The organism is Acidisoma sp. S159, assembly GCF_009766125.1.
Taxonomy (GTDB): domain Bacteria; phylum Pseudomonadota; class Alphaproteobacteria; order Acetobacterales; family Acetobacteraceae; genus Acidisoma.
The window spans coordinates 626,388-682,050 of sequence record NZ_LMUG01000032.1 but is presented as its reverse complement, the minus strand read 5'-3'; the positions used below and the strand labels follow the sequence as shown (position 1 = coordinate 682,050).

53 protein-coding genes and 3 tRNA genes (2 of these 56 only partly in view) are annotated in these 55,663 nt (G+C 65.9%); 31 read left to right on the top strand and 25 right to left on the bottom strand.

What is annotated here, in order from left to right; genetic code table 11:
- The 4 genes in view from GSQ92_RS11025 to GSQ92_RS11010 are tightly spaced (at most 34 nt apart) and all read left to right on the top strand, a layout consistent with a single transcriptional unit that may run on beyond the window.
- A protein-coding gene (locus tag GSQ92_RS11025) for a transketolase family protein (RefSeq protein ID WP_158805216.1) crosses the window boundary here: on the top strand, nt 1-903 show its 3' portion. It extends 99 nt beyond the left edge of the window; 903 of the gene's 1,002 nt are visible here — the last part of the coding sequence; its start codon lies beyond the left edge, outside the window; it ends in the stop codon at nt 901-903.
- 5 nt (nt 904-908) lie between these two features.
- A complete protein-coding gene (locus tag GSQ92_RS11020) occupies nt 909-2,414 on the top strand; it encodes an ATP-binding cassette domain-containing protein (RefSeq protein ID WP_158805217.1) in 1,506 nt (501 codons plus the stop codon).
- Nucleotides 2,411-3,352: an ABC transporter permease gene (locus GSQ92_RS11015; RefSeq protein ID WP_158805218.1), complete on the top strand. Its 942-nt coding sequence runs from the start codon at nt 2,411-2,413 to the stop codon at nt 3,350-3,352. The genes GSQ92_RS11020 and GSQ92_RS11015 overlap by 4 nt, the downstream gene beginning before the upstream one ends.
- A 34-nt stretch (nt 3,353-3,386) precedes the next feature.
- Nucleotides 3,387-4,385 carry a substrate-binding domain-containing protein gene (locus tag GSQ92_RS11010; protein WP_158805219.1) on the top strand — a complete coding sequence of 333 codons (999 nt, stop codon included), beginning with the start codon at nt 3,387-3,389 and terminating at the stop codon, nt 4,383-4,385.
- Nucleotides 4,386-4,813: 428 nt separating this feature from the next.
- Here GSQ92_RS11010 and GSQ92_RS11000 read toward each other — a convergent pair.
- The 5 genes from GSQ92_RS11000 to GSQ92_RS10980 all read right to left on the bottom strand — a co-directional run bounded on the left by GSQ92_RS11000 (nt 4,814) and on the right by GSQ92_RS10980 (nt 7,016).
- A tRNA-Arg gene (locus GSQ92_RS11000) sits at nt 4,814-4,890 on the bottom strand.
- Nucleotides 4,891-4,902: 12 nt separating this feature from the next.
- A complete protein-coding gene (locus GSQ92_RS10995; RefSeq protein WP_158805221.1) occupies nt 4,903-5,208 on the bottom strand; it encodes an ETC complex I subunit in 306 nt (101 codons plus the stop codon).
- Nucleotides 5,209-5,245: 37 nt separating this feature from the next.
- Nucleotides 5,246-5,322: transfer RNA gene (locus tag GSQ92_RS10990), tRNA-Pro, on the bottom strand.
- 51 nt (nt 5,323-5,373) lie between these two features.
- A complete protein-coding gene (locus tag GSQ92_RS10985; RefSeq protein WP_254065856.1) occupies nt 5,374-5,874 on the bottom strand; it encodes a DUF192 domain-containing protein in 501 nt (166 codons plus the stop codon).
- On the bottom strand, nt 5,871-7,016 hold the full coding sequence (locus tag GSQ92_RS10980; protein WP_174246723.1) for an acetoin utilization protein AcuC: 1,146 nt from the start codon (nt 7,014-7,016) through the stop codon (nt 5,871-5,873). Before GSQ92_RS10980 ends, GSQ92_RS10985 begins: the two co-directional genes overlap by 4 nt.
- Before the next feature lie 325 nt (nt 7,017-7,341).
- Between GSQ92_RS10980 and alaS the strand changes: the two genes are divergently transcribed.
- Nucleotides 7,342-9,984 carry an alanine--tRNA ligase gene (alaS, locus tag GSQ92_RS10975; protein ID WP_158805222.1) on the top strand — a complete coding sequence of 881 codons (2,643 nt, stop codon included), beginning with the start codon at nt 7,342-7,344 and terminating at the stop codon, nt 9,982-9,984.
- 164 nt (nt 9,985-10,148) lie between these two features.
- On the opposite strand, the gene GSQ92_RS10970 is transcribed toward alaS, so the two are convergent.
- From GSQ92_RS10970 to GSQ92_RS10930, 9 genes are all read right to left on the bottom strand, one after another.
- A complete protein-coding gene (locus tag GSQ92_RS10970) occupies nt 10,149-10,448 on the bottom strand; it encodes a putative quinol monooxygenase (RefSeq protein ID WP_158805223.1) in 300 nt (99 codons plus the stop codon).
- Nucleotides 10,449-10,479: 31 nt separating this feature from the next.
- Entirely contained in the window at nt 10,480-11,364 is an 885-nt protein-coding gene (aguB, locus tag GSQ92_RS10965) for an N-carbamoylputrescine amidase (protein ID WP_158805224.1), read from the bottom strand.
- Nucleotides 11,357-12,235, bottom strand: coding sequence for a DUF3445 domain-containing protein (locus GSQ92_RS10960; protein ID WP_254065857.1), 879 nt, complete (start codon nt 12,233-12,235; stop codon nt 11,357-11,359). Before GSQ92_RS10960 ends, aguB begins: the two co-directional genes overlap by 8 nt.
- Complete coding sequence (locus GSQ92_RS10955) at nt 12,228-13,235, bottom strand: ABC transporter ATP-binding protein (protein ID WP_158805225.1); 1,008 nt, start codon at nt 13,233-13,235, stop codon at nt 12,228-12,230. The genes GSQ92_RS10960 and GSQ92_RS10955 overlap by 8 nt, the downstream gene beginning before the upstream one ends.
- Entirely contained in the window at nt 13,232-14,272 is a 1,041-nt protein-coding gene (locus tag GSQ92_RS10950; protein ID WP_159013439.1) for an ABC transporter ATP-binding protein, read from the bottom strand. The genes GSQ92_RS10955 and GSQ92_RS10950 overlap by 4 nt, the downstream gene beginning before the upstream one ends.
- Nucleotides 14,262-15,236 (bottom strand): ABC transporter permease, encoded by a 975-nt coding sequence (locus GSQ92_RS10945; RefSeq protein ID WP_158805227.1) that lies wholly within the window; start codon nt 15,234-15,236, stop codon nt 14,262-14,264. Before GSQ92_RS10945 ends, GSQ92_RS10950 begins: the two co-directional genes overlap by 11 nt.
- A gap of 184 nt (nt 15,237-15,420) precedes the next feature.
- On the bottom strand, nt 15,421-16,479 hold the full coding sequence (locus GSQ92_RS10940) for an ABC transporter permease (protein ID WP_158805228.1): 1,059 nt from the start codon (nt 16,477-16,479) through the stop codon (nt 15,421-15,423).
- Nucleotides 16,480-16,484: 5 nt separating this feature from the next.
- Nucleotides 16,485-18,173, bottom strand: a complete 1,689-nt coding sequence (locus GSQ92_RS10935; protein ID WP_158805229.1) for an ABC transporter substrate-binding protein — start codon at nt 18,171-18,173, stop codon at nt 16,485-16,487.
- Between the two features lie 26 nt (nt 18,174-18,199).
- Nucleotides 18,200-19,087 (bottom strand): proline iminopeptidase-family hydrolase, encoded by an 888-nt coding sequence (locus GSQ92_RS10930; protein ID WP_158805230.1) that lies wholly within the window; start codon nt 19,085-19,087, stop codon nt 18,200-18,202.
- A 205-nt stretch (nt 19,088-19,292) separates the two neighbouring features.
- On the opposite strand from GSQ92_RS10930, the gene GSQ92_RS10925 reads away from it, so the two are divergent.
- From GSQ92_RS10925 to GSQ92_RS30905, 13 genes are all read left to right on the top strand, one after another.
- Complete coding sequence (locus tag GSQ92_RS10925; protein WP_158805231.1) at nt 19,293-20,240, top strand: aldo/keto reductase; 948 nt, start codon at nt 19,293-19,295, stop codon at nt 20,238-20,240.
- A 166-nt stretch (nt 20,241-20,406) separates the two neighbouring features.
- The gene (gene ffh / locus GSQ92_RS10920) at nt 20,407-21,810 is read left to right on the top strand and encodes a signal recognition particle protein (protein WP_158805232.1); all 1,404 of its coding nucleotides are present in this window, start codon (nt 20,407-20,409) and stop codon (nt 21,808-21,810) included.
- Between the two features lie 61 nt (nt 21,811-21,871).
- On the top strand, nt 21,872-22,207 hold the full coding sequence (rpsP, locus tag GSQ92_RS10915) for a 30S ribosomal protein S16 (RefSeq protein ID WP_158805233.1): 336 nt from the start codon (nt 21,872-21,874) through the stop codon (nt 22,205-22,207).
- Nucleotides 22,208-22,233: 26 nt separating this feature from the next.
- Nucleotides 22,234-22,788 carry a ribosome maturation factor RimM gene (rimM, locus tag GSQ92_RS10910; protein WP_158805234.1) on the top strand — a complete coding sequence of 185 codons (555 nt, stop codon included), beginning with the start codon at nt 22,234-22,236 and terminating at the stop codon, nt 22,786-22,788.
- Nucleotides 22,785-23,528, top strand: coding sequence for a tRNA (guanosine(37)-N1)-methyltransferase TrmD (gene trmD / locus GSQ92_RS10905; RefSeq protein WP_159013438.1), 744 nt, complete (start codon nt 22,785-22,787; stop codon nt 23,526-23,528). Before rimM ends, trmD begins: the two co-directional genes overlap by 4 nt.
- A gap of 38 nt (nt 23,529-23,566) precedes the next feature.
- Entirely contained in the window at nt 23,567-23,995 is a 429-nt protein-coding gene (rplS, locus tag GSQ92_RS10900; RefSeq protein ID WP_158805235.1) for a 50S ribosomal protein L19, read from the top strand.
- 160 nt (nt 23,996-24,155) lie between these two features.
- On the top strand, nt 24,156-25,568 hold the full coding sequence (gene leuC, locus GSQ92_RS10895) for a 3-isopropylmalate dehydratase large subunit (protein WP_158805236.1): 1,413 nt from the start codon (nt 24,156-24,158) through the stop codon (nt 25,566-25,568).
- Nucleotides 25,568-26,188 carry a 3-isopropylmalate dehydratase small subunit gene (leuD, locus tag GSQ92_RS10890; RefSeq protein ID WP_158805237.1) on the top strand — a complete coding sequence of 207 codons (621 nt, stop codon included), beginning with the start codon at nt 25,568-25,570 and terminating at the stop codon, nt 26,186-26,188. The genes leuC and leuD overlap by 1 nt, the downstream gene beginning before the upstream one ends.
- A gap of 269 nt (nt 26,189-26,457) precedes the next feature.
- Nucleotides 26,458-27,567, top strand: coding sequence for a 3-isopropylmalate dehydrogenase (gene leuB, locus GSQ92_RS10885; protein WP_158805238.1), 1,110 nt, complete (start codon nt 26,458-26,460; stop codon nt 27,565-27,567).
- A 63-nt stretch (nt 27,568-27,630) separates the two neighbouring features.
- Nucleotides 27,631-27,707 (top strand) — tRNA-Arg (locus GSQ92_RS10880).
- Between the two features lie 62 nt (nt 27,708-27,769).
- Nucleotides 27,770-28,036, top strand: a complete 267-nt coding sequence (locus GSQ92_RS10875; RefSeq protein ID WP_158805239.1) for a hypothetical protein — start codon at nt 27,770-27,772, stop codon at nt 28,034-28,036.
- A 2-nt stretch (nt 28,037-28,038) separates the two neighbouring features.
- Complete coding sequence (locus tag GSQ92_RS10870) at nt 28,039-29,199, top strand: serine hydrolase (RefSeq protein WP_159013437.1); 1,161 nt, start codon at nt 28,039-28,041, stop codon at nt 29,197-29,199.
- A 117-nt stretch (nt 29,200-29,316) separates the two neighbouring features.
- Complete coding sequence (locus tag GSQ92_RS30905; protein ID WP_254065858.1) at nt 29,317-29,559, top strand: hypothetical protein; 243 nt, start codon at nt 29,317-29,319, stop codon at nt 29,557-29,559.
- Nucleotides 29,560-29,646: 87 nt separating this feature from the next.
- On the opposite strand, the gene GSQ92_RS10860 is transcribed toward GSQ92_RS30905, so the two are convergent.
- From GSQ92_RS10860 to GSQ92_RS10840, 5 genes are all read right to left on the bottom strand, one after another.
- Nucleotides 29,647-30,375: a hypothetical protein gene (locus tag GSQ92_RS10860; RefSeq protein ID WP_158805241.1), complete on the bottom strand. Its 729-nt coding sequence runs from the start codon at nt 30,373-30,375 to the stop codon at nt 29,647-29,649.
- Between the two features lie 75 nt (nt 30,376-30,450).
- On the bottom strand, nt 30,451-32,202 hold the full coding sequence (locus tag GSQ92_RS10855) for an ABC transporter ATP-binding protein (RefSeq protein ID WP_159013436.1): 1,752 nt from the start codon (nt 32,200-32,202) through the stop codon (nt 30,451-30,453).
- A gap of 15 nt (nt 32,203-32,217) precedes the next feature.
- Nucleotides 32,218-33,396, bottom strand: coding sequence for a CCA tRNA nucleotidyltransferase (locus GSQ92_RS10850; RefSeq protein WP_159013435.1), 1,179 nt, complete (start codon nt 33,394-33,396; stop codon nt 32,218-32,220).
- Nucleotides 33,397-33,453: 57 nt separating this feature from the next.
- Nucleotides 33,454-34,038, bottom strand: a complete 585-nt coding sequence (locus tag GSQ92_RS10845; RefSeq protein WP_158805242.1) for a CoA pyrophosphatase — start codon at nt 34,036-34,038, stop codon at nt 33,454-33,456.
- Nucleotides 34,035-34,700, bottom strand: a complete 666-nt coding sequence (locus GSQ92_RS10840; RefSeq protein ID WP_158805243.1) for a DUF1285 domain-containing protein — start codon at nt 34,698-34,700, stop codon at nt 34,035-34,037. The genes GSQ92_RS10845 and GSQ92_RS10840 overlap by 4 nt, the downstream gene beginning before the upstream one ends.
- 151 nt (nt 34,701-34,851) lie before the next feature.
- Between GSQ92_RS10840 and GSQ92_RS10835 the strand changes: the two genes are divergently transcribed.
- The 5 genes from GSQ92_RS10835 to GSQ92_RS10815 all read left to right on the top strand — a co-directional run bounded on the left by GSQ92_RS10835 (nt 34,852) and on the right by GSQ92_RS10815 (nt 42,476).
- Nucleotides 34,852-35,874, top strand: a complete 1,023-nt coding sequence (locus GSQ92_RS10835; RefSeq protein ID WP_158805244.1) for a MoxR family ATPase — start codon at nt 34,852-34,854, stop codon at nt 35,872-35,874.
- Entirely contained in the window at nt 35,867-36,742 is an 876-nt protein-coding gene (locus GSQ92_RS10830; RefSeq protein WP_158805245.1) for a DUF58 domain-containing protein, read from the top strand. Before GSQ92_RS10835 ends, GSQ92_RS10830 begins: the two co-directional genes overlap by 8 nt.
- On the top strand, nt 36,739-39,453 hold the full coding sequence (locus tag GSQ92_RS10825) for a DUF4159 domain-containing protein (RefSeq protein WP_158805246.1): 2,715 nt from the start codon (nt 36,739-36,741) through the stop codon (nt 39,451-39,453). Before GSQ92_RS10830 ends, GSQ92_RS10825 begins: the two co-directional genes overlap by 4 nt.
- On the top strand, nt 39,450-41,588 hold the full coding sequence (locus tag GSQ92_RS10820; protein ID WP_158805247.1) for a hypothetical protein: 2,139 nt from the start codon (nt 39,450-39,452) through the stop codon (nt 41,586-41,588). Before GSQ92_RS10825 ends, GSQ92_RS10820 begins: the two co-directional genes overlap by 4 nt.
- Nucleotides 41,589-41,720: 132 nt before the next feature.
- Nucleotides 41,721-42,476, top strand: coding sequence for a CarD family transcriptional regulator (locus tag GSQ92_RS10815; protein WP_254066598.1), 756 nt, complete (start codon nt 41,721-41,723; stop codon nt 42,474-42,476).
- A gap of 159 nt (nt 42,477-42,635) precedes the next feature.
- On the opposite strand, the gene GSQ92_RS10810 is transcribed toward GSQ92_RS10815, so the two are convergent.
- The 3 genes from GSQ92_RS10810 to GSQ92_RS10800 all read right to left on the bottom strand — a co-directional run bounded on the left by GSQ92_RS10810 (nt 42,636) and on the right by GSQ92_RS10800 (nt 44,965).
- Nucleotides 42,636-43,409 carry a Bax inhibitor-1/YccA family protein gene (locus GSQ92_RS10810; protein ID WP_158805249.1) on the bottom strand — a complete coding sequence of 258 codons (774 nt, stop codon included), beginning with the start codon at nt 43,407-43,409 and terminating at the stop codon, nt 42,636-42,638.
- A gap of 149 nt (nt 43,410-43,558) precedes the next feature.
- The gene (locus GSQ92_RS10805) at nt 43,559-44,191 is read right to left on the bottom strand and encodes a phospholipid-binding protein MlaC (RefSeq protein ID WP_158805250.1); all 633 of its coding nucleotides are present in this window, start codon (nt 44,189-44,191) and stop codon (nt 43,559-43,561) included.
- 12 nt (nt 44,192-44,203) lie between these two features.
- Nucleotides 44,204-44,965, bottom strand: coding sequence for a VacJ family lipoprotein (locus GSQ92_RS10800; protein WP_158805251.1), 762 nt, complete (start codon nt 44,963-44,965; stop codon nt 44,204-44,206).
- 342 nt (nt 44,966-45,307) lie between these two features.
- Here GSQ92_RS10800 and metF point away from each other — a divergent pair, with 342 nt between their 5' ends.
- Genes metF through GSQ92_RS10785 form a run of 3 tightly spaced genes read left to right on the top strand, consistent with a single transcriptional unit; the run spans nt 45,308 to nt 49,289 of the window.
- Nucleotides 45,308-46,207: a methylenetetrahydrofolate reductase [NAD(P)H] gene (gene metF / locus GSQ92_RS10795; protein ID WP_254065859.1), complete on the top strand. Its 900-nt coding sequence runs from the start codon at nt 45,308-45,310 to the stop codon at nt 46,205-46,207.
- Entirely contained in the window at nt 46,204-48,393 is a 2,190-nt protein-coding gene (locus GSQ92_RS10790) for an ATP-dependent helicase (protein WP_159013434.1), read from the top strand. Before metF ends, GSQ92_RS10790 begins: the two co-directional genes overlap by 4 nt.
- Nucleotides 48,390-49,289, top strand: coding sequence for a 50S ribosomal protein L11 methyltransferase (locus GSQ92_RS10785; protein ID WP_158805254.1), 900 nt, complete (start codon nt 48,390-48,392; stop codon nt 49,287-49,289). The genes GSQ92_RS10790 and GSQ92_RS10785 overlap by 4 nt, the downstream gene beginning before the upstream one ends.
- Before the next feature lie 93 nt (nt 49,290-49,382).
- On the opposite strand, the gene GSQ92_RS30900 is transcribed toward GSQ92_RS10785, so the two are convergent.
- Nucleotides 49,383-49,619: a DUF1127 domain-containing protein gene (locus GSQ92_RS30900; RefSeq protein ID WP_254065860.1), complete on the bottom strand. Its 237-nt coding sequence runs from the start codon at nt 49,617-49,619 to the stop codon at nt 49,383-49,385.
- A gap of 171 nt (nt 49,620-49,790) precedes the next feature.
- Between GSQ92_RS30900 and GSQ92_RS10775 the strand changes: the two genes are divergently transcribed.
- From GSQ92_RS10775 to GSQ92_RS31685, 5 genes are all read left to right on the top strand, one after another.
- The gene (locus tag GSQ92_RS10775; RefSeq protein WP_158805255.1) at nt 49,791-51,566 is read left to right on the top strand and encodes an aminopeptidase P family protein; all 1,776 of its coding nucleotides are present in this window, start codon (nt 49,791-49,793) and stop codon (nt 51,564-51,566) included.
- Nucleotides 51,566-52,705, top strand: coding sequence for a glycosyltransferase family 4 protein (locus GSQ92_RS10770; protein WP_159013433.1), 1,140 nt, complete (start codon nt 51,566-51,568; stop codon nt 52,703-52,705). Before GSQ92_RS10775 ends, GSQ92_RS10770 begins: the two co-directional genes overlap by 1 nt.
- A gap of 56 nt (nt 52,706-52,761) precedes the next feature.
- A complete protein-coding gene (locus GSQ92_RS10765) occupies nt 52,762-53,685 on the top strand; it encodes a glycosyltransferase family 9 protein (RefSeq protein ID WP_159013432.1) in 924 nt (307 codons plus the stop codon).
- A 77-nt stretch (nt 53,686-53,762) separates the two neighbouring features.
- The gene (locus GSQ92_RS10760; protein ID WP_158805258.1) at nt 53,763-54,071 is read left to right on the top strand and encodes a DUF1778 domain-containing protein; all 309 of its coding nucleotides are present in this window, start codon (nt 53,763-53,765) and stop codon (nt 54,069-54,071) included.
- A gap of 250 nt (nt 54,072-54,321) precedes the next feature.
- Nucleotides 54,322-54,567: a GNAT family N-acetyltransferase gene (locus GSQ92_RS31685; protein WP_216856800.1), complete on the top strand. Its 246-nt coding sequence runs from the start codon at nt 54,322-54,324 to the stop codon at nt 54,565-54,567.
- A gap of 6 nt (nt 54,568-54,573) precedes the next feature.
- On the opposite strand, the gene folD is transcribed toward GSQ92_RS31685, so the two are convergent.
- Nucleotides 54,574-55,461 (bottom strand): bifunctional methylenetetrahydrofolate dehydrogenase/methenyltetrahydrofolate cyclohydrolase FolD, encoded by an 888-nt coding sequence (gene folD, locus GSQ92_RS10750; protein WP_159013431.1) that lies wholly within the window; start codon nt 55,459-55,461, stop codon nt 54,574-54,576.
- 8 nt (nt 55,462-55,469) lie between these two features.
- On the bottom strand, nt 55,470-55,663 hold the final stretch of the coding sequence (purU, locus tag GSQ92_RS10745) for a formyltetrahydrofolate deformylase (RefSeq protein ID WP_159013430.1). Its footprint extends 691 nt past the window's final position; the window shows 194 of its 885 coding nt (coding positions 692-885); the start codon falls outside the window, past its right edge; the stop codon is at nt 55,470-55,472.

Genomic DNA, 55,663 nt, shown 5'->3' with positions numbered 1-55,663 from the left:
GGTCATGCGCTGGCGAAACTCGCAGAGACGCGGCCGGAAGTCGTCGGAATGACGGCGGATCTCGGCAAATACACTGACCTGCACATCTTTGGGCAGGCGCATCCCGACCGTTACTACCAGATGGGGATGGCCGAACAGTTGCTGATGGGCGCTGCATCCGGCATGGCACGTGAGGGTTTCATGCCCTTCGCTACCACATATGCGGTCTTCGCCTCCCGCCGCGCGCATGATTTCATCTGCATGGCGATCGCCGAGGAGAAGCTCAACGTCAAGATCGCCTGTGCTCTGCCCGGTCTGACGACAGGCTATGGCCCAAGTCACCAGGCGACCGACGATATCGCGATCTTCCGCGCCATGCCGAACCTCACCATCATCGATCCCTGCGATGCGCTCGATATCGAGCAAATCGTGCCCGCCATCGCGGCGCATGATGGCCCGGTCTATCTTCGGCTGTTGCGCGGCCAGGTGCCACTCGTGCTCGACGAATACGATTATGAGTTCAAGCTCGGCCAGGCGGCTTTGCTGCGCGATGGCGGCGACGCGCTGATCGTCTCGTCGGGTTTCATGACGATGCGTGCGCTCGAAACCGCGAAGCTGCTGGAGGCGGATGGCGTTTCCCTCGCCGTGCTGCATTCGCCCACCATCAAGCCGCTGGATGTCGCGAGCATCACCCGAGAGGCACGGCGCAGCGGCCGGCTTGTCATCGTCGCCGAAAACCATTCGGTGATCGGCGGATTGGGCGAAGCTGTGGCGGGCGTGTTGATGCGTGAGGGCATCCACTGTGCCTTCCGCCAGATCGGTCTGCCGGATGAGTTTCTCGACGCGGGCGCCCTGCCGACGCTGCATGACCGCTATGGCATCTCGGCGGAAGCCATGCGCGCCAGCATCAAGGGCTGGCTCTGACCGCCATGGCCGACAAAGGTTTCCTCCTCGACGCACGCGGCATCACGAAAAGCTATGGCCCGACGCATGTGCTGCGGGGCATGGATTTCGCGGTGGCGCCCGGCGAGGTGCACGCCTTCCTCGGCGGCAACGGCGCTGGGAAATCCACGCTGCTCAAGATCGTCGCCGATGTCGTTAACCGAGACGGCGGCACGCTGAACTTCGACGGGCACAGCGTCGATGAGCCGCAGGGCGCCGCCGCCCGCGCGCGCGGCCTCGCCATCGTGCACCAGGAACTCGCCGTGCTGCCGCATCTCACGGTGGCCGAGAATATCGAGCTGCCCCATTACCATCGCGGCCTCGCGCTGTTCGACAGGCGGGCCGCCGACCGCACGGCATTGTCCGCCCTTGCCCTCATCGACCGCGACTTTGCTGAACACGCCGCGCATCGCCTGGTCGGCGACCTGTCGCTGCATGAGCAGCAAATGGTGGAAATCGCCCGCGCGCTGAAATCCGGCGCGCGCCTGTTGCTGCTCGACGAGCCGACCACCAATCTGACCGCCGGCGAGGCGCAGCGGCTCTTTGCCGTGCTGCGCCGGCTGGTGAGCGAGACCGAGATCGGTGTGGTCTTCGTTTCCCATCGCATGCGGGAAATCCGCCAAGTCGCCGATGTTTGCACCATTATTCGCGATGGCGTCGCGGCGGTGCATCGCAAGCCGGTGACGGAACTGACCGACGCCGACATCGTCGAACTCATGGGCCAAGCCTCGGCACTGACCGAAACGCCAGTCGGCGGCGAGTTACCCGCGGCGGTTTCCGCCGCCCATGTGGACGCGCCGCGCCTCAAGATCGAGGGGCTCGGCTTTCCGGTCGAGGTCGGTGGCGGAGCTATCCTCGGCTTGGCGGGCGCACCGGCCGGGCCGCAGGCGCTCATCGATCTTCTCATTGGTGCCGCCCCGTTGCCGGGTGTGGTCATCCGCATAGGCGACCATCCGCAAGGCTATCGCTCGCCGCGCGAAGCGGTGCGCGACAAGGTGGGGTTCGTGTCGGGCGACCGTGCCAATCGCGGCATGCTGTCAGCATTGCCCATCATCGACAATATGCTCGCCTCCCGTCGTATCGTGGAGCGGCGCGTGCTGGTCTCCGGCAAGGAAGCGGCGCAGGCGAGATCGCTGCTTTCGGCACTGAGTATCAAGGCATCTTCCTATTGGGCGCTGCCTTCCTCGCTCAGCGGTGGCACGCAGCAGAAGCTCATCATCGCGCGCTGGCTGCAGCTTCAACCGCGCATGCTGGTGCTGGAGGAGCCAACGCGCGGCGTTGACATCGGCACCAAGCGGGACATTTACGCCCTCATTCGCGTCATGGCGCAGGCCGGCACAACTATCGTCTGGTGGTCCACGGAGCAGACCGAACTCGTCGAGCTTTGCGATACGGTTCTGGGCTTCGGCCCGGACGGCCGCGCGACCCAGTTGTTGCATGGCGCCGAGATTACCGAAGAGCGGCTCGCTGAAGCGACAGGAATGGCGGCATGATGCGAATTTTCTCGTCCTACCGCACCGAGATCGCGATCGCTGTGGCGATCGTGGTGCTCGAACTGGCCCTGGGCATTCTGGTGCCCAATGCGCTGACCTTCGGCAATATCTCGGATATCGCGCAGGCTTCCGCGCCGCTGATCATCATGGCGGTTGGCGTGCTGTTGGTGGTGATTACAGGCGGCATCGATCTCTCGGTCGGCTCCATCTTCTCGCTGACCGGCATGGTCACCGGCCTCGCGATGAATAGCGGCTACAATTCGGTGCTCAGCACGATCCTCGGCCTGCTGGTGGGCGTCGTGTTCGGCGGCATCAACGGTTTTCTCGTGACCTTCGTGGGCTTGGCGCCTTTTGTGGTGACGCTCATCACCTACGCGGTCGCGGCCAGCCTCGCCTTCATCGTGACCAACGGGCATTCGCTGCCGATCAACGACCAGAACTACTACCTGCTGAATGGCGGAACCCTGATACCCGGCGTGCCAAATTTCGTATTATTCTGCGTCGTCCTGGTCATCGTCACTGAGTTCGTGTTGCGCCGCGTCGTCGCCGGGCGCTGGGTCTATGCGATCGGCAGTAGCACGAACGCCGCCCGCCTCCTCGGCATTCCCGTCCACCGCATTCGTTTCTCGGTCTATGTCGTCTCGGGCCTTTGCGCATCTTTCGCCAGCGTGCTCAGCGTCTCTTACATCAGCAATGCGGAGGGCACGGCGGGCGAGGCGATGATGCTGCAGGCCATCGCCGCGGTCGTCATCGGCGGCGCGAGCCTGTTCGGTGGTACCGGCTCGGCTTTTGGCGCGCTGCTCGGCGCGCTCATGATCACGGTCATCCAGAACGGCGTGAACCTGATCGGCATCAATAGTTTCTGGCAAGGCTCAGTCACGGGCCTCGTCATTCTCGTCGCGGTCCTGATCGACCGTGTCAGCAAGGCAAGGCGCTAGAAGGCGCCGCGTATCTCCAGGGAAGGAACCCAAAATGCCTCGTCAACCAGGCCTCCGCTACCTGCTCGCCGCTGCCTGCGCGGTCATCGGCCTCGCGACCGTCGCGGCTCATCCGGCCAGCGCCGCGGATAAGAAGCTGACTGTTGCCTATATCGCGCCTTCGCTCGACATTTCCTATTGGCAGTGGGTGGCTTACGGCGCGAAGACCCAGGCCGCGAAGCTCGGCATGAATTATGTAGAGTTCACGTCTGAGAACTCGCCTGGCACGCAAATGAATAACGTGCGCACCGCGCTTACCCGCGGCGTCGATGCGATTGTCATGGGTCCGGTCAGTTCCAGCAGCACGCCGCCGATCCTGCGCTTGCTCAAGTCGAAGAACGTGCCGATCGCCTTCACCGGCATCGGGCCGCAGCCTGGCTCGACCGACTATACCTCGGCCGTCACCGCGAATAACTACGAGACCGGCAAGGCCGAGGGCAGTTTCGTCTGCAAGGCTGCCAAGGCGCTGGGCGGCAATAAGATCGGCATGCTCTCTCTGCCGCAGGATCGCGAGAATGCGCAGAAATACCTGAGGGGCGCCAAGGAAGCCTTCGCCGCCGACGGCTGCGATCTGGTGCAGGTACTTCAAACCCACGGGCTGACCGTGCGCGAGGCGGTGGATCAGGCCAATGACCTGCTGACCGCGCATCCGGACATCAAGGGTATCTACGGCATGTATGACGAAGCCGCGACGGGCGCCGCCAAGGCGCTGCAGACGCGTGGCCTAGTCGGCAAGATCACGGTCGCGACCGCCGACGGCAGCCCGACCACCATCAAGCTGCTGCGCGACGGCGTGATCCAGGGCCTGTTCCTGCAGGAGGCTGGCGGCCAGGGCATTGATGCGACGACCCAGGTGTTCAACGCGCTGACGGGTAAGCCGACAACCAAGGATATCCCACTCGCGGAGCCGCTGGTGACCAAAGACACCATCGACAGCCCGGAGGCCCAGGCGACCATCAAGCGCGTCTACCCGCCCTCCGCCGGCGCTTTCTGACGCCGTTCCTCATCACGGGTGAAGGCGCTCGGTGCGCCACGTGCCGTCCAGGCTTCGTTGCCCGCAAAGCGGAGTCTGGACGGATGTGAGGCCTTTGTTGCGCATGGCGGCAACGAGCATTGCCAAGTTCAGCAGGGCCAGATCTGGATAGATCGCGAGACGAAGCGGAGTGGCAAAGGGTGGCACCCGCTGCTACGCCTCTACGACCCACTAGAGCCTTGGTTCGACAAGACCTGGAAGCCGGGCGATTTTGAACGGGTAGACGCAAGCTTCTCAATGCGCGCGCCGATCGGCTCGCATCGGGAGGAGCAGCGAGCCCTCGTGAACGCTCGATAGAGTCGCCGTGCGCTCGGCCGGAGCGCTGGGTGCAATGAATGTCTAAGTTGTCACTCGATTGGTGGCCTGGCAGTAGCCCGCAAGTCTTAGATTGGCGCGCCCTGGTGGATTCGAACCACCGACCCACAGCTTAGAAGGCTGTTGCTCTATCCGACTGAGCTAAGGGCGCGGCGCAGGCGTTTCAGTGGGTCCAGTTCTCGGCCCGGTCCGTCCGGAAATTATCGGCATAGGCCTTGGGCTTCACCACGCGGCTATGCGTGATCTCGACATCGTAAGGCAGTTTGCGCGCCTCGGCATAGGCGACCGCCTCCTCCCGTGTGGGGAAGGTGAGCGTGATCTGCTGCTGCATGTCGCCGCTGCCGATCCAGCCCATCAAAGGGTCGGCACGCTTCGGCTCGGCCTGATACCACTCCAGAACCCAGCCATGGAGTGCACTGCGGCCGGACTGCATCGCGGATTTCGGGTGCTGGTAGATGCGTGCGCGCATGATCGTTCCTCTGCTCCCGCCCCGTGATCCTGGCCGATGGTCGGGGCGGCCGGACTCGAACCGGCGGCCTCGTGTACCCAAAACACGCGCGCTACCAGGCTGCGCCACGCCCCGCCCGGCGGTTCTATAGCGCGGGGTGTTACTGCCGGGTAGTAGCCATGACCGCTACTTGGTGTCGTGGAAGGCCGCCGCCACCACCTTGTCGCCGACCCCGATGTTCTCCTTCGCGGTCAGGCCGCCCTGAAGCTCCAGCACCGCCAGCACCGGGCCGCCGCTGTCATCGACCGCCAGGCTAAGCGGCACGGTGTTCTCCGAGATACTGCGGATCGTGCCGTCGGCGTTGATGAAGACCATGTCGAGCGGCACCAGGGTGTTCTTCATCCAGAACTGACCCTCCTGCGCCGCCGGGAAGACGAAGAGCATGCCGCTATCGGACGCCACCCCGTGGCGGAACATCAGGCCGACTTCCTGCTGCTGCGGGGTCATCGCCATCTCGACCTGGAACTGATGCGTCTTACCGCCATCGCTCACGATCGAGAGTGGCTGCTTCGGGAGAGTTGGCTGGGCGGCGGTGATATTGTCGTCCTGGGCCATCGCCGGCGGCGCCAGAGCGGCGAGGAAACCGGCGCAGGCAAGGCCGAGGGTAAGGTGGCGAAGGCGCATCATCCGTTCTCCGTCAGCGTCTGTCGGGCGAGCGCCCGGATTTCGTCGCGTACCGGGCCCTCGCGCGGCGCGTCGCGCAGCGTGGTGAACCAGTGATCCGGCGGGTTGCGGCCGGCCGCGCGGTTGTAGACCAGGCGGCGGAGAATTGTCTCCGCTTCCTCCGGCAGGCGAGGCGGTATCTCGAAGCCACAGAGCGTGCCCCAGATGCCGGCCCAGCAGCGCGCGACCGTATAGGGGTTATAGCCGCCGCCGCCGAGCAGGATGAGGCGGGGAGCGAGCGGCGCGATGGCCGTCACGGCCTCCCAATAGGCGTTGTTGGAGAGCGAGAGGCGGGCGAGGGGGTCTTCCTCCAGCGCATCGGCACCGCATTGCATCATGACAGCCTGCGGGCGGTAACGCTCGATCAGCGGCAGCATGGCGTTGTGCAGCAGATACCGCGCCTCGCTGTCATTATATCCGGGCGGCACCGGCAGGTTGCGGGCATTGCCGCCGCCCCGGTCTTCGGCGAGGCCAGTATGCGGCCAGCGCCCGGCCTCATGCACGCTGACCGTCATTACCCGCTCGTCGCCCGCCATGGCGTCCTGCACGCCGTCACCGTGATGGGCATCGAGGTCGAGATAGAGAAGCCGGGTGAGCCCCTGGTCGAGCCAGGACATCAGCCCGAGCACGCAATCGTTGAGGTAGCAGAAGCCCGAGGCGCGATCCGCCCGGCCGTGATGCGTGCCGCCGCCAGGCACATGGACGATTCCGCCCGCGGCGGTGAGCTGAGTGGCGAGGAGCACGCCGCCTGCGGAAGTCGCGGGGCGGGCAAAGATTTCGCGATAAACCGGGTTGCCCTCCGCTCCGATGCGATAGCGCGCGCTGTCCTCCATTGTGATGACGCCATCGCCCGCTGCCGCCGATTCTGCGCGGCGCAGCGCCGCGAGGTAGCCCGGGTCGTGGAAGCGGAGCAGTTGCGCTTCCGTGGCGGTCGGCGCCTCGCGGTAGCGCTCCTTGGGCAGCCAGCCGAGGGCGCGGCAGAGGTCGATGCAGGTCGAGACCCGCGGTACCGCGAGCGGATGGCCCGCCCCATAAGTCGAGTGGCGATAGATCTCGCTACCAACAAAGAGCGGCGGGCCGGGGAATGGGCTGGGCAGGAGCGTCACGCCACCTATATGGACTGCGGACCAAAAAAAAGGCGGTGCCGAAGCACCGCCAAGTTTAGGGAGGAAACGTCCAAGAAAGCAGCAATACGATCATGGACCGCCGTTGCTGCGATGCACAATCTAGAAATTATGATGGCGGTTTGCAAGAAGTTTTTTGCGGTGCAGCACCGCGTTGTGAACACGCTTCCGTTATAGCGATGCTCTAGGCGCATAAGGTAATAACAGCTTCTACCTTGCGCGCGCGTCCGTTGCGCCCCCGCTGCGTGACTCCGGGCAGCGCCTGCGCTAGGTGCGGCACTCCCTCCTCAAACTGGTCCAGCGCGCCATGTCCACCAGCAGCAATGATATCCGTGCCACCTTCCTCGATTATTTCGCCCGGAATGGTCATGCCGTGGTGGAGAGCTCCCCACTCGTTCCGCGCAATGACCCGACTTTGCTTTTCACGAATAGCGGCATGGTCCAGTTCAAGAACGTCTTCACTGGACAGGAGAGGCGACCCTATAGCCGCGCCACGACCGCGCAGAAATGCGTCCGCGCTGGGGGCAAGCATAATGACCTCGACAATGTCGGCTATACCGCGCGCCACCATACCTTCTTCGAAATGCTGGGGAATTTCTCTTTCGGCGACTATTTCAAGGAGCAGGCGATCGCGCACGCCTGGAACCTCGTCACCAAGGATTTCGGGCTGCCGGCTGATAAGCTGCTGGTCACGGTCTACAGCGAGGACGAAGAAGCGGCGATTTTCTGGCGCAAGATCGCGGGCCTCCCGGACAGCCGCATCATCCGCATAGCGACCTCCGACAATTTCTGGCGCATGGGCGATACAGGCCCCTGCGGCCCCTGCAGCGAGATCTTCTACGATCACGGCGCCTCCATTCCGGGCGGGCCGCCCGGTAGCGCGGATGAAGATGGCGACCGTTTCATCGAAATCTGGAACCTCGTATTCATGCAATACGATGAGGGACCGCCCGGCACGCGCGCGCCGCTGCCTCGCCCCTCGATCGATACCGGCATGGGTCTGGAGCGGTTCGCAGCCATCCTGCAGGGCAAGCATGACAACTATGATACGGACACGCTGCGCGCCCTGATCCTGGCTAGCGCCGAAGCGACCGGGCGCGATCCAGACGGGCCCGAGAAGACCAGTCACCGCGTTGTCGCAGACCATCTTCGGTCGTCGTGCTTCCTCATGGCCGATGGCGTGCTGCCCTCCAACGAGGGACGCGGCTATGTGCTGCGGCGGATCATGCGGCGGGCCATGCGGCACGCCTATCAGATGGGCGCGGGTGAACCCCTCATGCCGCGCCTGGTGCCGGCGCTGATCCGACAGATGGGCCAGGCCTATCCGGAACTGGGCCGCGCGCAGGCACTGATGACCGATACATTGCGGCTGGAGGAGACGCGTTTCCGCACTCTGCTCGAGCGCGGGCTGCATCTGCTGGCCGATGTGACCGGCCGTCTCGGCGAGGGCCAGCCTTTGGCCGGGGACGTCGCATTCCGCCTTTACGACACCTTCGGCTTTCCGCTCGACCTCACCCAGGATGCCCTGCGCGAGCAGGGCCGCACGGTGGATGTGGCGGGGTTCGAGACGGCGATGACCGAACAGCGGCGCCGCGCCCGCGCTGCCTGGGCCGGCACCGGCGATGCCGCGACCGACAGGGTATGGTTCGATCTGAAGGAACGGCTCGGCGCCACGGAGTTTCTCGGCTATGCGACCGAAAGCGTCGAGGGCGAAATCCTGGCGATCGTCGTCGATGGCGCGCCTGTCGAGCAGGCTCAGACCGGGAACGAGGTCGCGGTCATCCTCAACCAGACGCCATTTTACGCCGAGAGCGGCGGCCAGGTTGGCGACCAAGGGCTTATCAGCGGGCCGGACGGTTTGGTTATCCGCGTCACGGATACGCAGAAGAAGCTCGGCGACCTATTTGTCCATCTTGGCCATGTGGAGAGCGGTGTGGCGCGGCTTGGGCAAGCGGTGCGGGCCGATGTCGATCATACCCGCCGCGGCGCCATCCGCGCGCATCACTCGGCGACGCATTTGCTGCATGAGTCGTTGCGCCGTCATCTCGGCACCCACGTCGCGCAGAAGGGCAGTCTCAATGCGCCGGACCGCCTGCGCTTCGATGTCAGCCACCCCAAGCCCGTGACGCCGGCCGAGCTTGCCGTGGTCGAGGCCGAGGTTAATGAGCGGATCCGCGAGAATAGCGCGGTGACGACCCGGCTCATGACACCGGATCAGGCGGTGGCCGAAGGTGCCATGGCGCTGTTCGGGGAGAAATACGGCGATGAGGTTCGCGTCGTCGCGATGGGTGACGGCGACGCTGATCGCCGCGCCTATTCGATCGAGCTTTGCGGCGGCACGCATGTCGGCCGCACCGGCGATATCGGCCTGTTCCGCATCACCGGCGAGACCGGAGTTTCCGCCGGCGTGCGCCGTCTGGAAGCCGTGGCTGGGGCCAGCGCCTTCGATAGCTTGCGCGAGACGAATCGCGTTTTGGAGGAGGCGGCGGCCGCGCTTAAGGTTTCACCCGCCGAGCTTCCCGCGCGCATCGCGTCGCTCCTGGAGGACCGCCGGCGATTGGAGCGCCAGCTCGCCGAAGCCCAGCGCAAGCTGGCGACGGGTGGCGGCGAATCCGCTGTCGAGCAGATCGGGGACGTGAAGCTTTCGGCGCGCAACCTGGGCGATGTGCCGCCGCGCGATCTCAAAAGCCTCGCGGATGCCATCGGCAAGCAGATGGAGGGCGGCGGTGTGGTCGCTCTGGTGTCCACCGCCGAGGGCAAGGTCAGCATCGTGGTGGGCGTCGCGCCGGGCCTCACGGCGCGCTTCAGCGCCGTTGATCTGGCGCGGGCGGCTGCGGCGGCGGTGGGTGGCAAGGGCGGCGGCGGGCGGCCCGATCTCGCGCAATCCGGTGGACCCGACGCCGCTCAGGCGGATGCGGCGCTGGCGGCGGTGAGGGCTGCTCTGGTCTGAACCGTGCTCACGCCGCAGCGTCATGCTCGGCGAAGGCCGAGCATCCACGCCTTTTCTGGCTTCACGAAGCCAAGGCGTGGATGGCATGCCTGCGCATGCCATGACGGATCTCCTGGTCGCGGTTCAATACCGGATCATCACACGCCGGACTGAACATCTACCACTCAGACTTCGCGAAGCATGAAGATCTCAGCCTTCGCCAGGATCTCTTTCACGTCCGCCCGAAACGCACTCATGTGCGGCGCCACGCCATGGGCATCGAGCTGGGCTTTGGTTTCCCATTTCTCGATGACGACGATGGCGTCCGAGCCGAATTTATCGGGCGAGCTGTCGAGATCGACCGTTGGGAAATACTCGATGCAGCCGTCCTCGGCATGCACCACGGGCAAAAGCTGCTTGAAGCGCGCGAGCAGCGCGTCCCGTTTGCCAGGATGGGCGGTCAGGACTGCGACGAGCTGGATCATTGGCGGTTCCCTTCTTCCGGTTGCGCAGGCGTCAGGTCGTTGAGGTGGCCTGGCCGTCGAGTGTGAGGAGACTGCCATAGAGGCCTGGCCGCCGGTCGCGGAAGATCCCCCAGGCGCGGCGCTGGGCGGCAATGGCGTCGAGATCGAAGCTTGCCGTGGCCACCGTTTGGTCCTCGCGTCCTGCCTCGGCCAGGACTTCGCCTGTGGGTCCGGCGATGAAGGACGTGCCGTAGAAGGTCATGCTGGTGCCGCGCCGCCCGTCCTCGGTGCCGATGCGGTTGGAGGCCAGGAGCGGCATGAGATTTGCCCCTGCATGGCCCTGCATGACGCGCCGCCAATGCGCGGCGGAATCCAGTGTGGGATCCGACGGTTCGGAACCGATGGCTGTGGGATAGAGCAGAATCTCCGCGCCCTGCAACGCCATCGCGCGCGCCGCTTCGGGAAACCACTGATCCCAGCAGATACCGACGCCGATACATCCGACTCGCGTATCCCAGACCCGGAAGCCGGTATCGCCAGGCGAGAAGTAGTATTTCTCCGTATAGCCCGGCGCATCGGGGATATGGCTCTTGCGATAGCGGCCGAGCACACGGCCATCGGCGTCGATGATCGCGATGCTGTTGTAAAAGGCCTGGCCCGCGCGCTCGAAGAAACTGATGGGCAGCACAACGCCAAGCTCGGCCGCCAAGCCGGCGAAGCGGGTAATGATGGGGTTGTTCTCAAATGGCGCGGCCAGATCGAAGAAACTCGCGTCCTGGTCCTGGCAGAAATAGGGCGCGGCGAATAATTCCTGGATGAGTACGAGACCAGCGCCGCGGCTATGCGCCTCTCGGATAAGCGATTCTGCGCGGTCGAGATTGGCCTGCAGATCCCAGCTCACCTTCATCTGAGTCGCGGCGACAGTCACGTTACGCATTGGAACCGGCCCCACTTTGGCGATCGAGATAGTCTAGCAGCGCGGCGCGAAAGGGCCGCAGGCTTTTGTAGCGTTCGAGTTCGGGCGGAATGCCGCGCACCGCCACCGCCAGCCGCGCGGCCTCGCCCGGCAGCGCTGTCACGTCGCTCAATGGCGTGACATGCGAGCGGATGCCGAAAACGATGGTGAGGTGCACAGGCAAAAGCCGGAACGTCTGTCGCTCGACTCTCAGCCACAGCGTTTCGCCGGCATTCTCGGCGGTGATGGATGGGTCGTGGTCCTCGCGCTCATGGCCGCCGGGCTGGAAGAGCGTGGGCTCCTCGTGGATAGACCAGTTGAGACGGGCCGCGAGGCGCCCGGGCTTCAGCGCGCCCAGAAAGCGATCGACCGGTTTGCCGAGCGTCTCCGCATAAGTCGGCACCGGCTTATGAATCGCGAGCATCGGCCGGCCAATCTTATCGGCGAGCCGCCACCGGCTTGGAAAGCAGAGCAAGGCGGCGACCAGCCTTGGCCCTTCCGGTCCTGGCTCCAGCAGGCAGAAATCCTCGGCGACCTGATGGCCGATTGCCGCGAGCGGATGGTCATTCTCGTCTTGGGCGGGCGCGACCCAGCTCGGATGATGGGCGCGGAGATGCGCCTCGATCAGCGCGCGCAGTTCGGTGCAGAGCGGTTCGGTGCCCGGCAGTGCGGCGAGGACCTCAGAACGATGTTCGGCGAGCAGCCGCCGGCGTTCCGCGATTTGGGCGAGGGCCGCATCATCGATCTCGATCCAGTCGGCTTCACGCAGCGCGGTGACGCCGAGCGCCATGCGGAACGGGCCGGCCTCGTATGGCAGATGCAGCTTGCGCTGTGGCACCATGAAGTCAGCCATGACCGGCGACCTCGCCACTTTGCAGCGGGAAATGGCAAGCGACGCGCCGGCCAGGATCGAGCGGGCGCAGCACAGGCACTTCCACGCCGCAGCGTTCCTGCGCGATGGGGCAGCGTGTGTGGAAGCGGCAGCCGGAGGGCGGATTGGTCGGGCTGGGCGGCTCGCCGCGCAGGATGGTGCGGGCGCGGATATTGCCGTGCGGATCGGGCTCCGGCACCGCCGAGATGAGGGCGGCCGTATAGGGATGCGCGGGGCTGTGCAGCACCGTGTCGGTATCGCCGATTTCCACGATGCCGCCGAGATACATCACCGCCGTTCGCGTCGCGATCTGCCGCACCACGCTCAGGTCATGCGCGATGAAGACATAGGTCAGGCCCAGCTTCTGCTGCAGGTCCATGAACAGGTTGACGATCTGCGCCTGCACCGAAACGTCCAGCGCCGATACCGGCTCGTCGGCCACCACAAGTCGCGGCGACATCGCGATGGCGCGCGCGATGCCGATGCGCTGCCGCTGGCCGCCTGAAAACTCATGTGGGAAGCGTTGCAGGAAGTCGGGCGAGAGATTGACCAGCTCCATCAGCTCGCGCAGGCGGTTCTGCACGTCGGCCTCGCTGCGCTTGCCGTGAACCCGCAGCGGTTCGGCGATGAGGTCACCCACGCGGCGGCGCGGATTGAGGGACGAATAGGGGTCCTGGAAGACCATCTGCATCTCGGCCCGCAAGGGACGCAGCTCGCGCTGGCTGAGATTGGTGATGTCCTTGCCCTGAAAGGCGATGCGCCCGTCATCGATGCTGTAAAGCCGCAGCAGGCAGCGGCCGAGCGTCGATTTGCCGCAGCCCGATTCCCCGACAAGACCCACGGTTTCACCGGGAAAGACATCGAGCGAAACATCGGTCAGTGCATGCACGATTTGCACACCGCCGGTACGGAAGCGGCTGCCGACGCGGAAGCGTTTCGTGACGCTCGCCGCATGCAGCATGGTCGGCCGCGTGCCGCTCATGCGGCGGCCTCCGGCGCGCGGATCGCCCGCTCGTGGTCCCAGTCCGGAAGATGGTCGGCGGCGAGGAAGCAGGCGACTTCCTGGGCGCCATGGCGGAACAGCGGAGGGCGGTTGCCGCAGGGCTCGAACCGGAAGTCGCAACGCGGCTGGAACGGGCAACCGGCGGGGCGCGCGGTGGGTGCGGGCGGGCTGCCGGGTATGGAAGGCAGGCGAAAGGGCCGCTCGCCATGCATCGGCGGGATCGAGCGTAGCAGGCCGAGCGTATAGGGATGGCTCGGCTGCGCGAGCACCATGGGCTTCGGCCCGCGTTCGACCACGGTTCCCGCATACATGACCATGACACGGTCCGAGATGGTGCCGACGACGCCCATGTCATGCGTGATGAGAATTACCGAGCTGCCGAAATCCCGTCGCAGGCGCTGGATGAGTTCGAGGATCTGCGCCTGCACCGTGACATCCAGCGCCGTGGTCGGCTCGTCGGCGATGAGGAGCGACGGGTTGCAGGACAGCGCCATGGCGATCATCGCGCGCTGCCGCATGCCGCCCGAAAGCTGGTGCGGATAGCGCGTCGCGGCGCGTGCCGGGGCGGGGATGCCCATCTCGCCCAGCAGCTCCACCGCGCGGGCGCGCGCGGCGCGGCGCGAGAGTTTCTGATGCGCGCGAATCTGCTCCTCGATCTGCCAGCCGATCGTATAGACGGGCGTCATCGCCGTCATCGGATCCTGGAAGATCATCGCGATGTCCCGCCCGCGCAGGTCTCGCATCTCGCGCGGATCGAGCTTTAGCAGGTCGCGGCCCTTATAGATGATCGAGCCTTCGATGATCGCGTTCGGATCGGTGATAAGCCGCATCACCGCGAGGGAGGTGATGCTTTTGCCCGAGCCCGATTCGCCGACGATGCTGAGGATTTCCCGCGCGCCGACGCTGAAGGAAATATCCTCGATGATGCGGATGACGCCCTTCTCCGAGCGGAAGGACACCGAGAGGTTGCGGACATCCAGCAGCGTCTCGGCCGGGGCCGAAGGTTCAGCGGGCATCGCGCACTCGCGGGTCGAGCCAGGCATAGGCGATATCGACGATGGCATTTGCGACGACGACGAAGAACGAAGAATACATCACGGTCGCCATGATGAACGGCAGATCTAGGTTTTGCAGCGCCTCATAGGTCAACCGCCCGACACCGGGCAGGCCGAAGACGACCTCGGTGAGCAATGCGCCACCGCCGACGAGCGCGCCAAAATCTAGGCCGAACATCGAGACAAAGGTGATGAGCGAGGTGCGCAGCGCATGGCGAAACATGATGCGCGTTTCCGATAGGCCTTTAGCGCGGGCGGTGCGGATGAAGTCTTCCTGATAGGCCTCGACCAGATTGGCGCGCAGCACGCGGCCGTAGAGGCCGATATAAAGGATCGCCAAAGTGACCCAGGGAATCACGAGGCTTTTGAACCACACCCATGGATGCAGCAGCAGCGGCGTATAGCCGAGGCCGGGAACCCAATGGAACAGCCAGGTGTTATGGAAGCGCGATTGGGTGACGAGGTTCATCACCGATCCGACCCAGAAGACCGGCATCGAGACGCCTACCAGGCCGAGGAACATGAGCGTTCGGTCGGTGATCCCGCCGCGCGTCGCCGCCGCGACCATGCCGACGATGATGGCGAAAATCACCCAGATCACGGCGGCGCCGAGAACCAGCGAGAGTGTGACCGGGGTTGCCTCGATCACCGCCGGTATCACGCGCTGGCCGCGATTGACGAAGGAGGTGAGGTCTCGGGTGACGAAAAGCCGTTCCATGACCAGCGCGTATTGCACCGGCAAAGGCCGGTCGAGGCCGAAGCTGTGCCGCACCTGCGCGAGGATTTCGGGTGTCGCATTTCGGCCGGCGATGCGAGCGGCGGGATCGGCGCCGGGGGTCGCGAAGAAGATGAGGAACACGACGATGCTGATGCCCAGCATCACGAAGATCATTTCGGCCAGCCTGCGGAGTGTGGGGAGGAGCATTAGGCGAGGCCCATGTTTAGCGTCATGGCTCGCGCGGGCCTGCGGAGTTCGAAGGGACCGTCATGGCACGCGAAGGCGTGCCATCCACGCCTTACCTTGGTCGAACAAATAAGACGCGGATGCTCGGCCTCTGGCGGGGCACGCTTCGCTGGGCAAGACGGTTGCATCTGTCCACCGTCCCGCATCAATCCTTCCTCACCCGCAGCTTGGCGCGCGGGTCGAAGGCGTCTCGCACGCCGTCGCCCAGGAAGTTCAGCGCCAGCACCGTGATGACGATGGCGAGGCCCGGCGCGATGGCGACCATCGGCCGCGTGTAAAGCAGATCCTCGCCATCCTGGATGATGGTGCCCCAGCTGGCACCGGGCGGCTGCACGCCGATCGAGAGGAAGGAGAGCGCGCTCTCGGTCAGCATGTTCAGCGCCATCATGAGCGGCGCGAAAACAATGATCGTGGTCGTCACGTTCGGCAGGATGTCCCGCAGCAGAATGCGCCCAGCCGGCACGCCAAGGCAGCGCGCCGCCAGCACGAAGTCGCTGCGGGTCAAGGACAGCACCTGGCCACGGATGGGTCGCGCGACATAAGGCACATAGACGATGCCGATGATGAGGATGGGCAGAATAAGGCTGTCCGAGGCGATATTGATCGGCCCGATTTGCAGTCCTTTGCTGATCAGCACGATGGAAAGCGAAATCGCCAATAGATAGATCGGAAAGGCCCAGAGCACGTCGAGCAGCCGGGCCAGTATCGTATCGGTCAACCCGCCCGCGAAGCCCGCGACGATGCCGACCACGGCGGCGAGCACCAGGCAGACCACGGTGGAGGCCGCGGAAATGATCAGCGAGTTGCGGCCGCCGTAAAGCATGCGGGCCGCGACATCCCGCCCCTGATTATCGGCGCCCAGCAGATACTGGGCGTGCCAGGTCGGTCCGATCGGCGTGACGCCGAGGCCGAGGCCCGCGGTATCCGCCTGCATGACGTCCAGCGTATTGGCGCCGATGGTGATCTGGCCATCGAGATTGGACTGGAACGGGTCGGTCTGCGAGAGGCGCGACGCATAAAGCGGCGCCGCGCAACAGGCGAGAACGATCAGCACCAGGACAATGACGGAGGCCATTGCCGTGCGGTCCTGGCGCAGCTTGCGCAGGCCCGCACGCCACGGCCCCTCGGCGGGGCGGCCGGCTGTCGCCGGCGCGCTCTCGATGGGACCGAGGGACGCCGGAACCCCGGACGCCGTGTCGGACATAGCGGTTACTGCACGTAGGCCAGCGACAGAATCATTTTGAACTGATCGCTGAACGTGAAGTTCTTCACGTTCTTAGACACGAAGTCGAGCTGCTTCGGCGTGAACATCGTGACCCAAGGCGCGCCATCCGTCGCGGCATGGTCGATCTTCGCCCATTCCTTATTGGCGGCGGGCAGATCCGTCACGGCGGTGATCAGGTTCTTATTGATCATCGCGTCGAGCGGCTTGGAGCAGTAGCCGGCGATGTTGACCGAGGCATCCGAGCCCGGATGGAAGGCGCCGCAGCTCAGCAGCACGTTCAGGAAGTCCGAGGCCGCCGGATAATCCTGGTACCACTGAGTGATGCTGATCTGCACATTGTTCTTGGTATTCTGAATATAGGTGAACTGGATGTTCGCCGAAATCACCTTCGATGTGGCCTTGAAGCCAAGTTCGTTCAGCACGCTGACGAGATAGGTGCCGAGCGCCGGATCGACATTCTGGTCATCCGCGATCACGGTGACCTTCTGGCCGATCTGGCCGGATTTCTTCATCAGCTCCTTGGCCTTCACCATGTCAGGCGCGGACCATTTGGTGCCGGGGTTCTTGGTATAGGGGCAATAGGCTTGGTAGCCAGGGAAGCCGGGCGGCAGAACTTGGCAATTCGGCACGGCGAGGCGAGGGCCGCCATAGATGCCGACGGCCGAGCGGCGATTGAGCGCGTAATTCACAGCCAGCCGCGCGTCCTTGTTGTTGAACGGCGCGATGTTCACGTTCATCGGCGCATAGAAAATCGCGAACAGCGGATTGATGTGGATCTGGCTGGCATATTTGCTGCTCATCTCACCCAAACGGTCGGCCGGGGGAGTGTCGAACATCCAATCCTGCTGACCATTCTCGATCGCGGTGATCGCATCCTCGGCTCGGGTGCCGAAGGTGTAATCCATCTCGTCAACATAACCGGCGGGCTGAGCGTCCTTGCTCCATACCTTGAAGTAGGGGTTGCGCTTGATCACCATCGACTTCTGCGGGTCGTAGCTCGTCACCATGTAAGGGCCGGTCGCGGCGGTCGGCACGGTACCCACATCCTTCGAGGGAGTATCGGCCGGCAAGATCGAGCCGAAGGGCGTCGCGAGCTTGTAGAAGAACTCGGAGTCGGGCGCCGTCAGGTGGAAGGTCACGGTATTGGCCGCGTCATCCGCCACTACGCCGCCAGCCAGCGTGCAGGTTGCCGGCGTCTTGATGCAGGCATCCGAGCCCGCGATCACATTGTACCAGGAACCCGCGTTGGGGTTGCTGATCTTGAACAGGCGCTGGAAGCTGGCGACCACATCCTCCGGCGTCACTTCCTTGCCGGTCGAGAACTTGATGCCCTTGCGCAGCGTGAAGACATAGGTCTTGCCGCCATCCTGAGGCTTGGGAATTTCCGTCGCGAGATCGGCTACCACGTCATTCGAGGAGGAGCCCGCAGACTTCCTGAATTCCACCAGACCGTCATTCGTGACGTAGAATATCTGCCAGAATTGCGCGGTGTAATTGATCTGCGGATCGAGCGTGCCCGCAGCGGCGGCGGAGACCAGCTTCAGCGTGCCGCCCGTATGAGCATCCGCCGCCTGCGCGGCGCCCACCTGCGCAGTGCTGGCACCCAGCGCGCCGAGGCCGGTGGCCGTAAGCAGCGCGAAGGCGGAAGTGGTGAGGCGTTGTCGCAATGTCATGAGCGTTTCTTTCCCGTTTAAGTGAATCAAGGCGCGTCGAGGAATTCGGCGACCGCGGCGAGGCAGGCTTCTCTCTCCTCCAAATGGGGCATGTGGCTGGAGTTCTCGAAAATCCGCCAGCGGACGTCCGGGATGCTGTCGGCGAAGGGCTGCACGCAGAGTTCCGTCGCCTCGTCGTAGCGGCCGGAGATCAGCAGCGTGGGGGCGATGATGGCGTGCAGCCGGCTTTCGATCGTCCAGTTTTTCATCGTGCCGATGACGTGAAACTCGGTCGGCCCGTTCATGGTGTGGTAGACTGTCGGGTCATCGACAATCGCGCGGTCGTTGCGCACGACGTCATCCGGTTTCGGTTCGATGCGGCATACGTGGCGCCGGTCGTAGACTTTCGCGGCTTCCAGATATTCGGCGCTCGCGGTGGTGCGCGCGGCTTCGTGGCGCAGCAGCGTCGCCTGCACTTTGGGCGGGAGATCCTGCCGCAAGCGGTTCGCCTCCGCCACCCAGGTTTTCATCGAGGCCGGGGAATTGGCGATGACCAGCTTCCTCAACCCCGGCGGTTGGCGCACGGCATGTTCGGCCCCCAGCATGCCGCCCCAGGATTGGCCCAGGAGGTCGTAGCTTTCGGCGATGCCCAGATGTGCCAACACACGATCGAGCTCACCCAGAAAAAGGTCGACGGTCCAGAAATCCGGCCCTTTTTCGCGCAGATGCGTCGAGCGGCCATTGCCGAGCTGGTCATAATGAACGACTGCCCGGCCGGTCTCCGCCAGGTCCGCGAAGGAGGCCACGTAGTCGTGGACGCAGCCTGGACCTCCGTGCAGGATGACCAAAGGCGGTTTGGCGCCCTTCAGCTCCCCGGTGATCTTGTACCAGGTGCGGCCGAAGGGGCCGGGAACATAGTCTTCCGTCAGGTGCATTTGTCCTCGTGGCGGGCCGATGACCCGGGCGGCGCTACCTGGATCGGTAGCGAACCGTTCTAAGCAAAACCTGTTCCACACGCCGCCGGTTCTTGGCAAGCACCTGTCTTTCCCGTCGAGGGCTGTATCGCGTCTTTGGGCGGGCTGCATCTGGCCAAGAAGGGTTTAACTCCTGGGATCGGTTCAACGGCCTCGGAGCGTGATCATGGAACAGCACCAACTCGGCACTTCCACCATCAGCGTGCCGCCGCTGGTCTTCGGCGGCAACGTTTTCGGGTGGTCAGCAGACGAGGCCACCTCCTTCCGATTGCTCGATGCCTTGGTGGAGGCGGGACTGACCGCGATCGACACTGCGGATGTCTATTCCCGCTGGGCATCTGGCCATCAGGGCGGCGAATCGGAGACGATCATCGGCCGCTGGCTGAAGAAGCGCGGGAAGCGCGACGATCTCGTCATCATGACAAAGGTCGGCATGCCGATGCCGGAGGGCAAAGGCCTCTCGGCCGCCTGGATCGGCCAGGCGATCCAGGATTCCCTGCGGCGGTTGCAAACGGATTACGTCGATCTCTATCAGGCGCATCAGGACGATGAGGCAACGCCGCTGCCCGAGACTCTGAGCGCATTCGCCGGCCTCATCCAGTCGGGCAAGGTGCGCGCCATCGGCGCCTCGAACTATACCGCGGCCCGGCTGAAGCGGGCGCTGGAGACCAGCGACGAGCTTAGCCTGCCCCGCTATGTCTCTCTCCAGCCGCATTACAATCTGGTGGAGCGGCCGCTCTTCGAGAAGGAGCTGGAGACGCTGTGCGAGACGGAGAGACTGGGGGTAATTCCGTATTACTCACTGGCCGCCGGCTATCTCACCGGCAAATATCGCTCGAAGGTGGATCTCTCCAAAAGCGCCGCACGAGGCGAAGGTGCGGGCAAGTATTTGGATGGCCGCGGTCCCAAGGTGATCGCGGCGCTTGACCAGGTGGCGAGTGAGACCCATGCCACTCCGGCTCAGGTGGCTCTCGCTTGGCTCATCGCGCGGCCCAGCATCACCGCCCCCATCGCCAGCGCCTCCAAGCCCGAACAACTCGCCGATCTCGTGAAGGCCTGCACGCTGAAATTGACGCAGGCGCAGGTAAGGGCGCTGGATAAGGCGAGCGCCTGATCAAAGGCGCCACATCTCTCGGCAGTCACCGGCGCCGAGGGGCGTGACGCCTGACTTGCGCTCCTATTCCTTGACTCCTGCCCCGGCGCGGGGCACACCCCGCCTCCTCTGATCCGCCGCCCCGCGAGTGTTCGCGCAGCGGCGCGATCGCTTATGGAAGCTCGGGATGTTCGAAAGCCTCTCCACCAAGCTGAACACCGTCTTCGACCGCCTGCGCGGCCGCGGTGCGCTCAGCGAGACGGATGTCATGGAGGCGATGCGGGAAGTCCGCCTCGCGCTGCTGGAGGCTGACGTCGCGCTGCCGGTGGTGAAGGACTTCATCACCAAGGTGCGGGAACGCGCGGTCGGCGCCGAGGTGCTTCGCTCCGTCACGCCGGGCCAGCAGGTCGTCAAGATCGTCAATGACGTGCTGGTGGAGGCACTGGGCGGCGAGGGCGCGGTTCCGCTCAACATCAATACGCCTGCGCCGGTGCCGATCCTGATGGTCGGGCTTCAGGGTTCCGGCAAGACCACCACCGCCGGCAAGATCGCCCTTCAGCTTCGCACCCGAGAGCGCCGGAAGGTGCTGCTGGCGAGCCTCGATACACAGCGGCCAGCGGCGCAGCTTCAGCTCGCCCAGCTCGCCGAGCGGGCGGAAGTTGCCAGCCTGCCGATCATCCAGGGCCAGACGCCGGTGCAGATCGCCGAGCGCGCCATGGATACCGGGCGGCGCGAAGGCTTCGACATCGTCATCCTCGATACCGCCGGCCGCCTTTCGATCGACGAAGTTCTGATGGCCGAGGTCAAGGCCATCCGGGACGCGACGCGCCCGGCCGAGACGCTGCTCGTGGTCGATGCCATGACCGGCCAGGATGCCGTCAACACGGCCCGCGCCTTCAACGATGCCCTGGGCGTGACCGGCATCGTGATGACACGCATGGATGGCGACGCCCGCGGCGGCGCCGCGCTTTCGATGCGCGCCATTACCGGGGCGCCGATCAAGCTCACCGGCTCGGGCGAGAAGATCGATGCGCTGGAGATCTTCCATCCGGAACGTGTCGCCAGCCGCATTCTCGGCATGGGCGACATCGTCGGGCTGGTCGAAAAAGCCTCCGACACGATCGACCAACAGGATGCCGAGAAGCTCGCCGCCAAGATGGCGAAGGGCAAGTTCGACCTGGAGGACTACGCGTCCCAGCTACGCCAGATCGGGAAGATGGGCAGCCTGTCCGGCATCGTCGGCATGCTGCCGGGCATGGGCAAGATCAAGGAGCAACTCGCCGGCGCCAATCTCGACACCACGATCCTGAAGCGTCAGGCGGCCATTATCGGCTCAATGACGAAGAAGGAGCGGCAGGTGCCCGACATCATCAAGGCCAGCCGCAAGAAGCGAATCGCCACTGGTGCGGGTGCGACCGTGCAGGAGGTCAACCAGCTTCTCAAGCAGTTCGACCAGATGACGACGATGATGAAGCGCATGAACAAGCTGGGCCAGAAGGGCCTGATGCGTGGCGGCCTGGGCGCCCTGATGGGCGGCATGGGTGGCGGTGGCGGCGGAATGATGGGCGGCGGTGGCCGCCGTCCGCACTGAGTTTTCCAAACTATCCGGCCGTAGGCCGGTTCTCGACTGAATGACCAACAGGAGTGTTTGAATGTCTGTGAAGATCCGGCTGGCCCGCGCGGGCGCGCATAAGCGTCCCTTCTACCACATCGTGGTGGCCGACAGCCGCAGCCCCCGTGACGGCCGCTTCATCGAGAAGGTCGGCAGCTACAACCCGATGCTGCCGCAGGAGCATGCCGACCGCATTCTGCTGAAGCACGACCGCATCGCTCATTGGCTGAGCAATGGTGCGACGGCGACCGATCGCGTCGCGCGCTTCATCGGTCATGCCGGTCTCGCCCCGATGCCCGCGTGGCGCGAGCAGCCGTTGCAGTCCGCGCCCAAGAAGAAGGCGCAGGAGCGCGCCAAGGCCGCCGCCGCGGCCTGAACCAGTCCGGGGAGCTGAGGCACGTCTTGCCTGAAGACCGCATCCTGATGGGCGTGATCGGCCGGCCGCACGGTGTGCGCGGGCTTGTCCATGTCCAAAGCTATACGGCCGATCCCGCGGCGCTCGCCGATTACGGCGTGCTCGCGGATGATCGCGGCCGGCGCTTCGTGCTGCGCTGGCAGAGCGAGGGCGTCGCGCGCCTGGCCGAGATCAGGGACGGGCAGGAAGTGCCTCTCGCCGACCGCAACGGGGCGGAGGCGCTGACCAATACGCGCCTTTATGTCGCGCGGGACGCGCTGCCGGTGGCCGAGGCGGATGAGTATTACCTCGCCGATCTCATTGGTCTCCGCGCGGAAGACGCCGCTGGAACACCGCTGGGCGAGGTGACAATCGTCCATGACTATGGCGCCGGCACCAGCCTGGAGATTGCCCGGCCGCAGGCGCCGCCGCTCATCCTGCCGTTTACGGCGCAGGCGGTGCCGGTTGTGGATGTGCCCGGCCGCCGCATCGTGGTCGATCCGCCGGTGACGCTTGATGGCGAAGTGCCCGCGCCGCAACACAGCGAGTCGGTGTCGCCGTGAGCTGGCACGCCACCATCCTGACGCTCTTCCCCGAGATGTTTCCGGGGCCGCTGGGCGCTTCGCTCGCCGGCCGCGCCTTGGCCGAGGGGCTGTGGCGGCTGGAGACGGCGGATATCCGCGCGCATGGCCTCGGCCGTCATCGCGCGGTGGACGACACGCCTTTCGGTGGCGGGGCCGGCATGGTCATGCGCCCCGACGTGACCGCGACGGCGCTTGCGGCGCATCGGCGGGCCGATGACGCGCGGCCCTTCGTTTACCTCACGCCGCGCGGCCGCCTCTTCACCCAGGCCGATGCGCGGCGTTTCGCGGCGGGTCGCGGTATCGTCCTGCTCTGCGGGCGCTACGAGGGGCTGGACCAGCGCGCCATCGAGGCGACCGAGGCGGAGGAAATCAGCATTGGCGACTACGTGCTGTCCGGCGGCGAACCGGCGGCGCTGGTGTTGCTGGACGCCTGCCTGCGGTTGCTGCCCGGCGTCATGGGTGCCGCCGCGAGCGCCGAGGAGGAGAGCTTCGCCGAGGGCCTCCTCGAATACCCGCATTACACCCGCCCAGCGGAATGGGAGGGGCGCGCCGTGCCGCCCGTTCTGCTCTCGGGCGATCACGCCGCCATCCGTGCCTGGCGCCGCGCCGAATCCGAGCGTGCCACGCGGGAGCGGCGGCCAGATCTTTGGGATCGCTATCGGCAGGGGCGCATGGCAGGCCGCCACGCAGACTCCGCCGCATCTGTTGCAACGGCCTAGCCCGGCCCGTAAGAACCGCTTCACGAGAGGATTTTCCCATGAACCTACTTCAGACGATCGAGGCGGAGCAGATTGCTCGCCTGACCGAGAAACGCGCCGTCCCGACCTTCCAGGCCGGCGATACGCTGCGCGTGATGGTTAAGGTGGTTGAGGGCGAGCGTAGCCGGACACAGGCTTTCGAAGGCGTCTGCATCGCGCGTTCGAACAAGGGCCTGAACAGCAACTTCACCGTGCGCAAGATCAGCTATGGCGAAGGCGTGGAGCGTGTCTTCCCGCTGTATGCGCCTTCGATCGCCGAAATCATCGTCGTGCGCCGTGGCGACGTGCGCCGCGCGAAGCTTTATTACCTGCGTGATCGCAGCGGCAAGTCGGCGCGTATCGCCGAGCGCGCTCGTGAGCTTCCGACCGAGACAGCGGCCCCGAAAGCGACACCGGCCGCGCCGGCCGCCGAGCCCGCTTCCGCCTGAACGGCGCCTGCCGCAAGGCAGGTATCGGCCGATCCTGGTCGCGTCGTGGTCGGTTTAGGCCGACCATCCACGTTTTCGCTTGCTTCGAGGAAGACGTGGCTCCTCGGCTTCGCCGAGGGTTAGCGGCTGGCTCACTCGAAGCGAACGCTAGGAGAGGACCATGTCGGAGACCCGGCCGCGTACCCTGTTCGACAAGATCTGGGACGACCATGTCGTCGAGCGGCTCGAGGACGAGACCTGCCTCCTCTATATCGACCGCCACCTCGTCCATGAGGTGACGAGCCCGCAGGCTTTCGAAGGTCTGCGTGCCGCCGGCCGCAAGGTTCACGCGCCGCAATCGACCATCGCAGTGGTTGACCACAACGTGCCGACCAGCGACCGCAGCCAGGGCATCAAGGAGCCCGAGAGCCGGTTGCAGGTTGAAACCTTGCAGGAAAATGTCCTGGAATTCGGCGTGCCGTTCTTCGATGTGCTCGACCGTCGTCAGGGCATTGTCCACATCATCGGCCCGGAGCAGGGCATCAGCCTGCCCGGCATGACGATCGTCTGTGGTGACAGCCACACCTCGACACACGGCGCGATGGGGGCCCTAGCCTTCGGCATCGGCACCTCCGAGGTCGAGCATGTGCTGGCGACTCAGACGCTACAGCAGAAGCCGGCGAAGAACATGCTGGTCCGCGTCGAGGGCACGCTGCCCCCAGGCTGCACGGCCAAGGATGTGGTGCTCGCGATCATTGGCAAAATCGGTACGGCCGGCGGCAACGGCCATGTCATCGAATATGCCGGTTCGGTCATCCGCGCGCTCGACATGGCCGGGCGCCTGACGGTCTGCAACATGTCGATCGAGGGCGGCGCCCGCGCCGGGCTCATCGCGCCGGACGAGACGACCTTCAACTATATCAAGGGCCGCCCCTTCGCCCCCAAGGGCGAGGATTTCGACCGCGCCGTGGCTTATTGGCGTACGCTGCCCTCAGATCCCGGCGCGCATTACGACACTATCGTCGAGATGGACGGTTCCGAGATCGCGCCCATGGTCACCTGGGGCACGAACCCAGAGGCCGTGTTGCCGATCACCGGCTCCGTTCCGAATCCCGAGGATACGCTGGACGAGGCCAAGCGGGCGCAGGTGCAGCGCATGCTGGAGTATATGGGTCTCACGGCCGGCATGAAGCTGACCGATATCCCCGTGGACGTCGTCTTCATCGGCAGTTGCACCAATGCCCGCATCGAGGATCTGCGCGCCGCGGCAGGCGTGGTGCGTGGCCGCAAGGTGGCGAACACTGTGCGCGGCCTCATCGTTCCTGGCTCGGGACTGGTGAAGAAGCAGGCCGAGGATGAAGGGCTGGACCAGATTTTCCTCGACGCCGGCTTTGAGTGGCGGGAGGCGGGCTGTTCCATGTGCCTCGCGATGAATCCGGACAAGCTGATGCCCGGACAGCGTTGCGCCAGCACCTCCAACCGCAATTTCGAGGGGCGGCAGGGCCAGGGCGGACGCACGCATCTTCTATCGCCCGCGATGGCGGCGGCGGCGGCGGTGACGGGCCATCTGACCGATATCCGGGAGCTGGTGTGATGCAGGCTTTCACGACGCTGAGCGCCATCGCGGCACCGCTGCCGATGGCGAATGTCGATACGGACAAGATCATTCCGGCCCGCTTCCTCAAGACCATCAAGCGCAGCGGCCTCGGCCAATACCTTTTCGCGGGTCTTCGCTATGACGATGCTGGCGGGGAGCGGCCCGAGTTCGTGCTCAACCAGGAGCCGTTCCGCCATGCCGAGATCCTCATCGCCCATGAGAATTTCGGCTGCGGCTCCTCGCGTGAGCACGCCCCTTGGGCGCTGCTCGATTTCGGTTTCCGCTGCGTGATCGCGCCAAGCTTCGCCGATATTTTCAACAACAACTCCTTCAAGAACGGCATCTTGCCGGTGGCAGTGCCGCGCGAGGTCTGCGACCAGTTGATGGAAGACGCCAAGCTCGGCGCCAATGCCCGCATCACGGTCGATCTAGGTCGCCAACTGGTTATCCGGCCGAGCGGTCAGGAGATTCCCTTCGCGGTCGATCACTTCCGCCGCCATCTGCTGCTCAACGGCCTGGACGATATTGGGCAGACCATGCAACGCACCGCCTCCATCGCTGGTTACGAGAGCCGGCGTCTGGTGGCGAAGCCGTGGATGCCCGTCATCGCGGTCTAGAGCGGGATGAGTGTGGCTCGACGCGCTGCTCGTCCCACCGCGTCATGCTCGGCGAAGGCCGAGCATCCGCGTCTTCCTTCGACGAAGGTGAGGCGTGGATGGCACGCCTTCGCGTGCCATGACGGAACTCTGGGACGCGGTTCAATATCAGATCAGTAGGCCTTAACGCCGCGCCCCTCCGGTCCTCGTGGACGATAAACCACGGCGGGGTGGGGTGTCGCTTCGCTATCGTCTAAACGAGGCAGAAGAAACGGAAGGCTCGACAACCTATGCCCTCGAACAAGAAACTGTTGATCCTGCCTGGCGATGGCATCGGCCCCGAAGTCACGCGGGAAGTGGTGAACGTCATCGAATGGCTCGACCGTCGGCGGATCGTGAGCTTCGATCTTTCGGAGGCCCTGGTCGGTGGCGCGTCCATCGAAGCGAATGGTGTGCCGATCACCCCCGAAGTGGTTGCCCGCGCGAAAGGCTCCGATGCGATCCTGTTCGGTTCCGTCGGTGGCCCGCAATGGGACCGGCTGGGCTTCGACCTGCGGCCGGAACTGGCCATCCTCACCCTGCGCCGTGAGCTTGGCCTCTTCGCCAATCTGCGGCCGGCGACGGTGCTCGATCCGCTGATCGACGCGAGCACGCTGAAGCCCGACGTGGTTCGCGGCCTCGACCTCATGATCGTGCGGGAGAGCACCGGCGGCATCTACTTCGGCGAGCCGCGTGGCGTCGAAACGATGCCGGACGGGCAGAAGCGCGGCATCAATACCGAGGTCTATTCCACGAACGAGATCGAGCGCGTCGCCCGCGTCGCTTTCGACCTTGCCCGCACCCGCGATAACCGCCTGTGCTCGGTCGAGAAGGCCAATGTCATGGAGAGCGGCTTGCTGTGGCGCCAGATCGTCACGGCGCTGGGCGCGCGCGACTATCCGGATGTCCAGCTCAGCCACATGTATGCCGATAACTGTGCCATGCAGCTGGTCCGCAATCCCCGGCAGTTCGACGTCATCGTCACCACGAACCTTTTTGGCGACATCCTGTCGGATCTCGCCTCCATGCTGACCGGCAGCCTCGGCATGCTGCCTTCGGCGACCCTAGGGGCGCCCGATTCCTCCGGCCGGCGCCTCGCTTTGTATGAGCCGATCCATGGCTCGGCCCCCGACATCGCGGGCCAGGGCGTGGCCAATCCGCTGGCGCAGACGCTCAGCTTTGCGATGCTGCTGCGGTATTCGTTCGGCATGAAGGAAGAGGCGGCGCTGGTTGAGAATGCGGTCAATAACGTGCTGGCAAGCGGTATGCGGACCGCCGACATCATGCAGCCGGGCAAGGCAAAGGTCGGCACGCGTGTGATGGGAGACGCGCTTTTGCGGGCTTTGGACAAGGCGGCGTGACGGACCCGCGCCGAAGCCCCCTTGCGGCTCGGGATAGGTTTCGCTAAATCGCCGCACCGGCACGCACCCGTAGCTCAATTGGATAGAGCACCAGACTACGAATCTGGGGGTTAGGAGTTCGAGTCTCTTCGGGTGCGCCACTGGCCTTCGCGTAAACCAGGCCGGGGGCCGGGCGGCTCGGCTAGCAATGGAGCCGCCAGCCATGACCAGCGACGACGCCAATCCCGCATTCGGCCGCGCCCGATCGGAGATCGAGCCACTCGATATCGACGCTTATCTCGGCATGGCTCGCGCTCATAGCGCGACCGATGATAGCCGGAAGTGGGTCGAGGACCTCGAAGACATCATCCGCGTCGCCTGGCGCCTCATGACCGAGGAGCAGAAACAGGCATTTCGCGGCGATCCCGAGATTCTCGCAATCTCCGAAGCCGCCGGCGATTTCGCCGACGACCAGCAAGCCGGCTTTTAGGGGTGGTCTCGGCGGAAGAGGCGGGCGCCGCGCTCGATGCGGTGGTTGCCCGGGCGATCGAGGCTGGCCGCATCGTCGGCACGGTCATCCTCATCCACAAGGACGGCAGGCTGCGCTACCGCGCTGTAGCGGGTCTTGCGGATCGGGAAGAGAAACGCCCGATGGCCGAGGATACCGTCTTCCGCCTGGCCAGCATGACCAAGCCCATCGTCTCGGTCGCCACTCTGGCTTTGGCCGAAAGCGGGGTGCTCGGCCTGGACGACGCGGTGACGCGCTTCCTGCCGGATTTTCGTCCACGCACCGCTGAAGGTGAGACGCCCGAGATCACCATCCGGCACTTGATGACCCACACCGCTGGCCTCTCCTACGGCTTCCTGCAGGAGGGCGAGGGGGTTTATCGCCGCGGCGGGATTTCGGACGGGATAGATCGGCCAGGCATCTCTTTGGAGGAAAATCTGCGGCGTATCGCCGTGCTGCCGCTGGGCTTCGTGCCGGGCAGCCGCTGGCACTATTCGCTCGCGACTGACGTGCTGGGTGCCGTGTTGGCGGCGGCGACCGGCCTCAGCCTGCCCGAGGTCATAAGCGACCGCGTGACGCGGCCTCTGGCGATGGCCGACACGCATTTCCTGGCGCCATCGCCCGAGCGGCTGGCGACGCCGTATGCCGATGGCGAGCCCCTTGGCACACCGGCTCGCCGGATGACGGACCCATTCGTGCTTCAGCCGCTCGAAAGCGGACCGGTCCATTTCTCGCCGGGTCGCGCCACCGATCCCCAGGCCTATGCCTCAGGCGGCGCTGGCATGGTTGGGACGGCGGCGGATTATATGCGTTTCCTGGAAGCGCTACGTCTTGGCGGCGCGCCCGTATTGCGGCGCGAGAGCGTTGCCGCACTAATCGCGGATGCTGTGCCTGCGCTCGAGATCGACATTGCCGGACCGGGATGGGGCTTCGGGGTCGGGGTCGGTCATCTGCGGGATCCGGCGGCGGCGGCCACAGCGATGACTGTTGGCAGCTGGAACTGGGGCGGGGTTTACGGCACGAGCTTCTGGGTGGACCCGGCCGAGGGGCTGAGCGCGGTCGCGCTGACCAATACCGCCGTCGAGGGCACCAACGGCGACTTCACCCGCGATATCGTCGCGGCGGCTTACCTCGGGAAGGTGTGACCGGTCACGGGAAGGTGAAGTGGCGCGCGAGTGCGTCGTTGTGCAAGCTATTGGCGGAACGATGACAATTGCTGGCGCGCCCCCAGATTGTGAGGCCACCACTCGACGGAGATTGCGATGACTTCCTCTTTTGTGTTCGGCAGATTGATGCGTGCCAGTGCGGCCGTGGCGTTTCTCGGCGGCGCGGGTTTTGGTCTTTCAGGCTGCAACACCGTCCATGGTGCCGGCAAGGATCTCTCCAACGCCGGCACAGCGACGGGCAACGCGGTCAACACGGCAGGCACCGCTACGGGCAATGCCGTCGACAGTGCCGGCAATGCGGTTAGCAACACCGCGAATAACGTCCAGCAGAAGATGTAATCAAGCATGCGGCCTGCGCCTGGGGCGCGGGCCGCATGCTGTGACGTACAGGAAATGATCTAAGTCAATCCAGTTAAGCTCGAGCGGTCAGTCACCCATCATTCGCATCCATCGGTTTTGAGGATGCCGGGCCGCTTGCATTCCTTGCGGAACCTGGACAAATCCCGTTCCGTATGCCGGCCTATCGTGGTGCTGCCGCGACGGCTCCTGGCGCCGAATCTTTTCGACCTCTCCCCAGATTGCCCCCTCATGGGCGTCGCCGAGCATTGTCGATAATTGGCGAAAATCGTTCTCCACGCTTCGCGTTAGAACCTTAAGTAGCTCGCGATTTTCGGCAGCGTCGATGAACGTCTTTACGCGGCGGTCAAGAATTTCCCCGTGTTGCTTGAGCGCTTCTTGATTGTCTACCTGACCAGTCACATGCTGCCATGCGATGGAAGCATGATGGTAATTAGCCTCGTCACGATCGATCGGCCTCGTCCCAGACGGTGGGGTGCGCTGCTTTAATTTCAATATAAATTGCGCGCGCAGAGAGTCGCTATACGCTTTCCCGAGATTTTGTGAATAGTCTTTGACTCCGCCCTTGAGTCTGGCGTGTGTTCGGCTCCCTGTGGTGTGCGATATAACGCGGTTCTTCAGCCGTCGACCCAACTTATTATACTCGTCAACAAACTCCTGAGCCCTTGCTTTGATCGCATTGTAAGCAGGGCTCGTCTGGTCTCGAGCGTTGCGGTTGATCGGGAGCACAAAGGGCGATGCCGAGTCAGGCGGTGGACTCAGTGGGACTCTTTGGGTTTGCTGAATGGTGGGGAACACGTAATCGCTCCTGGTTGCGCTGGTCTGGCTGATGTCCAGACTCGCGCTAACCACTTGCGATCGTGTTAAGCGCCGTCAGACCATGAGGGCCTGCGTCCGCACCAGGCGCGCGTACATGCCGTCCTGCGCGATCAGCTCGGAATGAGTGCCGCTTTCCATCGCCCGTCCCTCCGCCATCACAACCACAAGGTCGGCGTCACGCACGGTTGAGAGGCGATGGGCGACGATGATCGTGGTGCGGCCCTGGCGCAGCCTGCTGAGGGCCGCCTGCACGGCGGCCTCGCTTTCGGCGTCGAGCGCACTGGTCGCCTCGTCGAGCAGCAGAATGCGCGGGTTGCGCAGGAAGGCGCGGGCCAGCGCCACGCGCTGCCGTTGGCCGCCGGAGAGGCTGGTGCCGTTGTAGCCGACGGGGGTGTCGCCGCCCTCCGGCATGGTGGCGATGAAGCCGGCGGCGGCAGCGGCCTCGGCGGCCTCGGCGATTTCCGTTTCGCTCGCGACCGGCCGGCCCATGCGAATATTGGCGAGGATCGTGTCGTTGAACAGAAGCGAATCCTGGCCGACATAGGCGATGGCGTCGCGCAGGCTCGCCATGGTCACGTCGCGGATATCGGCGCCGTCGATGCTGATGCCGCCGCCCTCCACATCGTAAAGGCGCGGGATGAGGGCCAGGGCAGTGGATTTGCCCGCGCCGGAAGCGCCAACCAGCGCCACCGTCTTGCCGGGCTCGGCGGAGAAGGAGAGCCCCTGCAATCCCGGACGGCCATCGGGATAGGTGAAAGTCACCTCATCGAAGCGCAGCGCGCCGTGACCCGAGGGGAGCGGTCTCGCGCCGATGCGTTCGGTGATGAAGGCTGGCTCGTCCAGCACGGTGAAGGACCGCGCGAGTCCCGCCAGCCCCTCCTGCACTGCCGCGTTCAGTGAACCCAAGGCGCGCAGGGGACGAGAGGCGAGCAGGAGTGCCGCGAGGAAGCCGGAGAAATTGCCGAGCGTCGCGGCACCGGCGGCGGCGCGCCAGCCGGTGAAGCCGATCACCAGCGCGATGGTGGTGCCAGCCAGCACCTCAAGCACCGGATCAACGCGGGCGCGCGACCGAACCATGCGCAGCAGTGCGCGGTAGAGCTGCGAGAAAGCGTCCTGCGCGCGCTCCCGTTCGACACCCTCGAGCCGATAGGCCCGCACCGTGCGGCTCTGCGCGAAGCTCTCGTTGAGCATGGTCGCCGCCTCACCCATGCGCTCCTGCATGCTGCCGGAGGCGCGGCGCACGCGCTTGCCGATGCGCTGCATTGGCAGAGCGGCGAGGGGATAGAGCGCGGCGGCGATCAGGCTGAGCACCCAATCCATGTAGAACATCGAACAAACCAGCCCGACCACCGTCATGGCGTCGGAGACGCCGCTGACCGCACGGGTCAGCGCCTCCCGGATCGTCGCGGCATCGGTCGTGAAACGGGCGGCGAGCTGTGCGGGCGGCTCGCGCTCAAGCCGCGCCAGGTCAGCGTCCATGAGATGGCTGAACATGCGGTTCTGCAAGTCGCGGATGACCAGCAGCACGAGGTTCTGGGTGGCGACAGACTGGCCGAACTGCACCGCCGCCTTGAAGCCGGTAACGATGAGAACCTGGATCGGGATTTGGTAGAGGATCCGGCGGTCCTTGCGCGCGAACATATCGACCGCCTGATCGATCACCGCCGGGTAGAGCGCGGTGATGCCGGCGACGAGCAGCGTTAGCAAGCCGACGACGAAGAGGCGTCCCTTGTACTGGCGGAGATATTCGCGCCAGAGGCGAGCGACGAGCGCGCGGGTCGATTCATCCGTGGGGAGCGTCTTCATCTGCGGCCGCGTGTATCAAGAAGCGGACGCCGCGACCACCCTGGCCAATTCGGCCCGGCAGGCTTCCGCGTCGTCCACGCAGCCTCGCGCGAGCCACCAGGCTCGCACCTGTCGCATGACCTGGCCGACTCTAGGGCCTTGGGTGAGACCAAGCGCGACCGCATCGCGGCCTTGCAGAGGGAAGACCGGCGGCGTCATGGCCATCAATCGCTGGCGCAGCGCGCGGCTTTCGGGTGCCGATGGGTGGCGCAACAGCGATCGGCCGACCAGGATGGCGGGCTCGGTTTCGGCCATGGCCCTCCTCAACTCCGCGCCATCAGCGGTGGACGTCGGCACTGGTCCCGTCAGTAGGGCGAGCAGGCGCTCGCGCTCGGCGACCGAGAGCTTCAGCCGTGCCGCCACGGCGCCTGCAGCGGTGCTTGTGCCCAGCAGTGCCGCGAGACGGAGCACAGCGTCGGCTGGCGCGTCGGTGTCGAGGCGGCCGATCGCTTCTGGCGTGGCACCTTCGGGAAACAGAGCCGCCAGCACGCCGAGTTCGGCCATGAGGCGAAGAACCGGTAGCGGATCGGCGGTGCGGAGGATCTTCGCCGTTTCGCTCCAAACCCGCTCGGCGGATAGCGAGCCGAGCCGTGGCGCGGCGTCGGCTAGGGCAGCGCGCGTTTCGGCATCCGGTGGCGTTCTCCCGTAGCGGCCCTGGAAGCGAAAGTACCGCAGGGCGCGGAGATAATCCTCGGCGATCCGCGCCGCTGGACTGCCCACGAAGCGAACGCTTCCGGCGGCGAGATCGGCCGCGCCGCCGAAATAGTCGTGGAGCGCGCCATCGCGCTCCATCGACATGGCGTTGATGGTGAAGTCGCGGCGGGCCGCATCCTCCCGCCAATCCTCGGTGAAGGCGACGATGGCGTGGCGGCCATCGGTCTCCACATCGCGGCGGAGGGTCGTGACCTCGAACGCGCTTTGCCCCGAGAGGGCTGTCACGGTGCCATGAGAAATTCCGGTCGGCAGAGCCCGCAACCCGGCCCGATTGAGCGCTCGCGTGACCTCCTCGGGAGACAGCGGCGTCGCGATGTCGATATCCTGCACCGGCCGCCCTGCCAGCATGTCGCGCACCGCGCCGCCGACGATCCGCGCTCCGGGCAGGACGTCCAGCACGGCCAGAAGCTCGGCATCCGCGAAAGGGGTCGGCAGTGACATGGCACTATCGTTAGCCCGGTCACGCGGTGACAGACAGCCCGTTGAACCGACCGCGCCTCACACCCCGCCGCGTAGCCGCCCCGCCAGAGTGACCAGGATCGCGGCGGTGGCGCCCCAGATATGGTGCTCCTCGTGCGGCCAGACCCAGACCTCGTGCCAGTCGCCGCCTCGGCTACGGATGCGGCTGCGGCGCGGTGCCTGAGGGTCGAGCAACACCGCCAGCGGCAGATGGAGGATGGCCGCGACCTCGGCTGGCTGAGCACGCAGCGCGGCCCCCGGCGCGACAAGTCCCACAACCGGGGTCACGCGGAATCCGGTGCCGGTCATATGATCAGGCAGCCGGCCGATCAGCTCGACGCCGGCGGGATCCAGTGCCACCTCTTCCCAGGCCTCACGCAGCGCCGCCGCTTCCGGGGTCGCATCCTCGGGATCGATGCGGCCGCCGGGGAAACTCACCTGGCCAGCATGGTGGCGCAGCGAATCGGCGCGGCGGGTCAACAGGATGCTCGGCTCAGCCTCCATGATGATGGGAATGAGGACAGCGGCCGCTAACGACTGGGATGTCGCCACACCCGCAGCCTCGCTGGTTTGCGGCTCGCTGAGGCGTTGGCGGAGGAACTCGGCGGTGAAAGGTGGCGTCACTCGTCTCCGGCAGGCATCTCGCTCAGAGGAAAGAACACGCCTTCGCTCCAGACACCCAGCATCATGCGGCCGCGCACCGGATGGGGCTCCGCCAGCGCCGCAAGCTCATAATATACGGAGCGATTGATTCGCGCCTCAATGGGGTGGCTGCCGGCGCCAGGACGAATACGCAGGTATGGCTTGGGCTCGCCGATCCCTAGCCCGTGGCTGAGACGCAGCGGATGTTCGAGCCCGGCACTCACAACCTCGTCCACATTGGTGCGGAAGGTGAGAACCTGATCGAGGCCGTTACCGCTCCAATCCATTTCGACCACGACGAAAGGCGCATCCTCGACTTCAATCTTGCCGCGCTCCACGGGCGTCTCCAACCAGAAGCTGCCGTCCGCTTCCCGTCGCAAGACACTCGCGAAGAGGCAAACAAGCTCTTTCCGGCCGATCGGACTATTTTTGTAGAGCCAGCTACCGTCGCGGCGAATAAGGAAGGGCAGATCACCGCATTCGGCAGGACCCCGGCGCGCACCGCGTTCTGGTGCAAGACCCGAATCGGTCGGCTGGGCGGCGATGGCTCCCGAGGGGCGCGGCGTCGAACCGCCTCCGATTCGACGAGCGGCGGTGGCGCAGGGCAAAGGGGGCGCCGCGTCGATCTCTATTCTTCGCACCATCCGCGCCTCCCTCACTCGTCTGAACCGGGTCGCAGACATCGACCTCGCGTGAGATATAGGTAGCCTCTGGGGCCAACCGAGGCCGTCATCGCAAGAAACCGCCGATCCCCATGGATCGGGCCCTATCGCATCGCATTGCAACAGGATCTCCATGGCCCTCACGACCGCCACTTTGCCGCCCGCCAGCGACCCGCAGGCGATTGTCGCCGAAGCGGAAGCGTTGGCGGTGCGGCTCGCGATGCTCCGGGATGAAGTGCGGCGCGTCATCTTCGGGCAAGACGCGGTGATAGAGGAAAGCCTCGCCGGCATTCTGTCCGGCGGCCATGTGCTGCTGGTCGGCGTTCCTGGCCTCGGCAAGACTCGGCTGGTGGAGACGCTCGGCCGGGCGCTGGGCCTCGATACCCGCCGCGTGCAGTTCACGCCCGACCTCATGCCGGCCGATATTCTCGGCAGCGAGGTGCTGGATGAGGCGCCTGGCGCGCCGGGTCATCGCGCTTTCCGCTTCATCCCTGGGCCGGTCTTCTGCCAGCTCCTCATGGCCGACGAGATCAACCGAGCCAGCCCGCGCACCCAATCCGCCTTGCTGCAGGCGATGCAGGAGCATCATGTCGCCGTCGCGGGACACGACCGGCCGCTGCCGCAACCCTTTCATGTCCTCGCGACGCAGAATCCGCTGGAGCAGGAGGGCACCTATCCTTTGCCCGAGGCGCAGCTCGATCGCTTTTTGCTGCAGATCGACCTCGACTATCCATCACGGGATGCCGAGCGCGCCATGCTGCTGGCGACGACCGGCATCTCGGCGGCTGAGGCGTCGCCGGTGCTGACGGCCGCTGAACTCATCGCCGCGCAACAGCTCATCCGGCGCATGCCGGTGGGTGTCTCCGTAGTTGAGGCGATCCTGTCGCTTGTGCGGGAAGGGCGGCCGGAGGGATCCGGTCTCGCCCTCGTGCGCCAGCATGTCGCCTGGGGTCCCGGTCCGCGGGCCGCGCAGGCGTTGATGCTGGCGAGCCGGGCGCGCGCGCTGCTGGATGGCCGCTTGTCGCCGAGCCTCGCCGATGTCACCGCGCTGGCGCCCGCCGTGTTGCGGCACCGCATGGCTTTGTCCTTCGGCGCTCGCGCTGAAGGCGTGACGCTGGCCGAGGTGATCGGCGCGATGGTCGCCGGCATTGGCTGAAGCGGGTTCCGCTCAGAATCGCGGCCCGCAGAAAAGGGCCGAGGCGCTCGGCGGTGCCCTGCCGCCGTTGCTCGTCGCGGCCGAGCGTATCGCGGCGACGGTGGCGCAGGGCGTGCACGGCCGCCGCCGCACCGGACGCGGCGACAGCTTCTGGCAATACCGGCCGCTCGGACCAGGCGACTCCGCCTCTCGCGTCGATTGGCGGCAAAGCGCGCGTAGCGACCGCCTGTTTGTGCGCGAGACGGAGTGGGAGGCGGCGCAAACGGTCCATCTTTGGCTCGCCGATGGTCCGGCCATGCGGTGGCATTCGCCGGGCGTCGAATCTCGCCGCGAGCGAGGTGCCCTGCTGCTGCTGGCGCTCGCATCTCTGTTGCTACGCGGGGGCGAGCGGGTCCGTCTGCTGGGCGCGCCGCCGCATCCCGCCACCGGCCGCCCGGCTCTCGCCGCAATGGCGACCTTGCTCGACCAGCCGGGTAGCGAAACGCCTCCGGCCCCGACCGCGGTGCCGCGCCATGCGACCGTCGTGCTGTTCGGCGATTTCCTGGCCCCCCTTGAGAAGATTCGCACGCAGGTCGCGCGCTTCGCCGCGCTGCCGGCCGCGGGGCATATCCTCCAGCTTCTCGATCCCGCCGAAGCGGAACTGCCTTTCGAGGGCCGTATCCGTTTTCGCGGCGTCTCTGGGGGCGAGGGCATCCTGATCCCGCGCGTCGAGGATGTGCGCGAAGCCTACCGCCGGCGTCTCGCGGCTCAGGTCTCGGGCGTTGGCGCCATCGCGGCCGCCGCCGGCTGGCGGGCCGGGCTGCACCGCACCGATCACGCGGCAAGCGGCGCACTGCTCGCCTTGCACCAGGCGCTCGCGCCAGCATGATCCTCGGCCAGCCCTGGCTGCTGCTCGCACTTCTGCTCCTACCGGTTCTGTGGTGGCTGGTGAGGGCGACGCCGCCCGCGCCGCGTAGCCAGATCTTCCCGGCGCTGCGGCTGCTTGCCGACCTTCAGACCGCCGCTCAGTCGCCCGAGCGGACACCCCCTTGGCTGCTCGCCCTGCGGCTGCTCATCGCCGCCTGTCTCATCCTCGGCCTGGCGAATCCGATCCTCCATCCGGGGCAGGACCTGCCGGGGCGCGGGCCGCTCCTCATCGTGCTCGACAATGGCTGGGGCACGGCGGCCGATTGGCCTGATCGCGTCGCCGCCGCCGATGCCGCCATCACTTCGGCCGCGCGAACCAACCGGGCGGTTGCGCTGCTGGCCACCGCCCCGGGCGCCGATGGCGCGCCGCCCGCTCTCATCGGCCCGCTTCCCGCGACGGCCATCGGCGCCCGGCTGCGCGCCTTGGCGCCACTCCCTTGGCCGAGCGATCATGTCGCGGCTGCGAAGGTGCTCGACCGCGTTTGGCGCGTGGGTGGCGGCGCTGTCCTCTATCTTTCGGACGGGCTGACCGACGGCTCCGCCACTGCATGGGCCGCGGCACTTGGCCGAGCTGGGGCGGTGACGGAGATGCGGCCGCCCGTTCCGGCAATGCTGCTGCTGCCGCCAGTGCTGAGGGATGGGCGGCTGATCTTGCGCCTTGCCGCCGCCCCTGTGGCCACGCCCCGGCATTTCGCGGTTCTCGCCCAGGGCGCGGATGGCCGTACGCTCGACGAGGTCGGAATTACGATTGCCGCTGGCGCCGCCCTGGGCGAGGCGCCGCTGCGTTTGCCTCTTGGCATCGCGAACACCGTGGCGCGGCTGCGGCTGGCTGGCGCCTCCACTGCTGGCGGTACGGTGCTGCTCGATGCGCGGTGGCAGCGGCGTACAGTTGGTCTTGCCGCCGCTACCGCTGCTGACGCCGCCGATGCGCCGCTGGCCGGGCCACTCTATTTCCTCAACCGTGCGCTCGGCACCGATGTCGAGATCCGCCGCGCCGGACTGGAAACCCTGCTCGCCCAGCCGCTTTCGGTGCTCATTCTAAGCGACCGGCCGCTGACACAGGGACCGGAGCTGACCGCCGTGCAGGCTTTCGTGGAGCGTGGCGGACTGCTCATTCGCTTCGCTGGGCCGCATACCGCGGCGACGCCCGATCCGCTCTTGCCGGTCCGTCTGCTGCGGCAGGATCGCAGCCTGGGCGGTGCGCTGTCCTGGACCCGGCCGGCGCATCTGGCCGCCTTTCCGGCGGCTGGCCCCTTCGCGGATCTCGCCGCGCCATCCGATGTGACCGTCAGCCGCCAAGTCTTGGCCGACCCTGCCTCCCTTCAGTCCGGCGCGGTGTGGGCATCGCTGGTGGACGGCACCCCGCTGGTTTCGACGGCCGTGGCGGGGCGTGGCCGTATCGTGCTGTTCCACGTCTCGGCCGACGCCGACTGGTCGAACCTGCCGCTTTCTGGCCTCTTCCCGCAGATGCTCAACCGGCTGGTGCAGCTTTCGGCCAGTGCCGAGGGTGAGGGCGGCAACCAGCGTTTGGGGCCGTCTGAGGTGATGAACGGCTACGGTGAACTCGGGCCGGCCAATCCGGCCGCCGGACCCGCCACCGCCGCCGCGCTGGCGACGGCCCGCCCGTCGCCGCAGATCCCGCCCGGACTCTATGGACCGCAAGGCGGCCGAGTCGCCTTCAACCTCGGGGGTGCTTTGCCTAAGCCGGAGGCGAGTAATCCGGTTCCCGGCGCTGACGAACGGCCGCTCGGTCTGGCCAAGCCGGAGCGCAGCCTCGGTGCGCCGCTGGTAGCGCTTGCTCTCCTTTTGCTCATCGCCGATTTGCTGGCAAGCTTGGCGCTGAGGGGTGCCCTGGCGCGCCGTTCGCGCGGTGCGGCTATCCTTCTGCTCGGTCTCGGTCTCGCCTTCGCCACTGGCCCAGCGGCGCACGCTGATGATTCCGGCAGCGCGCCCGTGCCGGCGGCGGCGCTGAAGACTGAGCTGGCTTATGTCCTCAGCGGCGATCCCGTGCAGGACAAGCTTTCGCATGACGGTCTCGCCAGCCTCTCCGACTTCGTGACCAGCCGTTCGGCCGCGGCGCTCGGGCCGCCTGCCGGTATCGCGCCCGGTAGCGACGACCTCAGTCTCTATCCGTTGCTCTACTGGCCAATCACACCGGGCAGCAGCGCGCCTTCGGCCGCCGGTATCGCTGCGCTCAACCGCTTCATGCAGGACGGTGGCATCATCCTGATCGACACCCGGGGCGGGGACGCGAATGCGACCGGATCCGGCGCGGGCTTGCAGCCCGGCGCGACCGAGGCGCTGCGTCGTGTCACCGCCGGTCTCCAAATCCCGCCGCTGACGCCGCTGACCAGGCGCCACGTCCTCGCCCATAGCTTCTATCTGCTTCGCGACTTCCCCGGCCGATACGCTGGCGCGCCGGTCTGGGTGGCGAGTGGCGAGGATGCCAGCAATGATGGCGTGAGCCCGCTGGTCATCGGCGGCAATGACTGGGTGGCCGCCTGGGACATGGCCGATGACGGCACCTTTCCCTTCGCGACCGCTCCCGGCGGCGAACAACAGCGGCTGATGGCTTATCGTTTTGGCCTCAACCTCGTGATGTATGCGCTCACCGGCACCTATAAGGCCGACCAGGTCCATGTGCCGACGATCCTCGAGCGGCTCGGCGAATGAGCGCCGTCACCGGTCTCGCCTTTGCTCCAACCCTTCCGGTCTGGATCTTGGTAATGCTCGGCGCTGCCGGGCTTCTCGCCCTTGTGCCGGCCTTTCGCGCCGCCACGCCTGGCCGCTTCTGGCGTTTGCTCGCCCTCGCGCTGCTGGTGGCCTGGCTCGCCGGGCCCCGGCTGGTGCGGCAGCAGTGGCGGCCGCGGCCCGATATCGCGCTGCTCATGCTCGATCGCAGCGGCTCGATGTCGATCCGTGACCGGACGGCGCAGGTCGATGCCGCGCGGGACAAGATCCTGGCCGAGGCCGCCGCCGTCCCGGGTCTGGAACTTCGCGTCGCGACGGTGCCCGAGCAGGGCCAACAGGGCACTCGGCTGATGATGGCGACCGAGGCAGCCCTCGCCGATATTCCGCCGGACCAGCAAGCTGGTGTGATCGCGCTGAGCGACGGGCAGATCGCCGACCTGCCGTCACCCGCGGCGAAGCCGCCGTTCACCGCACCCTTCCACCTGCTCCTCCCGGCGCAAGGTGAGGAGACCGATCGCCGCTTGCGGCTTGTCGATGCTCCACGCTACGGCGTCGTCGGCGGCACCGTGACGCTGCGCTACGTTGTCGAGGATCTCGGTCCGGGCGCGAAGGTGGCCGAAGCCGGCGTCACTATCCGGCGGGACGGCAATACGGTCTTCGATGGGCCGGTGCCACTCGGCCATGTTCAAAGCCTCACTTTGCCGGTGACGCGCGAGGGTCCCTCGGTGGTGCTGCTCGATGCCGCCACTAAACCGGGCGAGGCCTCGCCGATCAACAACGAGCAGATCCTCACCATCAACGGTGTGCGCGACCGCCTGCGCGTGCTGCTCGTTTCGGGCCAGCCCGACCCGGGGGAGCGCGCCTGGCGGCGGCTGCTGAAATCGGACCCGGCGGTCGATCTCGTGCATTTCACCATCCTGCGGCCGCCCGACAAGGACGACCTCACCCCGCTCGACCAACTGGCGCTCATCGCCTTTCCGGAGCGTGAGCTGTTCGAGCAGAAGATCCGGAACTTCGACCTCATCATCCTCGACCGCTTCGTCAATCAGGGCATCCTGCCGAGCGCCTATCTCGCGAATATCGCCGACTACGTGCGCGGCGGCGGTGCCCTGCTGCTGGAAGCGGGACCTGAATTCGCCTCGATCAACTCGCTTGCGCGGACCGCGCTGGGCGATGTGCTGCCCGCGCAGCCGACGGCGGTCGATGATCCCGGCGATTTCTCGATGAGCTTTCCGCCGCCGAACGCGGATGCGCCGCCGGCTGGTCAGGGGGTCTTCACAGGAGCCTTCCGGCCGCAGCTCACGGCAATGGGCCTGCGTGATCCGGTGACGGCCGATCTGCCGGGCCTCGATGGCGCGAATGCCAGTTCGCCGGTCGGACATTGGTACCGCCTGATCGAGTCGAAGGATCAGCACGGCCAGGCCCTCATGGAGGGTGCGGGCTGGCCGCTCCTGATCCTCGATCGTGTCGGCCAGGGCCGCGTCGGGCTGTTGTTGTCGGATCAGATCTGGCTTTGGGCGCGCGGCCATGATGGCGGCGGACCACAGGCGGAATTGCTGCGCCGGGTCGCCCATTGGCTGATGAAGGAACCGGCGCTGGAGGAAGACCGGCTTTCCGCGGGCCTAGATGGCGGCCAGTTGCGTGTCGAGCGCCGCAGCCTGGATGCTGGCCCGCCCCCTATGGTGACGGTCACAGACCCCACGGGCGGCACGCAGCGCCGTACGCTCGACGCGGCGGCTCCCGGTTTGGCGCGGCTCGCCTTGCCGGCGCCCGCGCCGGGGTTGTGGCGTGTTACGGATGGGGTTCGGATCGCCTACGCCGCTTCCGATACGGCCGATCCGCCGGAATGGTCCGACCTGCGGGCGACCGCGACACGCGCGGCACCGCTCATCGCCGCCACCAATGGTAGCGCGCGCTGGCTCGCGGCCGAGGGCACGCCTGGGCTACGGCTGGTCGCGGCGGATGACACGGCGGGCGGACCGGGCTGGATCGGTCTCCGCGGCAACGGCGCGCATGTGACCACCGGGGTGGACCTTACCCCACTGCTGCCGGGATGGGCGGCGCTCGGATTATTGTTGGGTTGTTTACTGATCGCGTGGAAACGCGAGGGCAGGTAGGCACGACTCAGAGGTTAACGCCCATGACGGGGCGCCGATTTTGTGTTATAGCTATGCGTCAGAGGGGAGGCGTAACCAGCCGTGCGGCGTTTCAGCATGTGCTTCGAGTTTCGCCTCGCTTTCTTATCGTTTTTGGAGATCGACGCCGGTTTGCGTCTCCGTACAAGCGGGGCGCGTGAACCGGGGCGAATCTTTTTGTGCGGAAGGCTGTTAATGAAATCCTCCTCTGCGATTCAGCTCGACGAAACCGAGATCCCGCCCGCCGTTGAGGCGCCGGCGCCCGCCCCTCCCGATGCGAACCCGCCCCAGGAAGCGGAGGCCGCGGCCGAAGGCATAGAGGCGGTCGCGCCTGACGAGGAAGAAGAGGTCGAACGGCCGGTCCGGGTCGTTCCCGCCAAGGCAGAGAAATTCGCGGAAGGTGATTACGTCGTCTACCCGACCCATGGCGTGGGCAAGGTGGAGCGGATCGCCGCGGAGGAGATCGCCGGCCATAAGCTCGATCTCATCCACATCACCTTCGAAGAGAACCGGATGACGTTGCGCGTGCCGGTCGCCAAGGCGCGCAGTGCCGGGCTGCGCAAACTCGCGACCCGCAAGCTGTTTGATGACGCCCTGGCAGTCCTCAAGGGCCGCGCGCGCATCAAGCGGACCATGTGGTCGCGCCGGGCTCAGGAATACGAGGCGAAGATCAATTCCGGCGACCCGATTGCCATTGCCGAGGTGGTGCGCGACCTGCATCGCAACGCGGGGCAGCCGGATCAGAGCTTCAGCGAGCGGCAGATCTACGAGGCGGCGATGGACCGGCTCTCCTCAGAACTCGCGGCGCTCGACCGGACCGACAAGCAAACGGCTTCCGTCAAGCTGAACGATTTCCTCAAGACTGTCTGACGCTCAGGCGGCTGACTAAAGGGGCGGTGGAGTGATCCACCGCCCCTTTTTCTTGTCCGCGCCTGGCCATCATCCGTGGCTCGGCCGAGGGTCGGCATCGACACGAAAAGGGGGCAGTGGATGAACTCCACCGCCCCCTGCTTCTGTGCGCCTGTCCGGTTAGTTGCTGTTACGGTTGCCCATGATCTGCAGCAGCATCAGGAAGAGGTTGATGAAGTTCAGATAGAGCGACAGCGCGTCATAGACGCTGCGCTTTGCGGCCACATCCTGGCTGTAGCCGTAACCCTGCTGAACGTAGTCCGCCTTGATCCGCTGGGTGTCGTAGGCGGTCAGGCCCGTGAAGACCAACACGCCGATTATGCTCACCGCGAACTGCAACGCGCTGGAATGCACGAAGATATTCACGACCGAGGCAATGATGACGCCGAACAATCCCATGATCAGGAAGCTGCCGAAGCGGCTGAGATCGGTCTTGGTCGTGTAGCCCCAGAGACTCGTCGCCGCAAAGGTCGCAGCACAGACGAAGAACACCGTCACGATCGAGGTCTGGGTATAGACCAGGAAGATGTTGGTCAGGCTGGCGCCCATCGTCGCCGCGAAGACCCAGAACAGCGTCTGAGCCGCCGTGGTCGACAGCTTGTTCACGCCGAAGCTCAATACCATAACGAAAGCGAGCGGCGCGAGCATGGCGATATAGGCGAGGCCGCTCGGGCGATGCACCATGAAGCCCTGGGGGCTCTGCACCAGCGGATAAAAGTAGTTCATCGCATCGGTATGCGAGATGCCATAGGCGACGATGCCGGTCAGCAGGAGGCCCGACGCCATCCAGTTGAAGACGCGCAGCATATACGCGCGCAGCCCAGCATCGAGAACCGCGGCCGACGCGGCAGAGCTGCCGCCACGGTAGGTTCGGAAGTCGGGACTGAAAGCCATGTTTCGGTAGATCCTCTACACCGCACAATGCGGCTGGGCTCATTTTGGCGTGATCCGGGGCCGGATCAAGCTAAATCCACCCTACAAATCAGCAATGAATCCGGAAACCCGCAGAAAGGCCCTTAGAATTGGGCCTTCGGCGCGGGGTCTCAGCCTGCGGTCTGCGACTGGAAACGGGCCAATTGCTTATGCATCGCGTCAATCAGGGCATCGATGTCGCCACTATGCTGTGAGATGACCCCTGCATAGTCGTTGCGCTGGGTCAGCCTGAGGCTCGTCCCCTCGGCAAGGATGTCGATGATCATCGGCCGGCCATTAATCGGCGCCACCACCCATTGGACATGCGCCTCGGGCTTGCCTGGAATGTTGACGAGCGTGTCGACCACGACGCCTAGGTCTCGCTGGTCGGCTGAGGCGACGCGGAACTGGGCACCCTGGAAGCTGCTCGCCTGGGCGGTCACCGCATATACCAGCAGCTGGCGGAAGGTGTTCATATAGTCTTGCTGCTGCTTCGGCGTGGCGATCCGCCAGTAACGGCCGAGAACGAAGCGGCCGACCGCATCGACGTCGACATTCGTATAGATGAGTTGCTGGAGCTGGGACTGTTTGTCCGACGCGCTTCCGTTGCTCTCCGCCACCTTGAGCAGGGCGGAGCCGGTGGACAGGATCATCGCTTTCGCATCGGAGGTCGGGTCCGCCCGCGCCACCAGGGGGGCGGTGAGAACCAGGACTCCGGCGGTGAAAAGCGCGAGGAGGTGACGGCGTGGGGCCATGATCGTCATTCAGCCTTTTTTCTACTGCTGCTGCGCGTCGGGGGGCTGCGTGAACCAGTCGGGGACGGTCGCGCGATGATCGTCTCGCGCGTCCTGGATCACGGATTCGCGGTGCTGCCTGTAAAGACTACGGAAGGTGGCATAGGGGTCGAGGGCCATCCGCTTGACCTCGTCGATGGGCTTCAGAAGCGAAGCGCGTGTGTTAAGCAGGTTGACGCTGTAGCGCGTCCAGCCGAGCGCCGTCACTATCGCTCCTTGGCCGACCCAGAAGAAGGGATCGGAAATTACGCCCACGCCGAAGCCTGCGGCATCACGTGGGCCGGACGGGCCAAGGACCGGCAGATAGAGGTAAGGGCCCTCGCCAATCCCCCAGATCGCGAAGGTTATGCCAAAATCCGCCTCATGCGGTTTGTAGCCGAGTGATCCGGCCGGGTCGAAGATGCCGCCGAGGCCGATCGTGCTGTTGAGGACGAAGCGCACCAAGCTGTCGCCGGCCCGCCGCGATTTCGCTTCCAGGATGTCGTTCAGGAAGACGACGGGCAGGTTGAGGTTGCTCAGCACGTTGCCGATATGGGTGCGAACCGTCGAGGGCACGACCGCGGCATAGCCCTTGGCGACCGGTTTGACGGCATAGGTGTCGATCGTGTCGTTGATCGCGTAGAGCTTGCGGTTCATCGGCTCGAGCGGATCGTTCGTCGCCTTGTAGGCGGCGAGCGCGTCCGGGTCCGAGGCAGGCGGCGGCGTGGCGCAGGCCGCAAGGGCGAGGGCTAGACCCGCAGCCATCGCGGCATCTGCTATCGATCGACGAGACTTCACGCGGCCGCCCCCTGTTCCCCGCCCGGCCAGGCGGGCGCTGCTTAATAATCACGCCAAGCGTCGCAAGTGGCGAGGCCGGAATACATTAGTTTAAGTTTTTCGGCGCACGGTGCAACACAGCTATCGGTGGAGTCCCCTACGCGCCTCTGTTCAGCAGCCCGCACGCGCTCGCAGCCCTTGCACCTCACAACGGTTGCTGCCACGGAAGGGCGCCAGGTTAGGTGGTCGTTTCTGATGAGTCTTTCCTCTCCGCCCGGTCTTCCATCGCTTGCGCGCTGGGCTAGCGGGCCACGTTTTGGCGCTATTCCGATGCCGGACCGTTCGGCGCCAGCGCCCCTCCTGTCCTTCGAGTTCTTCCCGCCCAAAACGGAGGCGCTGGAGGAGCAGCTATGGACCTGCATCCGGCGACTGGAGACGCTGCGCCCGACCTTTGTCTCGGTAACCTATGGCGCCGGCGGCAGCACGCAGGAGCGCACCCATAAGACCGTCATCGACCTGGTGCAGAAGACCTCGCTAACCCCCGCCGCGCATCTGACCTGCGTCGGCGCGAGCCGCGCCGAGATCGATGCCGTCGCCGCCCGCTATTGGGAGGGCGGGGTCCGCCATATCGTGGCATTGCGCGGCGATTTGCCCGCCGAGGCGAGCCGGGAACCGCGCGCCGACGGCTATGCGACCGCCGTGGACCTGGTCGCGGGACTGCGCCGCATCGCGGATTTCGAAATCAGTGTCTCGGCCTATCCCGAGGTGCATCCCTATGCGGCGAGCCCCGAGGCCGACCTCGACAATCTCAAGCGCAAGCTGGATGCCGGGGCGACCCGCGCCATTACCCAGTATTTCTTCGATAGCGAAATCTACCTCCGCTTCCTCGATCGCTGCCTCGCGGCGGGGATTACCGCGCCGATCGTGCCCGGCATCATGCCAGTGACGAACTTCGCCCAGGCGGCCAAGTTCAGCGCGAGTTGCGGCACCTCGGTCCCCGATTGGATGGCGGCGATGTTCGCCGGGCTGGACAGCGACCCCGAGACGCGGCGCATGGTCTCGGTGGTGCAGGCCGCCGAGCAGGTGCGGCTGCTGCAGGCCAATGGCGTGGACGAGTTCCACTTCTACACGCTGAACCGGCCAGACCTGACCTACGCCATCGCCCATGTTCTGGGCGTGCGCCCCGACCAGGAGCAGAAGGCGCCAAAAACGGATACGCCGGCCGCGTGACCGCCTATCTCGACCGGCTCAACGCCGAGCAACGCGCGGCTGTCGAAACGCTGGACGGACCGCTGCTGGTATTGGCGGGGGCGGGCACCGGCAAGACCCGCGTGCTGACCACGCGCTTCGCTCATATCCTGATGTCCAACCGCGCGTTTCCCAATCAGGTGCTCGCGGTGACCTTCACCAACAAGGCGGCGCGTGAGATGCGGGAACGCGTCTCGGCCATCCTGGGCCGGCCCGCGGAGGGGCTTTGGCTCGGCACCTTCCACGCGCTTTGCGCGCGGATGCTGCGGCGTCATGCCGGGGTGGTCGGGCTCGAATCCAACTTCTCCATCCTCGACACGGACGACCAGCTCCGCCTGCTCAAGCAGGTCATGGAGGCGAACCACGTCGACTCGAAGCGCTGGGCGCCGCCCGCGGTGATGGGCATCGTGCAGCGCTGGAAGGATCGCGGCCTGACGCCCGATCGCATCACGGCCGCCGAGGATACCGATTTCGCCAGCGGCCACGCCCGCGCACTCTATGCCGCCTACCAGGATCGCCTGCGCCAGCTGAACGCCGCCGATTTCGGCGACCTGCTGCTGCACATGACGGAGATCCTGCGCACCCAGCCGGAGATCCTGGCGCAATATCACCGCATGTTCCGCTACATCCTGGTTGACGAGTATCAGGACACCAACGTCGTCCAATATCTGTGGCTGCGGCTGCTGGCCCAGTCGCACCAGAATATCTGCTGCGTCGGCGATGACGACCAGTCGATCTATTCCTGGCGCGGTGCCGAGGTCGAAAACATCCTGCGGTTCGAGAAGGACTTTCCCGGCGCCCGCGTGGTCCGGCTGGAGGCGAATTACCGCTCGACCGATCCCATCCTCGGGGCCGCCGCCGGTCTTATCGCACATAACGAGGGCCGCCTCGGCAAAACCCTCCGCTCCGGCCGCAACGACGCCTCCGGCGACAAGGTCGAGGTCGTCGGCCTGTGGGATTCGGAGGAAGAGGCCCGGATGGTCGGCAGCCGGATGGAGCAACTGCGGCGGGACGGCCATTCGCTGGCCGAGATGGCCGTGCTGGTGCGCGCCGGTTTCCAGACCCGGGCTTTCGAGGAGCGGCTGATCACGCTCGGCATTCCCTACCGCGTTGTCGGCGGCCAGCGCTTCTACGAGCGCGCGGAAATCCGCGACGCCGTCGCCTATCTCCGCCTGCTGGTTCAGCCGGCCGACGACCTCGCCTTCGAGCGCATCATCAACGTGCCGCGTCGCGGGGTCGGGGATGTCGCGCTCCGCACGCTGCACACCTATGCCCGCGCCAATTCCGTGCCGCTCATGCTGGCGGCCGAGCGGCTGATCGCGGCGGGCGAGCTGCGCGGCAGGGTGCGGGAAAGCCTCACGGAACTGCTGTCCGGCTTCGCCTCCTGGCGCCAGCTTCTGGCTCGCGATGGCCATGTGGTGACGGCGGCCACGGTGCTGGACGAAAGCGGCTACACGGCGATGTGGAAGGCCGACAAGTCGCCCGATGCGCCCGGTCGCCTCGACAACCTCAAGGAACTCGTCCGCGCGCTGAACGACTTCGAGACGCTGCCCGGTTTCCTCGACCATGTCTCGCTGGTCATGGAGAACGAGGAGAATACCGATGCCGACCGCGCCAGCCTGATGACGCTGCATGGCGCCAAGGGGCTGGAATTTGACACCGTCTTCTTGCCGGGTTGGGAGGAAGGCCTGTTCCCCAGCCAGCGCTCCATGGAGGAGAACGGCAATAAGGGGTTGGAGGAGGAGCGGCGGCTCGCCTATGTCGGCCTGACGCGGGCGCGGCAGAGAGCGATCGTCAGCCACGCCGCCAATCGCCGCATCTACGCCAATTGGCAGAGCAGCATTCCCAGCCGTTTCATCGAGGAACTGCCGGCCGAACACGTGAACCAGACCGGCGCCGCCCGGCTGGAACGCGAGCAGCGGCTATCGCAGCCCGCGATCTTCACCGGCGCCTTTCCACTAACCGCGACCCGGGTTCGTCAGTCCCCCGGCGCCTGGGAAGCGACGGCGAGGCCACCGCGCGCGGTGGCCATTCCGGTCGGCTCGCGGGTCTTTCACCAAAAATTCGGCTACGGCACCGTAACTGCTGTCGATGACGACCGCCTCGACATCGCCTTCGAGCAGACCGGGCCGAAGCGCATTCTGGACCGTTTTGTGGAGAAGGCATGACCCGCCGCCGCGCGACACCCTTGGAGACCATCGCGCTGACGCTGCCCGAAGAGGCCCTTCCCGCCTACGAATCGGCGTTGCTGAGCATCTGCTCGACGGTCGGCTTCTTCCGCGATGGCGATGAGGGGCCGTGGCGGCTGGAAGCGGTCAAGCCGGTCGGCGAAGGCGACAATGAACTCGTCGGAGCGCTGGCACTCGCCGCCATGATGACTGGCGTCGAGGCGGTTTTGGAACGCAGCCCGACCGAGGCCGAAGGCTGGCTCGTCCGCAACCTCGAAACCTTCCCTGAGCAGGAGATCGGCCGCCGCTTCGCCATTCGCGGCACCCATGAAACGGCGCCGCTTCTGCCTGGCCGCATCACACTGACTGTCGATGCTGGAGTCGCTTTTGGCAGCGGCGAACATGGCTCGACCCGCGGCTGCCTGCGCGCGTTCGAATCGATTGCTCATTTACACCCGAGGCGGATTCTCGACCTGGGTACAGGCTCGGGCATCCTCGCCATGGCGGCGGCAAAACTGCTGCGCCGCCCGGTGCTCGCGACCGATATCGATCCGTGGTCCGTGCGCGTCACGCGGCAAAACGCGGCGGCCAATCGCGTCGGCGGCTTCGTCCAGGCGCGGCTTGCGGATGGCTGGCGCAGTGCGGTCACCCGGTCCCGCGCGCCCTATGATCTGGTCTTCGCCAATATCCTGGCGCGTCCGCTGTGTGCGATGGCGTGGCCTCTCGCCGATAACCTGCTGCCCGGTGGTCACGCTATCCTGGCGGGGCTACTCGCTAGTCAGGAGAGGATGGTGGTCGGGGCCCATCGCCGTCAGGGCATGGTGCTGAAGCGGCGATTCCAGGAGGGCCAGTGGACCGCCCTGCTGCTCCACAACCCCAGCTTGGGCCGACCATGATCGGTCTGCTCCGTGCCTCTGATGCGACACAAACAAAAAGGGCCAACCTCCGTGGAGGCTGGCCCTTTGTGATCTGGCCGAAACTCCGCTGGATCAGCGGCCGGTGATCGCCGCGCCGATGAAGACCGAGCGGATGTCGCCACGGGCCAGACCGATATCGGCCAGCTCGCGATCACTGAGCCGGTCGAGCTCGTTGATGACTTGGCGGCGCTGACTGCGCTCACGCATCCAATGGGCTGCGAGGGTGGCCGGCTTCGCAAGGCGGCTGAAAGCGGAGCCAATGCCGTGCGGAGCGCGAACGATGCTGTTGGTGTTGATGGAGGCTTGCATTTTGATGGTCCCTAGATAACGGCCGGAGTTTGTTCGACCGCCGTTGCTCAGGGTTATACTCGTGCTGCATGTGCGAAAGGAGCGGCGAGAGTCGATCTCAGGGATGCTCTCCACGCATGATCACGCCTAGGTCATGTTTCTGACACATGACACTTTTGGAGTACTAGACGCATGACTTCGATCGGCCACCGCCTCCTGGCGCTTCGCGAGGTGCTCCGAGGGCTCGGCGTCGATGGTTTCCTCGTGCCGCGGTCCGATGAGCATCTCGGCGAGTATGTCCCTGCCAATGCGGAGCGCCTGGCCTGGCTCACGGGCTTCACCGGTAGTGCGGGCCTCGCGATCGTCCTGCCCGATCGTGCCGCCGTGTTCACCGATGGCCGCTACACGACGCAGCTTCCGCAGGAGACGGATGGCGCCTTATGGGAGCCACGGCACATCACGGATGCGCCTCCCTCCGCCTGGCTGAACGAGCAGAAAATCCCGCTGCGTGTCGGTTACGACCCTATGCTCATCAGCGAGGATGCCATCGACCGGTTGGCGAAGGATGCTCCTCGCATCGCATTGGTGCCGCTCGCCGCCAATCCGGTTGACGCTGTCTGGCACGATCGCCCGCTGGCGCCATGCGGCGCGGTCACGCAGCATCCGCTGGAATTCGCCGGGCGATCCGCTGCGGAGAAGCGCGCCGATATCGCTGGCATGCTTCGGGGCTCGGCGGAGGATGCCGTGGTGATCACCGACCCCGCCTCGCTGTGCTGGCTGCTGAATATTCGCGGCGCGGACGTGCCTTTCGCGCCACTGGCACTCGGCTTCCTGATCCTGGCGCAAGACGGCACCGCCGAGCTTTTCATGGCGCCGGAGAAGATCGGGCCAGCGGTCCTCGCCCATCTTGGTGCCGAGGTTGTTCTGCGGCCGCCTTCCGCGTTGCCCGAAGCGCTGGACGCCTTGTCGGGCAAGCGTGTGCGCGTCGATCGGGGCAATTCCCCGATCTGGTTCGCCCAGCGGCTGCGTGCGGCGGGAGCGGAGGTGGTGGCGGGCGCCGATCCCTGCGCAATGCCGAAGGCGCGGAAGAATGCGGCCGAACAGGCCGGCGCGCGCGCCGCGCAAACTCGCGACGCCATTGCCCTATGTCGCTTCCTGCACTGGCTCGCGGTCAACGCCGCGAAGGGAACGGAGACCGAGCTATCTGCCGCCGCGGCGCTGCGGGGCTTTCGCGCCGAACTGCCGGAGTTCCGCGATGAGAGTTTCCCGGCGATCTCCGGCGCCGGCGAACATGGCGCGGTCATCCACTATCGGGTCTCGGCTGCCAGCGATCGCCGCCTCGCGCCCGACGAGGTCTATCTCACCGACAGTGGCGCGCAGTATCCGGACGGTACGACGGATGTAACGCGCACGATCTGGACCGGACCGGGCACGCCACCCGAGCCGCTGCGGGAGCGGTTCACGCTTGTGCTGCAAGGACATATCGCGCTGGCGACGCTTGTATTTCCCGTGGGTATCGCCGGGGCCCATATCGACGCGATGGCACGTCGGGCGTTGTGGGCCGAGGGGTTGGACTATGATCACGGCACGGGGCACGGCATTGGCAGCTACCTCTCGGTGCATGAGGGGCCGGTCAGCATTTCCCGTTCCTCGCGCGACCTCGCGATCGCCGAGGGCATGATTCTCTCGGATGAGCCCGGCTACTATCTTCCGGGCGCCTACGGCATTCGGCTTGAAAACCTACTGCTAGTGCAACAGGCGGACCTGCCGGCGGCTCTGAAGCCGTTTCTCCGCTTCGAGACGCTGACCCTGGCGCCCTTCGACAGGACGCTCATCGACATCGGGTTGTTGACTCCGGCGGAACGCGACTGGTTGGATCTTTATCATGCCCGGGTGCTGGCGGAGGTCGGCCCGCTTTTGCCGCCAGCAGTCGCCGGATGGCTGGCTGAAGTCTGCAAGCACCTCTGATGCCGACAGTCTTGCAGGTGCTTCCGGCGCTCGACTCGGGTGGCGTGGAGCGCGGCACGGTCGAAATTGTCGCGGCCCTCGCGGCTGATGGGTGGACGCCTCTGGTGGCGAGTGCCGGCGGCCGGCTGGTGTCGTCCGTCGAAGCGGCGGGCGGGCGGCACATTGCCCTGCCGCTCAATACCAAGTCGCCCGTGCAGATCCTGCGCAATATCGAGCGGCTGACGCGGCTGATCCGGGCCGAGAAGGTGTCTCTGGTCCATGCGCGGTCGCGCGCGCCCGCGTGGTCCGCGTTTTTCGCCAGCCGCCAGACGGGCGTGCCTTTCGTCACCACCTATCACGGTGCCTATGGCGAGGGGGGCGCGGGCAAGCGCCTCTACAACAGCGTCATGGCGCGTGGCGAGAAGGTGATCGTGGCGAGCGCCTTCATGGCGAAGCTTGTCCACCGCCGCCATGGGACCGGCGATGACAGGTTGCGCCTCATTCCGCGCGGCATCGAGCCGGCGGTTTTCGAGCCGAGCGCTGTCGGACCCGTCCGCGTCGCGCGTGTCGCCGCCGGGTGGGGCATCCCGGAGGGGGTCGATGTCGTCTTGTTGCCGGCGCGGCTCTCGCGATGGAAGGGACAGGACGTGCTCATCGCCGCGATGGGCCGGTTGCGGCGGCCGGACCTGCGCTTTGTGCTGCTCGGGGGAGAGGCGGGCCGGGAGGGCTATGCCGAGACTCTGCGCGCTCTGGCTGCCAAAGTCGGTGTCGGGGCGCAGCTGGTTTTCGCGGGACATTGCGACGACATGCCGGCGGCGCTGCTGCGTGCGACCATCGTCGTCAGCCCCTCGACCGAGCCCGAGGCCTTCGGCCGCGCGGTGATCGAGGCGCAGGCCATGGCCCGACTGGTGATCGCGACGAACCATGGCGGCGCGGCGGAGACCGTGCGGGACGGCGAAACGGGGCTGCTCGTGCCGCCGGGCGATCCGGCCGCTCTGGCCGAGGCCCTGGCGAGGGCGCTCGATATGCCCGACAGCTCGCGCAGGGCGATTGGCGCGCGCGCCCGGCGTGAAGTCCGCGAGCGCTACACGGTGGCCGAGATGCAACGCGCGACGCTTGAGGTCTACGAACAGATCCTGGGCGGTGAGCATCGCACCTAAAACGCGGGGCAGGCCCGGCGGTGCCAAGCTCGCGCCGAAGCGGCTATGAGGACCGGATGAAACGGATACTGGTCATCCGCCTCAGCGCGCTGGGCGATTTCGTGCTGTCCTTCGGACCCTTCGCGGCGATCCGCGCGCATCATCCGGATGCCCAGATCACGCTGCTGACGACAGCACCTTTCGCGCGCCTCGGCCGGCTGAGCCCCTGGTTCGACAAGGTGGTGATCGACCGGCGCGCCCCATGGTGGGATCTGCGCGCCCTTTGGCGGCTGCGCCAAACGCTGCGTGGCTTCGACTTCGTCTACGACCTGCAAACCTCCGGCCGGTCCTCCCGCTACTTCCGGCTCGCGGGCAGCCCTAAGTGGTGTGGCATTGCGAAGGGCGCCTCGCATCCGCACGCCAATCCTGCGCGCGACCACATGCACACCTGGGAGCGGCAGCGCGATCAGCTCGCCATGGCGGGAGTCGCACGCGTACCGCCGGTCGAGACCGGCTGGTTGCTCGCCGCAGGACAGCCACCGGAGTTGCCTCGACCCTATGCTCTGCTGGTGCCGGGCGCCGCGCCGCATCGGCCCGCGAAGCGCTGGCCGCCGGGGCGATACGGCACCCTCGCCTCGGCCCTGCTGGCGCGCGGGATTACGCCGGTCGTCATCGGCACCGGGCCGGAGGCGCCGCTGGCCGCGATCATTCTCAATGCCTGCCCGCAGGCGGTCGATCTCACCGACCAGACTGACTTGCCGACCGTCGCGGCTCTCGCCGCCGGGGCGCTTTTCGCGGTGGGCAATGATACTGGCCCGATGCATCTCGCCGCCGTCATGGGTTGCCGCTGCCTGGTGCTCTTCTCCCACGACAGCGATCCCACCCGCACCGCACCGCGCGGTCCTGCGGGCGAAGAGGTGGTTGTGCTGCGGGAGGATGTGCTGGCGGATCTGCCATCGGACGAAGTGCTCGACACGTTGGAACGTGCGCGCTTCTTCTGACGCGGCCATGAACGTCTCGCGCGAAGACGCCCTTCTGTGTGTACGTTGTGGTGGCAAAGGGGCGAGACGAGGGTTCGATGCCAAGGCAGACCGCGACTAAACGACAGACCCAATCGGGCGGCCGTGAGAGGCCCACGATCAATGTGCGGATTTCGCAACCCGATCTCGACCTGATCGACCGGGCGGCGAAGGCTCATGGCACGAACCGCTCTGTCTTCTTGATCGAGACGGCAACCGCGAGGGCGGAGAGCGTTCTGCTGGATATGCGTCTCTTCGGTCTCGACGATGAAGCCTATGACCAATTTCTTGCTCGACTGGATCATCCACCCAAAGTTGATGCCCGGCTGAGGCGTCTCCTGACGACACCTGCGCCTTGGGAGGCATAAGCGCTCCGGCACTTTGCGCGCCGACACGTCTGACCCGCGAACATGAAGCCTCGCATTTCGCCAGTGGCGAGGAGGCGCTCGACGGTTGGCTGCGGCAACACGCTCTCCGCAGCGAGGGGCGGCTGTCCCGAACCTACGTCGTTTGCGCCGGCGACCGCACCGCTGTCTTCTACTGTCTTTTGAACGGCGCGGTGCGGCGGAACACGGCCGTCCCGAAGCTGAGGCGGAATGCCTCGGTCCCGTTCCCGTCATGATTGTCGGGCGGTTGGCGGTCGATCGAGATTGGCAGGGTGGGGGCGTAGGTCGCGGGCTTCTGCGTGACGCGGTTCTGCGAACGTTGCAGGCCAGTGAACTCGCAGGTATCGCGGCTTTGCTCGTCCACGCGGTCTCTGCTGATGCCCGGCGCTTTTACGAGAGCAGCGGTTTCACAGCTTCGGAGCTTGAGCCGATGACCCTGATGATCACGCTGAAAGACGCGGTTGCGGCTTTAGGATAGCTCCCTTCAGCCGTCTCGCCGCAGCTTCGCCGCCGTTATCGTGTTGCGCAACAGGCAGGCGATCGTCATTGGTCCCACCCCGCCCGGTACCGGCGTTATGCGGCCCGCCACACCCTGAGCCTCGGCGAAGGCCACGTCGCCAACGAGGCGGGTCTTGCCGCTTTCGCCCGGCACGCGGTTGATGCCGACATCCATGACCGTCGCGCCCGGCTTGATCCAGTCGCCGCGCACCATCTCCGGCTGGCCGACCGCCGCGACCAGGATATCCGCCTGGCGGCAAACCGCCGGCAGGTCGCGGGTGCGGGAATGCGCGATCGTGACGGTGCAGCTTTCCCGCAGCAGCAAGGCGGCCATCGGCTTGCCGACGATGTTCGAGCGCCCGAGCACCACCGCCCGCAGCCCCGAGAGGTCACCAAGCTCCGCCTTGAGCATCAGTAGGCAGCCGAGCGGCGTGCAGGGCACCAGCCCCGGCAGCCCGGTCGCGAGGCGCCCGGCATTGATGACGTGGAAGCCATCGACGTCCTTGTCCGGATCGATGGCGTCGAGCACGCGCGTGCTGTCGATGTGCTTCGGCAGCGGCAGTTGCACCAGGATGCCGTGGATGGCGGGATCCGCGTTCAGCGATGCCACCAGTGCGAGCAGATCGGCCTCCGCCGTTTCCGCCGGCAGCCGGTGCTCGACCGAATGCAGCCCGACTTCCAGCGTGGTCCGGGCCTTGTTGCGGACATAGACCTGGCTCGCGGGGTCTTCGCCCACCAGCACGACGGCGAGGCCGGGCACGAGACCACTCGCGGCCTTCAACGCCGCTGCCTCGCTCGTGACCTCGGCCAGAATCTTCGCGGCGAAGGCGCGGCCGTCGATCAGCCGGGTCTCGATCAGCTTGGTCGCAGTCATCGCAAGCCTCAGTCGGTGAAGACGACGGTGCGGCCGCCATTGAGGAGGACTCGGCCATCGAGATGGAAGCGCACGGCGCGGGCCAGCACGCGCCGCTCGATGTCGCGGCCCTTGCGGACCAGATCCTCGGGCGTATCGGCGTGGGTAATGCGCTCGACATCCTGCTCGATGATCGGACCCTCATCGAGGTCGCTCGTCACGT

Excerpts from the sequence above, each read along its gene's own strand:
- GSQ92_RS10995 (WP_158805221.1), bottom strand. The coding sequence starts at position 5,208 with ATGCGCGCACGCATCTACCAGCACCCGAAATCCGCGATGCAGTCCGGC.
- GSQ92_RS10760 (WP_158805258.1), top strand. The coding sequence starts at position 53,763 with ATGCCAAGGCAGACCGCGACTAAACGACAGACCCAATCGGGCGGCCGT.
- GSQ92_RS10805 (WP_158805250.1), bottom strand. The coding sequence starts at position 44,191 with ATGACGATCATGGCCCCACGCCGTCACCTCCTCGCGCTTTTCACCGCC.
- GSQ92_RS10855 (WP_159013436.1), bottom strand. The coding sequence starts at position 32,202 with ATGAAGACGCTCCCCACGGATGAATCGACCCGCGCGCTCGTCGCTCGC.
- aguB (WP_158805224.1), bottom strand. The coding sequence starts at position 11,364 with ATGCGTAACGTGACTGTCGCCGCGACTCAGATGAAGGTGAGCTGGGAT.
- rplS (WP_158805235.1), top strand. The coding sequence starts at position 23,567 with ATGAACCTACTTCAGACGATCGAGGCGGAGCAGATTGCTCGCCTGACC.
- GSQ92_RS10960 (WP_254065857.1), bottom strand. The coding sequence starts at position 12,235 with ATGGCTGACTTCATGGTGCCACAGCGCAAGCTGCATCTGCCATACGAG.
- GSQ92_RS10940 (WP_158805228.1), bottom strand. The coding sequence starts at position 16,479 with ATGTCCGACACGGCGTCCGGGGTTCCGGCGTCCCTCGGTCCCATCGAG.
- GSQ92_RS10770 (WP_159013433.1), top strand. The coding sequence starts at position 51,566 with ATGCCGACAGTCTTGCAGGTGCTTCCGGCGCTCGACTCGGGTGGCGTG.
- ffh (WP_158805232.1), top strand. The coding sequence starts at position 20,407 with ATGTTCGAAAGCCTCTCCACCAAGCTGAACACCGTCTTCGACCGCCTG.
- GSQ92_RS10930 (WP_158805230.1), bottom strand. The coding sequence starts at position 19,087 with ATGCACCTGACGGAAGACTATGTTCCCGGCCCCTTCGGCCGCACCTGG.
- GSQ92_RS11010 (WP_158805219.1), top strand. The coding sequence starts at position 3,387 with ATGCCTCGTCAACCAGGCCTCCGCTACCTGCTCGCCGCTGCCTGCGCG.
- leuD (WP_158805237.1), top strand. The coding sequence starts at position 25,568 with ATGCAGGCTTTCACGACGCTGAGCGCCATCGCGGCACCGCTGCCGATG.
- GSQ92_RS30900 (WP_254065860.1), bottom strand. The coding sequence starts at position 49,619 with ATGCAAGCCTCCATCAACACCAACAGCATCGTTCGCGCTCCGCACGGC.
- GSQ92_RS10945 (WP_158805227.1), bottom strand. The coding sequence starts at position 15,236 with ATGCTCCTCCCCACACTCCGCAGGCTGGCCGAAATGATCTTCGTGATG.
- folD (WP_159013431.1), bottom strand. The coding sequence starts at position 55,461 with ATGACTGCGACCAAGCTGATCGAGACCCGGCTGATCGACGGCCGCGCC.
- GSQ92_RS10950 (WP_159013439.1), bottom strand. The coding sequence starts at position 14,272 with ATGCCCGCTGAACCTTCGGCCCCGGCCGAGACGCTGCTGGATGTCCGC.
- GSQ92_RS10820 (WP_158805247.1), top strand. The coding sequence starts at position 39,450 with ATGAGCGCCGTCACCGGTCTCGCCTTTGCTCCAACCCTTCCGGTCTGG.
- GSQ92_RS10825 (WP_158805246.1), top strand. The coding sequence starts at position 36,739 with ATGATCCTCGGCCAGCCCTGGCTGCTGCTCGCACTTCTGCTCCTACCG.
- GSQ92_RS10840 (WP_158805243.1), bottom strand. The coding sequence starts at position 34,700 with ATGGTGCGAAGAATAGAGATCGACGCGGCGCCCCCTTTGCCCTGCGCC.
- GSQ92_RS10785 (WP_158805254.1), top strand. The coding sequence starts at position 48,390 with ATGACCCGCCGCCGCGCGACACCCTTGGAGACCATCGCGCTGACGCTG.
- GSQ92_RS10985 (WP_254065856.1), bottom strand. The coding sequence starts at position 5,874 with ATGATGCGCCTTCGCCACCTTACCCTCGGCCTTGCCTGCGCCGGTTTC.
- alaS (WP_158805222.1), top strand. The coding sequence starts at position 7,342 with ATGTCCACCAGCAGCAATGATATCCGTGCCACCTTCCTCGATTATTTC.
- GSQ92_RS11015 (WP_158805218.1), top strand. The coding sequence starts at position 2,411 with ATGATGCGAATTTTCTCGTCCTACCGCACCGAGATCGCGATCGCTGTG.
- GSQ92_RS10925 (WP_158805231.1), top strand. The coding sequence starts at position 19,293 with ATGGAACAGCACCAACTCGGCACTTCCACCATCAGCGTGCCGCCGCTG.
- GSQ92_RS10970 (WP_158805223.1), bottom strand. The coding sequence starts at position 10,448 with ATGATCCAGCTCGTCGCAGTCCTGACCGCCCATCCTGGCAAACGGGAC.
- GSQ92_RS10875 (WP_158805239.1), top strand. The coding sequence starts at position 27,770 with ATGACCAGCGACGACGCCAATCCCGCATTCGGCCGCGCCCGATCGGAG.
- GSQ92_RS10835 (WP_158805244.1), top strand. The coding sequence starts at position 34,852 with ATGGCCCTCACGACCGCCACTTTGCCGCCCGCCAGCGACCCGCAGGCG.
- GSQ92_RS10765 (WP_159013432.1), top strand. The coding sequence starts at position 52,762 with ATGAAACGGATACTGGTCATCCGCCTCAGCGCGCTGGGCGATTTCGTG.
- GSQ92_RS11020 (WP_158805217.1), top strand. The coding sequence starts at position 909 with ATGGCCGACAAAGGTTTCCTCCTCGACGCACGCGGCATCACGAAAAGC.
- GSQ92_RS31685 (WP_216856800.1), top strand. The coding sequence starts at position 54,322 with ATGATTGTCGGGCGGTTGGCGGTCGATCGAGATTGGCAGGGTGGGGGC.
- GSQ92_RS10775 (WP_158805255.1), top strand. The coding sequence starts at position 49,791 with ATGACTTCGATCGGCCACCGCCTCCTGGCGCTTCGCGAGGTGCTCCGA.
- GSQ92_RS10800 (WP_158805251.1), bottom strand. The coding sequence starts at position 44,965 with ATGGCTGCGGGTCTAGCCCTCGCCCTTGCGGCCTGCGCCACGCCGCCG.
- GSQ92_RS10850 (WP_159013435.1), bottom strand. The coding sequence starts at position 33,396 with ATGTCACTGCCGACCCCTTTCGCGGATGCCGAGCTTCTGGCCGTGCTG.
- leuB (WP_158805238.1), top strand. The coding sequence starts at position 26,458 with ATGCCCTCGAACAAGAAACTGTTGATCCTGCCTGGCGATGGCATCGGC.
- GSQ92_RS30905 (WP_254065858.1), top strand. The coding sequence starts at position 29,317 with ATGACTTCCTCTTTTGTGTTCGGCAGATTGATGCGTGCCAGTGCGGCC.
- GSQ92_RS10955 (WP_158805225.1), bottom strand. The coding sequence starts at position 13,235 with ATGAGCGGCACGCGGCCGACCATGCTGCATGCGGCGAGCGTCACGAAA.
- rpsP (WP_158805233.1), top strand. The coding sequence starts at position 21,872 with ATGTCTGTGAAGATCCGGCTGGCCCGCGCGGGCGCGCATAAGCGTCCC.
- leuC (WP_158805236.1), top strand. The coding sequence starts at position 24,156 with ATGTCGGAGACCCGGCCGCGTACCCTGTTCGACAAGATCTGGGACGAC.
- GSQ92_RS10810 (WP_158805249.1), bottom strand. The coding sequence starts at position 43,409 with ATGGCTTTCAGTCCCGACTTCCGAACCTACCGTGGCGGCAGCTCTGCC.
- metF (WP_254065859.1), top strand. The coding sequence starts at position 45,308 with ATGCCGGACCGTTCGGCGCCAGCGCCCCTCCTGTCCTTCGAGTTCTTC.
- GSQ92_RS10935 (WP_158805229.1), bottom strand. The coding sequence starts at position 18,173 with ATGACATTGCGACAACGCCTCACCACTTCCGCCTTCGCGCTGCTTACG.